Raw genomic sequence first — 49,487 nt, 5'->3', positions numbered from 1 at the left:
TGCTAAATGAAGGAGGTCTTGTTATTAAATGGGAGCGTAAGATTAAAAACAAAGGTAATGCTGTTTATTAAATTTAGCTGCGTAGCAGCTTATGATGTAAAGAAGCAATATATTGCTTTTCTACTGTCTTTCAGGTATCTAAATGTTTGAGAATCAACGAGCAAACATCTGTCGCCTCGATTTGATGTTCGTCAACCAGGTGAGTTTGATGGGTGATAAATAAAGGCCCTTCAGATGGAGATGTGGTGATGTTACCGTGAGAACCACGCACCAGAGAAGCATCCAGAGGAATCACATCCATCAGGTAGCGAAAACCAAGTTGTTTTTTGAGTAACTTGAGAGCAACTTTTCCTTGGGGGAATTTAATCTGTGGATCGAGGAAAAGTTCTACAGGATCGTAACCAGGTTTGCGGTGGATATCTACAGTTCTAGCAAAATCAGGCGCTTTGGCATCATCGAGCCAATAATAATAGGTAAACCAAGCGTCAGATTGAGCGATCGCCACTAACTCTCCCGATCTAGGATGATCGAGATGGTAGGCTTGTTTACCCTCTTCATCCAATACTTGCGCTACGCCTTCAGTCGCTTCTAGGAGCGATCGCACTTTCGGGATATACGCCGGATCGTTCACATATACATGAGCAATTTGGTGATCGGCAACGGCAAAAGCAATGCTAGCACCAAAATCGAGCAGTTCTCGCCCTAATTCTTCTCGCACAGCAATTAAACCATTTTCCCGTAGTACGCGGTTCAAGTCCACAGCTTTAGAAACTGGCGTAATACCATACTCGGAAAGAATAATTACCTGAGTATTTCGTGCTTGAAAATATTCAATTAAATCGCCACAAACAGCATCAATTTCTTGCAAATCTGCTTTAATCTTTGTTTGATTGTTACCAAATTTTTGCAGACAGTAATCTAAATGTGGTAGATAAACTAGTGATAATGTCGGGCTATAACGTTCCTCAATCCATTTTGCAGAATTGGCAATCCATTGACTAGAACTAATAGAAGTTTTTGGCCCCCAGAAATCGAATAGAGGGAAATTTCCTAAATCAGATTGAATTTGCGATCGCACATCAGCAGGATGGGTATAAATATCAGGTAATTTTCGCCCATCTGCGGGATACATTGGGCGCGGCGTAATCGCATAATCTACTGAAGAATACATATTGTACCACCAAAAAAGGTTGGCACAAGTGAAGTTTGAATCGATTGATTTAGCTATTTCCCAAACTTTGGGAGCCTGTACGAGTTTATTAGATTGTCGCCAAAACTTCACTTCGCATTCATCGCGGAAGTACCAGCCATTAGCGACAATTCCATGTTCATCAGGCAATTTTCCTGTTAAATAAGTAGCTTGAACTGAACAAGTTACAGCAGGTAGCACTTTTTTGACGGGAAGCACTTGTCCTTTAGCCGCCCAAGAAGATAAAAACGGTGTATTTTCTCCTAGTAAGCTAGGCGTTAATCCCACGACATTTATAATAACTGTTTTTTTCATAAATTTAGTTTCTTCTTAATTTACGGCAAATTCTTTTAATACCCACTCATATTCACGCTGAATAGAAGTTAGCAAATCTATTTTCATTTCTGATGGCAATACATCCCAAGTGTAAGTCTCAATTTCTAAATGGGAGCAAGCATCGTTTGTCTGAAGTAGATGCAAAACAGTAGCAATATCATCTTGGGTAGATTGCAAAATTTGATAATCATGAATAAAAATTGGGACATGAAAGTGAGTTCGCCATTCTTCAGCTAGAGATTGCTCTAAATTTGGTAATGCAGTTATTAAATCAGGATAGTGATGGAGTGTACCATCGCTGCGACGTTCGATTACTTGATGAAGATAGGTAGATTCTGCAAAAGGACGTAACCGTTCAACTATCAAACTCCGCTTCTCAACTTCAGCAGGTATTTTTACTTTAATTGCAGCACTGATTTGAATTTTACCAATTTTAATTCCTGCCGATTGCAAACGTGTAAATACCGATTGTGGCTGCTCATATTCAACTGAGAAATGGCAGGTGTCATAGCAAATACGAACGTGTTCTAACAATTTAGTTTCTACTAAGGTTTGTTCAATATTTAAACTTTCTGATAAATAATTACCACCAATGGGCAATAACCAATTTTGATAAAAATCAATTACTTCTGACGTATTTTCAACTAAACCATCAGGCTCAGGTTCTAAATCAATATGAAGTATCTTGCCTGTTTCTTCGCTGATGCGAATCATTTCTACAACAACTGATGCTATATTCAAACAACTCTTTTTCAGAACTGTCTCGAAAGTTGCTTGGTCTTTTACCCACCAAGGTTTATAGGATAGTGGTAGTGTAGAAATTCCACCATCAAGTCCTTCGGGTAACAGAGCAGCTAAAATCTGTGCCAAGTTTAATGTATAATTTACACGTTCTTGTATAGACCAATCTGGTGCATAAACGTGGTCTTTTACTACCTGTCGATGGAATCCGCCATAAGGAAATCCGTTTAAGGTAAAAACATATAAATCTTCTTGAGTCAGCCACGCTTTAAATTTAGCTAAATTATTACTTTCTAAAAGTTGTTTGGCGGCAATATCAGCTAATCTCAAACCAATACCAAAAGGTTCTGTAGGCGATAAACGTGATTTGAGTTTGGGAATATAGTTTTCTAAATTGGCGAAAACTTCTAGCCAACTTTCACCAGGATGAATATTGCTGCAATAGGTTATGTGAAAATTATTGTTTTTTGTAATTTTCATTTTTTAGCTTATCCGTTGTATATGTAATCTGTTATCTTTGACTTAAACTATTTCGCAAACTACTTGCGACTTATTCATAGTTAGAGGCGCATAGATGTGCGCCTCTCTAGCCGATTAATGCTATTACTAGGTGTATACATTCAAATTTAAGTAACAGCAAATACTTTTGCTAACTTCATCGAAAATGGTAGCAAGATTAGAACTAGTAAACCGTAGTACAAACCAGCAAAACCAGATGCAATGGTTGCATCTAAGACTATCAAAGATAAAACGCCTATTTTCACAGCATTTCGGATATTTTCAGCTATCGGTTCCCGCGCAGCTTTAATAAAATTAGGCAAGATTCTAATAGCTAATAAAATGGCGAATGGTAAGGCTGCGATCGCTGTATACTCTTCTAAGAATCCTAAAGCTAAAACTGCTGTCAAAACTATTGCAATTAGCAGTAGCGCGAGTACTCCCGTAATCTTCTTTCCTCCGTGAACTTCACCCTGACTGATTGCGGTGATAGCAGCAATATAAAGAACAGGAATCAGCGCTAAATACCAACGTTCTCCGATGATTTCTGGTACAGCACTTACACCTAATAATAAGTTACTACCACGGCACAAACCCATATTTAAAGGGCCGAAAAAAGGATGATGTTTAGCGAGTGAGTTATAGAGGAGGCATGAAAGAGTGATAAAAATAGCGATCGCAGCACTCAACAACGATACTTGAAATGCAGCTATAATTCCAATTGCAAACAGTATACTTCCTAATAAAATAGCATTTTGACGAGATACGCGACCACTAGGAATTGCTCTATTTGGTCGCTCTTTTGCATCTAATTCGCTATCGAAAACATCATTAAAAACTATTCCACCGCCATATAAACCAGTTGTAGCTAATAACAACCAAGCTAGTGGAATTAGTATGGCAAAAGTTACTTCGCCATTGATTAATTGAGTAAAAATTATTCCAGAGCCAGAAGCAGCAAAACCAACAAGAATATCCGCCCAAGCAGTAACAATATTAGCCGGACGCATCAATTCTAGATAACCCCGCCAGCTTTGAAAATTTAAGCTTGCAACATTCACTTATCTGCCTCCATGCCTAGTAATTTCTCAAAATAAACTGCATATTACAGATGAATTAGATATTTATGCAATTCCTTTTTCACACTCCCCATTCTCCACCCCCAATTTTCTACTCAATCAACACATAATCTGAAACTGATTTAATTCCTGGTTCTTGTCCCCGCAGCACAGAATTACCACTGAACAATTGACGCTGATCGACAGATTGGGGATTGAGCCAGTCTGAAGCTTTCATCTGCCCAGTTTGACTGTAAGCAGCTAGGGCATTTTCATAACAAACTGCTCGCACATTTTCTTCAGGAATGCCCCTATCTAACATCAACTGAGCCGTTTTTGGGACTGCTAAAGGATCGCTAATACCCCAATCAGCACTACTATCTACAATGATGCGATCGCGTCCATACTTACGGACAACTTCAACCATCCTAGCGTTACCCATCTTTGTTTGTGGGTAAATTGTGAAAGCCGCCCAAAAGCCGCGTCCTAATACTTCTTCAACAGTTTCTTCGTTGTTGTGATCGATAACTACTTGTGAAGGATCTAAGCCATATTCAATACAGCGATCCATACTCCGACTAGCACCCGCCTTCTTGTTACGGTGAGGAGTATGAATTAGTACCAACATATCGAGTTCTTTGGCTAATTCTAACTGTTGACAAAAGTATTTATCTTCTGCTTCTGTCATATCGTCATAGCCAATTTCACCAATGGCAACAACTCCTTCTTTACAGGCATAAAGTGGTAGCAATTCCATAACTTCAGTTGCTAGCGCTTCATTGTTAGCTTCTTTCGGATTTAGGCCGATTGTGCAATAGTGTTGGATGCCAAACTGACTAGCACGAAATCGTTCCCAGCCCACAAGACTACTGAAGTAGTCTTTAAATGAGCCAGCGTTGGTTCGGGGTTGTCCTAACCAAAAGGCTGGTTCAATAACGGCAACAATTCCATATTCACGCATTACTAAGTAATCGTAAGTAGTACGGGAACACATGTGAATGTGAGGATCGATGAACATGATGGTTTTAATGATTGGGGATTGGGATTGGGATTGGGGACTGGGGATTGGGGATTGGGGACTGGGGATTGGGGATTGGTTATTTTCTTTGTCCCGCTTATCCCTACTCCCTTTTATTTGTAAACAAAAAGGCGATCGCGGCTAAAACTGCTCCAAGTCAAATTACCTTGTTGAATGGATGACTGTAAATCTGGGTAATGAGAAAGTAATGCTTGCGCTTGGGGTAAAGGAGACTCAGCACAAGCTAAGGCTGCTGCTTCTTGTTCTTGTATATCCCCATTAACCAGTACTTTTTCCAAATCTGTGATGATTGCGCTATCGGCAAACCGCCCTACAGACCGCCAAAGTTCTGGCGTAACTGTGCGTTTAGCTGCCCAACGTTCATGAGCATAGTTTGTTAACATCCTCGCCAATTCAGGGTTAGCACGCTTATCTAGACCCGAAATTAAATGCAACGGACTGCCGACAAATACAGCCTTCAGCACCATCTGATTCCAAGCAGCATTATCTAAATAATTCGCTGGATAAGGGTTACGTAGTGCTATGGCTTGGAATACATTGCTCATATTGCTGCGAATTCCTTCAGCAGTACGATGGCGATGTAACTCTGGATGTGGTAAGAGTGGCAAACTTTGATAAAGAGCAACTAACTCCCCCATATCAGCAGTGGAGAAAACTCGATCGAGCGATCGCACATAGCCTTGGGGATCATCGTGGGACAATGTTAAAAGCAAAAGTGTGCGACCTGCTTGATCTACACTCCAATTACCAGGATACCAGCCGGGGATCGCATTCTCTGCTGCTTCCAAGTCCTGGAATGTTAATTGCAAATCCTGTTTACCTAAATAACGCGGCACAGCACTAAAAGCCGTAAAAAACACTCTCTCAGCAGCGCCGCTAGCAATCTGTGCCTGTTTTTGTGACAACCAAGTAAAAGCTTTCTCTGAAACAGACTTTAACAGCCAGTGATGTAGTAATTGGTTTACTTTACTCATGATAAATTCAGGATTAAGTTGCCCAACTTTTTTGTGACAACTAAGTATAAAATATACCACTAAACCTGATATTTAGGGCTTGAAGCAGTTAGATAATATCCTACTAATATCGTAACTTTACTGAATCTATAAAAATATCTTGACTTTAAAGAAGATACTGTAAAGATACGATTTTAATTAGATAAATCATAAAATTATCTTACGGAAAAAAATTAGAATTTTATGTAATAATGATCTTCATTACAAACTTCAGATATGAAATATATACAGCAATAAAAAATATATATTGATGAATTTTAGTTTTAACTTTATCACTAGGCAAATACACTTATAAACTCTGAATTAAGTAAACAAATTTATTTAGTAATTTATTTCAACATTGAATTACTTAATGAATTTGTTATGCCTATTTTGTGATGATTTTAAATTACAGTAGTAGATATATTTACAGTTACTTAAAAACAATAATATTCAGATGATTATTCAACAAAAAAGCTCTCTAAATCTGCAACCAATTAACCAAAGCGTCCGTGTTACCTTCAATTATGATGTTCACTTCACGAAAGGTCTGTTTCAGTTAGATAATCCTTTACTTGCACAAGCGATCGCCGCAGATGGAGAGACAACCCCAAAACAAGTATTAGCTGTGGTAGATGGAGGATTTTTACAGTATCAAGATGGGCTGTTAAAAAAATTATCACTATATGCTCAATGTTATCAAGATGTACTAACACTGAGCGGTGAGCCGATAATAGTTCCAGGTGGAGAAGCAGTCAAGAACGATTCTAGATTTATAGAGCAAATTCATCAGCAAATCAATACAGCTGGATTGTGCCGTCACTCCTACGTTTTAGCAATTGGAGGTGGAGCCGTCCTAGACATGGTAGGATACGCAGCAACAACGGCTCATCGAGGAATTAGGCTACTACGAGTACCGACAACAGTATTAGGACAAAATGATTCGGGTGTAGGAGTAAAAAACGGAATCAATGCCTTTGGTAAGAAAAACTTTTTGGGCACATTCATGCCACCTTATGCTGTCTTGAATGACTTTGATTTTCTCACTAGCCTCGACGATCGAGATTGGCGATCGGGTATTGCAGAAGCAGTGAAAGTTGCGTTGATTAAAGATGCAGATTTCTTCAATTTCATTATGACTAATGCCGAGAAATTGGCTAATCGAGACATGGACATAATGGAAACATTGATTTATCGCTGTTCCCAGTTGCACTTAGAGCATATTGCTGGTAGTGGCGATCCCTTTGAAATGGGTTCATCACGTCCTTTAGATTTTGGACACTGGGCTGCTCACAAACTAGAGCACTTAACTAATTACAGCCTACGTCATGGGGAAGCTGTTGCGATCGGCATTGCTTTAGACACGACCTATTCATATTTAACAGGTAAACTCTTGCAATCTGAGTGGCAAATGGTTCTAACTACACTCAAAAAATTAGGTTTTATCTTGTATGTATCGGCATTAACAGAGCAATTAGATCGACTAGACCATCCGCATTGTCTATTTAGGGGACTTACGGAATTCCGCGAACACCTGGGAGGAAAATTGACAATCACCCTTCTACAAGGAATCGGAGAAGGAATAGAAGTTAACCAGGTGGATTTCTCTTTGTATAGAGATGCTATTTTGATGCTGCAAGATTGGGAACTTTTGCAGTAATTCTCCTTTGGATGCAATCAACAGAAGCGATGTCTAACAACAAGCCACTACGCTTTTTCCATTGCTTACTAAAAAAGTTTTCATTGGCTAAGTCATTGTATTTGATACTCAACACTTTAATTTGATCAAACTGAAAATCTGGAAGCTGCTGACATACTTCCTTTGTTATTACAAAAAGTTCACCATCCCCAAACGCAAAATTTCTCGGGTAAAGTCACAGGAATAACCGATAGTTGCATCGGCAAGAAACTTGCCAGCCAAACACTCTTTTGTCACCCCATAGCCCCCAAGAATTTCAACGGCTGTTTGTGCGTTTTTGATTGCAACATCCACTGCAAAAGTCTTGGCAGCTGGTGCTTTGATTGTGGCGGCAAGTTGGGGAGAAGTTTCTGCTGTAACTGCTGCATCCCATACCAGCAGTCGTGCAGCCTGGGTGTTAATCATCATATCTGCTAATTTTAAAGCCACTGCCTGATGTTCGATAATCGGACGACCCCAACTGACTCTTTGCTTGGCATAACTCAAAGCATACTCATAAGCAGCACGAGCCAAACCAACATAAGAAGCTGCCAGCCCAATAGCTACTTCTGGAAGCAACATTAGTAGTTTTCCGGCTTCTCCTTCTTGTCCAATCATATTTTGTGCAGGGACTGGGACATTATCTAGGCTAATCTCAGCATGATGAGAGGCTTTCCAACCAATCATCTGTGTCTTTTTGCCAAACTTAATCCCAGGTGTATCAGTTGGAACGAAAAAGATAGACAAACTTTCGCGCAATGGTTTATCCATCGCTGTACGGGCAATAATGAAATACGCATCCGCAATTCCAGCATTTGTGACTAACGAGGATTTTGTCCCATTAAGGATGTATGTATTGCCCTCACGCGCTGCAAAGGTCTTCATCCCAATATTCGAGTCTGGGAGCGCGCAGAACATATCAGAGGTGGCGACATTAGGTTCACTCTCTGCGGCGCTAAACAGATGGGGTTTTCCAGAATTAACAAAAGATAGTATTCGTTTTTGTTGTTCTGTGGTTGCTGCCCTAGTGACAAACAGTGACATTGCTGCGGTGAGATTGAAATAACTACAAGCAATGCTGACATCCACAACGCCTATTTCTTCTAGGACTATAGCCAAATCTATACACTTTCGCCCCACACCTCCTAACTTTTCTGGAAGCATCAAGGATGTAAATCCTAATTCAGATCCCTTATAGAACAAATTTTGGCAAAATTCCCAAGGTTCTATCTCTAGATTGTTAGACTCTTCGATTATACGAACAATAGGCTGAATTTCATTTTGGGCAAAGTCACGAGCTTGTATTTGCAATATCTGCTGTTCTTGAGTCAGGTTGAAGTCAATCATGTCTTGTCTTTTTTTCCCATATCGCGAATATCTAGCTTTGTTTCAATTATTAAAAAATAAATTTTATAATTGTATTTTGCCAGATAATTTTTGTATATAATAAATAGAAAAACTATTAAGATAAAATAGTTTTAGAATCCACTCATCTATACTCATATTTATCTTCAATACCTATAAAATATTGTCTGATATCAGATGAATGTCAACATTAGTGCGATAGTTGTCAGTAAACGGATATATGGTTTGTGCTGTTGCTATAACTGTATCTAAGCAAATATTAATTGAAGTAAAAACTAGTTAAACCAGCTATATATTAAATAAACATCGTACAATTTAAAATCTCAATTTTAAAAAATTGTTGAGTTTTATAAAATCTTAAATTCAATTTTATTAAATATCTTAATTAGTCTAAAAACTCCTTAATTTGTGTAACTTACATTATTTCTTTTTATAAAAGAGACAATTAAAATATTGTGTAAATAAAAATTTAACTAAATATCTTCTACCTTTTTAAAAGGTACAGTATTTAAACTGCGATCGCAATGAAGAATCCTTTGATAAACTTGTCAATTCTTTATTAGTACTGAATAATTTACTTATACTGACCAAACATTTGATGCCGTAAGGCGTTAAGCATAATATTTTAATATGTAACCCCGTATTTTTTCTCTATCACACTCAACAGCCTTTCCTCAAACTCAGTCAAATATGGGCGTTTCAACTCTCGCAAACACTTCAAAACTGCCTAGAGTGGTTCTTCTAGCTTGCTACCGTCCCGTAGTCTGTTGATGCGTAGGCGTAGCCCGCCGCAGGCATCGCTAATGTGCTGCATCTGTCGGGACTTATCAGATACTTATTCTTACAGCAGAAATATACAGCATCGGTTGGTATATGAGATCATTGAATCCGAGCAAGTAGTCAAGATAATTCGTCTGTGTAGGCATTACAAGTAAGTTATCTCGTCAGTCCTCCTTGGTGTTCACAATGAAAACCTCGTTGCTCCCAAGCCTGCATATCTACATCAGTAAGTTTTGTGACATTTGAGCATTGCGGTTGAATAATTTGACTTAAAATCGCCCAAAATAAGCTGCGTGTTACATCTAATCCAGTTTTAGCCCAAGATTCATGATTACCAGGAACACCCAACTCTTGAACAATCTCTGGCTCTACCCAAATACCATGAGCGCCTAAAAGAATCTGTGCCATCCATTTAGCTCTGGGTAAATGACTGGTCGAGGTAATCAACATGACTTTATGCACTCCCCAACGGCGCAAAATTGGAATACTATAATAAAAATTTTCAAAGGTAGAATTCGCGCAGTTTTCTAACCAAACGTTTTGCAACTCTGCTAATTCCGCCTGAAAAATTAACCGTATACAAGGATCTGGGGAACCATGAGAAATTAAAATTGGGATTTGTGGGTATTGTTTTGCCTGTTGAGCAACATAAGTTTCTCGACTAATACTGCCACCTAGCACAAAGAAGGCATCTATCGGCTGCGAAGAAGCAAAAACTAAGGTTATAGTAGTAAAAATCAGCCAAACACCCAGGACAACACACAATCCACCACTGAGTTTTTGTAACAATTGCCACAGATTAGCAGATTTTTTTTTAATAGAAATTAATGATTTGATGGGAATTTTGCGTTTCATGACTTAAGTAAGAAAAGCTGATTTTACTGCTGTCTAACAAGACTGCAATTGAATGAGCAAAGTGCTATCTTATAAAAGTAATCTAGAATGCAAACATGACGCTAATTAAAGTGTCACACGCTCAGTATAGCCTTCCGGAGAAGACTAACAAAGTGAGAAATGATTGTTAATAACTAATGCGGCATTTTTGGCATCATTAAAAGGATAAAAATGATGAATAAGCATAGTTTATTCTGGGGTATAAAAACTTAAAAATTTCTGTAAAGCCTGATTGCTAAACTGTCAACAACACAATTATTCCAGCTAAGTATACATGAACCAATCTGCGAAAAGTTACTCACCGCTCCAAGTAGCCTTGATTGGTGGAGCGATCGCCACAACTGCTACCATATCCGTGTTCGGCCCCGCTTGGACTCGTGGTGTCCGTGCTGCTCTAGCCCTACAAGACAGCCCAAAAGTGATAGTTGACCAAGTTTGGCAACTGGTAAATCATGAATATGTTGATGGTAAATTTAATCAACAAAATTGGCAAGCAACTAGGCAAACCCTGTTGAGCAAAGATTACTCTTCTAAGGAAGAAGCATACACTGCCATCCGCGAAGCTTTACAAAAGTTGGGAGATCCTTACACTCGGTTCATGGACCCCCAACAGTTTGAAGCTCTGACTAGCCAAACGTCTGGGGAAGTCTCTGGTATTGGCGTTCGGATGGAAGTGAACGAAAAAACTCAGCGTCTCACCGTTGTCGAAGCCATAGAAAATTCTCCGGCGCTGAAAGCTGGGGTAAAAGCAGGCGATGAAATTTTGGCAATTGACGGCAAACCCACGCTCAAAATGAAAGTGGATGATGCTTCTAAGCTAATCCGTGGCAAAGCGGGTACTCCCATCAAGCTACGGCTCGGACGCGCAGGCCAAAATGCCTTTGATTTGAAGCTGACAAGGGCAAGTATTGAAGTCCCAACAGTTCGCTATACCCTCAGACAAGAAGGGAATCGCCGCGTTGGCTATATCCGTTTGCGAGAATTTAGCGCCCACGCCGCAGACCAAATGCAACGAGCTATCCGCGATTTGAACACTAAGAAAGTTGATTCTTATGTCTTAGATTTGCGAGGAAATCCTGGCGGTTTGTTGCAGGCGAGCATTGAAATTGCTCGGATGTGGTATGATAACGGCGGAATTGTCAAGACAATAGACCGTGTGGGCAGCAGTGAGGAAACTAAAGCCAATCGTACTGCTTTGACAAATCGTCCTTTGGCGGTCTTAGTGGATGGGAATTCAGCTAGTGCTAGTGAAATCCTTACAGGAGCGCTCAAGGATAATAAGCGGGCGGTAGTTGTAGGTGGTCAAACCTTTGGCAAAGCCTTAGTCCAGTCAGTTCATGAACTCGCAGATGGTTCCGGCTTGGCTGTCACCATTGCCCATTATTACACCCCGGCGGGAACGGATATTAACCACAAAGGAATTACACCAGATATCAAGCTAGACTTGACAGAGGCACAAGAGCGTCAATTGGCTTCTAATCCAGATTTAATCGGAACTAAAAGCGATCCCCAATATGCTCGAGCGATCGCAATTCTATCAAATAACAACTTTGCCCAGCCGCCAGCAAATCAACCGACTCGACCCATGAGCCGCGCTGGTGACTTGAAACTTTAAGTGAGTTATTTGTTACCAGGTATTTACATATTCCCAAATCCAGATTTTTGGAGTTATGGAAACTGCTTGATATTACCGTTCCAAGATTTCGATTTGGGAATACTAGCTAGTAATCCCATCTCCAAAATCTCAGATTTATGAATCATCAGCCAGTTGATGCAACCACCGCCACCAGCTTTTTACCAATTGTGTCGGTGGTTGTTCCTATTTATAACGGTGAGGCGGATTTACCAGAGTTAATCAATTGTCTGTTGTCTCAAACTTACCCAAAAGACTGGGTAGAATACTTGTTGGTGGACAATAACAGTAGCGATCGCACCCTCTGCATCCTGAAAACATCTGCCGAAAATTGCCCAATTACAATTCGCCCCTTGAGCGAAACCCAAATTCAAAGCTCTTACGCTGCTCGTAATACCGGGATTCGTGCCGCTACGGGTGAAATTATCGTTTTTACCGATGCAGATTGTCGCCCACAACCGCAATGGTTAGATGCATTAGTTCAGCCTTTCATCAACCCAGAAGTAGTAATTGTTGCTGGTGAAATTTTGGCACTACCAGGCACAACTCTGCTAGAACAACACGCAGACCGTCAAGAAACTTTATCGCAAAAGCATACCCTTAACCATTCCTTTCGTCCTTATGGTCAAACAGCTAATTTAGCGATTCGACGCATTACCTTAGAAAAAGTGGGTTTATTTCGTCCCTATCTGACTACTGGTGGCGATGCCGATATTTGTTGGCGGATTTTGGGGGAAAACATCGGGCGTTTAGAATTTGCCCCAAATGCGATCGTTCAACACCGCCACCGCGCTACACTTCAAGAGCTGCAAAGTCAATGGCGGCGTTATGGATGCTCAAATCGCTATCTACACGAACTGTACGGTGTAGATTTAATGCGAGAGATGATACCTAAAGAATACGGCTATCGTTTAGCACGTTGGCTATTGAAGGAAGTACCAAGAGATATAAAAAAGGTGATTGCTGGTCAAGCCACCCTTGTAGATTTATTAAATACTCCCATTGGTTTGTTCACAGCTAGGGCGCGTACTGCTGGACAAAGAAATACCAAGCTACCAGAGAATGCCAAGATAATTGCTCGACTGTAACTAAGAAAAAGGGCGTTACTGATTCTGATTAAATAATATAAATTTTGGTGTATAGAGGTTGTAGTTCTTAGTACAGTACGGTGTAAATAAGCAGATTATTGAAAAGCTCTAAAGAACTTATTCTATATAACTTTTGAATGAGTGATTTTTGACTTCCGCCTTGCAGTACTAGTCTCTACAAAGGTTTTGAAATCATGCAAAATCATTTTTATCGCTGAATTCAGTAATACCTAAGCAAAAATGCTCTTGTAAGTCCAGAAGCATTGACTCAGATGTTTATTCTTTCCTTAGCTCACAAAAGCGAATGTATCTTAAGAAGTATTTTCAAAATTAGGTAAAGCAAATATGCTGTTATTAATGAAGTTTTAACTTTAGTACTTTGTATTTAATAAAATAAAAATTAAATAAAAATTTCAGTAGGTAGGGCTTGTTGCCATTTAGCACTTTAGTATTATTAGACAAACTTGTGGTACTAAATAAGGCTAAATGTTGATTTCTCCCTCATTAGAGAGAAATTAGTAAATCAAAAAACCAAGTTCCGTCATATTTTCTTATAGAGGGTTCGTTCTTTTAAGTAACCTTCTCTCCTTGCCTGCTCAATAGCGTCTGAAGTCTTGAAGAAAGCATGAAATTTGTTTTACCTGCTCTCTTCATTTACAGTTACACTTCATCGTATTGTAAATTGAGCAACATGAAAGTGAATGTATTTAATCAACAGATAGATAAATTGTGCTCACAGATAGAGGCACTATTAAAATGCTATGGAACTAAACTGAACTCACAACCGGAGATGATAACAGAAGCTTTCGAGGAACTTAACATTGCAATGGAAGAACTATTGATAGCTTCCGAGGAGTTAAATGTAACACGAGCGGCAGTAGAGAAAGAGCGCCAGCGTTACCAAGACTTGTTCGAGTTTGCTCCAGATGGTTACTTGGTGACTGATACCAAGGGGATAATCCAAGAGGCTAACCATGTAGCAGCAACTTTGCTTGGTGTCCAACAAAAATATTTAGTAGGTAAACCATTAATTCTTTTCATTGCTCAACAAGACCGCCAGTTCTTTAGCTCTCAAATAAACAATTTGCAGGAGATACTGAACTGGGAAATTCACCTACAACCACGGAAAGGAACCTCTTTCCCTGCTAATCTGAAAGCGTCTGTAGTATACGACCTTCAGGGGAAGCACCTTGGCTGGCGTTGGCTGCTGTGCAACATCAGCGAACGTAAACAGGCTGAAGAAATGTTGTACCGAGCTTACAGTGAATTAGAAATACGGGTGGCGGAACGGACAGCGGAACTGGTAAAAGCAAATCAGAAATTGCTAAATGAAATTACAGAACGTAAAAGAGTCGAGTCACAACTACTACACCTTGCTTTTCACGATACATTGACAGGTCTGGTAAACCGTGTTGCATTTATGAATCGCCTAAAACATGCGATAAATTATTCAAAACGGCATTCAGATTATCTATATGCTGTGCTATTTATTGACCTAGATCGGTTTAAGTTGATTAATGACAGTCTTGGACACCTAAATGGAGACAAATTGCTGCTTGCTATTGCAAGTAGACTAGAAATATGTGTACGCTCCATAGATACAGCAGCACGGCTTGGAGGAGACGAATTTACAATCCTGCTTGAGGGAATCCAGGATGTGTCAGACGCCATCAAAGTAGCTGAACGGATTCAAAAGGAACTGACATTACCCTTTAAGCTTGACGGACAAGAAGTCTTTATCACGGCAAGTATTGGCATCGCCTTGAGTTCGACAGTAAACTATCAACACCCTGAAGAACTTTTGAGGGATGCAGATACAGCAATGTACCGAGCCAAGGTGCTAGGCAGAGCGCGTTATGAATTATTCAACTCAGATATGTATGCTAATGCTCTAGCAAGATTACAGTTAGAGACTGATTTGCGCCGAGCAATTGAACGCAAAGAATTTCGAGTTTATTACCAACCGATTGTTTCACTCACTAGTGGCTCTATTATAGGTTTTGAGGCTCTATTGCGCTGGCAGCATCCAGAGCGTGGTCTGCTTAATCCAGCAGATTTTATTCCCCTAGCAGAGGAAACTGGACTAATTTTCTCCATTGGCAAATGGGCTTTGCATGAAGCCTGCCGCCAGATGCAAGTTTGGCGGGTATGCCATTGTTCTAAATTACTAGAGAAAATTAGTGTTAATCTCTCCATCAAGCAATTTTATCAACCGGATTTGATAGAGCAGATTGGGCAAATTTTGCATTTAACTGGCCTTGATGCTGATACTCTAGTCCTAGAGATTACTGAAAACGCAATTGTGGAAAATGGCGATCAGGTAACTGCCGCAATCTTACAACTTCAAGAGATGGGTATTGAGTTATCAATTGATGACTTTGGTACAGGCTACTCCTCATTAGGTGGTCTTTATAATTTTCCAATTAGTGTGTTGAAAATTGACCGTTCTTTTATCAGCCTGATGGGCACTAATAGTAAGAATTTAGAAATTATTGAGATAATTGTCACTTTAGCACACAAGCTAGGTGTGGATGTGCTTGCCGAAGGGGTAGAGACGAAAGAGCAACTATCACTTGTAAGAAAGTTAAACTGTCAATATAGCCAGGGACATTTTTTCTCAGTTCCGTTAAATAGCTCGGCAGCAGAGGCATTAATTCTGGAAAATCCTCAATGGTAAGGGTTATTAAAAAATTCGTACGTGTGGTGATACTGCTGGGTATGGATGGTATGGGCAAAACCGCACTTTCAGTAAAGTTAGCAGAACAATTACAGGGAGAATTTCAGTATCTCATTTGGCGATCGCTGCGGCACGCGCCTTTTTTTCATGAGAAGCTGACGGAATTCATCAAAATTATTTCTAAGCAACACTGCGAAATTCACACAGCAAGCTGTCGTCATGGAATACGTCACAGATTGCTTGATTGAGCCTCAGTCTGATCCACGACGAGCAAACTCTCTTCAGCAGTAGCCAGGATGAAACAATCAATTGTTGGGATATGACTACAGGGAAATACTGGACAACTTTGCACCCAGCCCCTCTCTATGAAGGCACGATGATCGCAGAGGTTAAAGGGTTGACAGAGGCACAGATGTCAACTTTAAAAGCTTTGGGGGGGCAATAGAGGTGAATTCAAGTTGCTCAATGCCTACCAACTTTCGCTAAATTGGAAAAAGGAAAACTCAAGGGAATTTTAAATGTCAGCACAATTGTTACTGGTGGATGATGAACCAGGGATACGGGAAGCCGTGAAAGACTATTTGCAAGAGAGCGGTTTCAGCGTTCAAGTCGCCAGTAACGCCCTAGAAGGTTGGGAATGGATGCAGCTAAATACACCTGATTTAGTGATTTCCGATGTGATGATGCCTCAAGTGGATGGCTATCAGTTCCTGAAGCAACTACGAGAAGACCCCCGCTTTCAAGCACTCCCGGTAGTATTTTTAACTGCTAAAGGGATGACAGGCGATCGCATTCAAGGCTATCACGCTGGTGTTGATGCCTATCTACCCAAACCCTTCGATCCAGACGAGTTAGTAGCTATAGTTGAAAATTTGCTATCCCGTCGCGCCGCTAAGGCTGCGAGTACGGGAGATGATGCTGAAACTCCCGATCTTGCGGAACTAGCCAATCAGATTGCCCAAATTAAAGCATTGTTAACTCAAAAAAATGCTATTTCCCAATCGCCAGCCCCTTTTAAAATTGATTTGACTCCCAGAGAACAAAGTGTTTTAAATTTGGTCGCGGAAGGGCTGATGAACAAAGAAATCGCCCGTCGTTTAGAAACCAGCGTCCGCAATGTTGAAAAATACGTCAGCCGTTTGTTTAGTAAAACCGGTACAAATAGCCGTACAGAGTTAGTTCGTTTTGCTCTAGAACATGGTCTTGCTAAATAGGCATTATTGGGTATTGGTCAAACAGGGTATGGAGAAGAGACTTGGGGACTCTTGAGAATTGGGGACAAGGGGAAGGGAAAGACTTGTCGCAAGTTCTGACTTTAGTCACCTTGTCCCCCTTCTCCTCCCTGCTTTTTTGTCCCTTGCTCCCCTACTCCTGAGTAATCGGTAATAAGTAACTGGCTGCTAAACCATGATCTATTACTAGTAATAGATCAAACATAAGTATTTCAGCAAATCAGGCACTTAGCTTCAGCAAAAAGCTCAAAGAAAGGTTATTTATTTTTACTTTGATCTTTTAGGTTTTCATTTGATTTGCGCCTGTTGTCCAATTTTCCATCTGTAAAGATACAAGGTTTTATTATTCTGGAATGTTTTGATAAAAACTCGGTAAAATGCACCCGGCTGAATTACTTTCAGATTCTACCAGTACCCTTTGCTACAAAGTTTTTAATAGCGGAAACTGTTTCTGGGACTTTGTGCTGCTAAATAAGACTTTCACAAAGTAGAAATCAAAATATTTTATGAAATCTACTGATTGCTTAGTTTTTATGGCAACGGGGTATGGGATCAACATTTAATTGGATACCAAATTCACGTTTTTTGCTAGTTAAATTACACCTTTATGTTGGAGGATTTTCAGCGACATTACGCAAGCGCATTAGCTGACGCCGCATTTGATGTGAGGCTTGAAACTCAGACACTTCTTGCGCTTTAACGGACGCTTGTAACGTTTCTAGAAAGTCATCAGAACCTTCAGTTAAAGCATCAAGTAGCACCTGTAATAGTTGCTCGCGATCGCTCAATAGACTCTTTTCCTCAATTAACCGGAATTTGAGATGTATTTCACACTCATAAACACCTACTTCGAGATTATTTATCTGGCGTGGTAATGCTTTGGAGTTCATAGCTATTGAGATTCCTTTACTTGGATTGTCATGAGGGCAAGGAGGTAGATGTCCAGCAAAAATTCTTTATATCTCTTTTGAATCCAAAGTGCTTGAATTAAGAATTTTTCTTCATCAATCACCTTTGTATTCTATTTCACTCTGCTTTGGTGTATTTTCAAGCTAAATTTTCAGTGTGTAGATTTTGAGGTTTTTGTGCCAGATGTAGCTTATGGTAAGCCATAACTATTATTCAATTTTTAAGATTCTACACAATAAAGTTTCTGTAAGAAGTTGTTCAACCTTTTTAAAGCTTTTTACATCAACTTTATGTGAACGTCAATAACAGTTTAACTTGTTACTTTAATTTTAGTGTTTATACGTAAGTAAAACCTCTGACTTTTTTGGAGTTTATTAAAGCTAGCGGTCGATGTAGCGCTATTGCGTGAAATTACTTGATGTACGTTTTTTGCAATAGAAAATTCCGGATAAATTGATTGGCATAATTATTAATGTCAAAACTTTTGTTCTCTAGAAAAAAAGTACACAGATCAAATTATTTCTGCTGAGTGGCTAGCTATACCGTCTTTTGGGCTTGATTGAGTCTAAAAATCTTAGCAGTAAGTCAGATTCAAAGACGAAATAAAAATACTGTAACAATTAATTTTTACAAAAAAATAATTCGACTACTGTCAGTACTAGCAGTTAAATATATCTTCAACTCCTAACAGAAGTAGCAAACTCATCAGTAAAGGTGATATTTTTACTTATGCCTAGTCAATATACGCTTTTGAAACTGTATTCAAAGCTTTGAAATTAAGAGCATTCAAGCTCGGATATAACGTCTACAATAATTTCAGTGTAATCCACGCAAATCTTACACCTTTTTATGAATAACCCGATGCTGCTCAAGTCGACAACCCGACATATCCGCATTTTTGCAGGTGAAATTGACCAAGATGGCGATCTAGTTCCGAGTCAACAAGTCTTAACCTTAGATGTTGACCCAGATAACGAATTTAACTGGAATGAAGATGCACTGCAAAAAATTTATCGAAAATTTGATGAACTAGTAGAAGCATCTAGTGGCGAAGACCTCACAGACTATAACTTGCGCCGTGTAGGGTCAGATTTAGAGCATTATCTGCGATCGCTTCTACAAGTTGGCGAAGTCAGCTATAATCTTTCTGCCCGTGTTACTAATTACAGCATGGGAGTCCCTCAAGTTGCCATTGACGACAAACAATAAGCCAATGAGTTGCAAGTGGGCTGCCTGAACCCTTCTATAAAAAGAGTGCTGAGTTTAAAAGTATCTTGAGTGAGAGTGAAAAACTCATAAGTCTACTTCTTAACTCAGCACTGCCTGACCCCCTGCCACTAACAGCAGTCCGAAAGAAATTTTTAGAGTCACTGCATCAATCGGGTACTTTTGCCAAAATGAATCTTTGCTATTCTTAATTATTAAATTAAAGTTAATTCTTGCTGTCCTACTTATAAACTAAATAAATACCAATATTCTCCACCTGTTAATGATGGGGTAATTTAGTAAAAACAAATCGCGCAGTTATGCTTGGGTTATGCTGTGGTGACAGGGTTGGAGTTAGTTGCTTTGGTGATGGAGAGTCACAGGGCAATAGAAGCTATGATTAGGCTGTATGGTTGAGTTAGGAGCGTATTTTTGGGTTCGGATAAGTATTAGCACCTGCCGATATCCGCCAGCTAAAATCATCATCTAAAGTCTGGGTATGTCAAGTTTAAGAAAGATGAGCGGTCTAGATTGTCCCTACTAATGCTATTAAAGAAATTGCCAATCGCTGATCGGTGCGAAAACTATGGAAAATGACGCGGCAACGCTCTACTGTCCAAACGAAAATTGTCAGGCTGCCAACCCCCTGACTCACAAGTTTTGTCAGCGATGTTCCACGCCCCTAACCAAAAATTATCTCTGGGCTGTGGTAGATAGCCCAAATGTGGGTAGCCCTGGAGAAATATTAGCCGATCGCTATTTAATCCTTGATAAATTTGTTCTTTTAGATACGAAACCCGGTTTATTAGCGCTAACGCCAGAGTTAGATAATTTGCAGCCTCTAAAAGCCTACCTGAGACTGATTCCCTACCGTTTACACGTACCGCAGGTATATGGAGTGCTTTTTGTTGCTGACGGGTCTTCCCACCGCGAAATATTACTTTTAGAAAAACCACCGCTATTAATAGATGATACTAGCCAACAAGTGCGTTTGGGCAACGAGTTAACCACTGCTTGGCGTAATGCAACATCAATGCGTCAACTAAATTGGTTATGGCAAATAGCTCATCTGTGGCAACCTCTGGTGAGTGAAGGTGTCGCTTCTAGCTTACTTGACTCTTATGTATTGCGGGTAGAAGGATCGTTAGTACGTTTGTTGGAATTGCGTTTTGATGGCGCTACATCACCAGAATTACCCCAATTAGGTGAATTTTGGCAGCAGTTGATCGGCACTGCCAAACCAGCGATCAGGGAATTTGTCGATTGCCTTAGCCTCTCTTTAATTCAAGGAGAAATTAATTCAACCGATCAATTAATCGGAGTTTTAGATCGGGGACTGGCTGGGTTAGGGCGATCGCAAACACCCACCATCCAAATTATCACTAAAACTGACACTGGGCCAAGTCGTCAACGTAATGAAGATGCTTGTAGCCCTCCCTGTGGAACTCTGGTAAGCAAACCACCCCAGCCAACAGCCTTAGCTATTGTCTGTGATGGCATCGGCGGACACGAGGGCGGCAATGTGGCCTCAAATTTAGCCATTGAAACCATCCAGCAGCAGGTACAACAACTAACAAAGGTTCCCTACGACCACATAGACCCTTCAATGTTGCTGAATGACTTAGATAAGGCAGTGGCAATGGCCAATGACAAAATCAGTCAGCGCAATGACGGTGAAAATCGCCAAGGGCGTCAACGCATGGGCACGACTTTAGTTATGGCATTGCCTGTTGCTCATGAAATGTATATTACTCACGTCGGCGATAGTCGTGCTTACTGGATTACACGCCACGGCTGTTATCAAGTTACCCTTGATGATGATGTCGCCTCCCGCGAAGTGCGACTAGGTTATGCCATTTACCGCGAGGCAGTACAACAGAGTGCGGCTGGCTCTCTTGTCCAAGCTTTGGGGATGGGATCTAGTACTTCATTGCATCCCACATCGGGACGATTTATGCTCGATGAAGATGCTGTTTTCCTGCTTACATCCGATGGTTTGAGTGACTTTGATCGGGTGGAAGAGTACTGGGAAACAGAAATTTTGCCGATTTTAGTTGGGGAAGCAAATATAGCAACTGTTGCCGATAGATTAGTCGAAATTGCTAATACTAAAAATGGACACGATAATGTCACCGTGGCTTTAGTTCATTATCAAGTCCAATATTGGGAACCAGAAATCACCATCCAAGCAGTGATTCCACAGAGTTCTTCTGCCAAAACTGTTGATTTAGCATCTAGGGCGACAGATGCGACAGTTTTAGGCAGCCCAAACCACAAGACTCAGGTGATTCCAGACACTGAGCATACCAAAACTCGTCAATTCCCCCTACAGTGGATAGTTCCATTAATATTTGTGGTAGCAGCAGGTTTTTTAGGATTGTTCGTCAAGCAACTGCGATCGCCATCAGGGGCTTTTCCAATTTTTTCCAATCCCTTACAAACTCAAAATCCTGCCATTGAAGCAACACCCGTACCGCGATCGCTGGCGAATCTTTCTCCTGGCTGGGTAATTAAAACCAATAATGACATCTCCTTGGGAAACAACCAATCACTCCCCCGTGGGACTTTTTTAGAAGTTATTGAGAAAAAATCAAATCCAAATCCTGCTTCTGGCAGTTTTCTGGTGTCTATGCGAGTCTGTGTCAATAAAAGTACCCAAACCCCAGCTAATCTGAATAACCCAGCTGTAACTACCTCAGTTCCACCAAATTCAAAACCTTTGCCAGCAAAAGTATTCCTAAACTCCTCCCAACTCAACCGTTTTGGCATTGTTTTACAATCAGACGCAGCAAATCCATGTATAACTGTCACGCAACCGCCAGTTACCGAACCATCTGACACCAGTCCAACTTAATCAAATACTCGATAAACTTGTAAAAACCTGGAATAATAACAGGTAACAATCATAAAAAACTTACAAAGTCAAAAAAGTAGAAAATTTTCACCTTGGACAATTGTTATTTGAAATTATTTTTTTAGCTTTTAGTTTAATGAATCCATGCAATCCCTGAATTTGGCGATCACTCGTCTCGTAAATACTGGCACTGACAACTTCGCAATTTGGGTGGTCAAGGCTCCCTATCCCAGTGGCTACGTTTTACATGACTGTGTATGGCCTGTTGAACTGACTCAAGTCTGGCAAGAATGGCAGCAGATGTTTGCTGGTCATGGTAGCCTAGATATTTCCCCAAACTCAACATCTCAAAAGACCAACCCATTGCCTATAGATTGGATTTCATCTTCTTCAGGTCAAACTACTGGCCCCTACAGCAGTCGTCTGATGCAACATTTGGGAATGAATTTATGGCACTGGGTATTCGACGGGCAAATTCTTGGTAGTCTAGAACGCAGTCACGGTATGGCTATGGGTGAGCATACACGTTTGCGCTTTCAACTAGAAATTCGCGACCCGGATCTGATCGCTTTCCCTTGGGAAATTATGCAGCGTAAGCCTGGTCAATCGGCAATGTCTCTGTCGCCAGATTTACTATTTAGTCGCACTACTACTGAAGTAGACGCGTTACCGTATTTGCGAACTGACCAAGCTTTAAGTATCCTGCTGGTTTTAGGTCACGATCACAAGCTGCAATTAGAACAAGAAGCCGCTATCTTACAGCAAGCTCTTGCAGATACGCCTGATAATGCCCAAAGATATGCACCTTGTGTCGTAAATCAACTCATTCAACCAACTCCACAACAGTTGATTGATGAATTAGAAACCAAAGAATACAATATTTTCTTTTACGCTGGACATGGTTTGCCAGACCCAGATGGAGGGTTACTGTTTTTGCGACCAGATATGCCTCTCAATGGCATAGAATTGGCGCAAGTATTAACTCGTACAGGTGTGAAATTAGCAGTTTTCAACGCTTGTTGGGGCGCACAACCAGCCGCGATCAATCATCAAGCTATCCCTGCCAGTAGTTTAGCAGAAGTACTGATTCGTCATGGTGTACCCGCAGTTTTGGGGATGCGCGATGAAATCGCTGACCACGAAAGCCATAGTTTTATTCAAGCTTTTACCGAAGCTTTGCGATCGCACAAGCCAATTGACGAAGCCGTAGCACAGGCTAGGCAAGAGTTATTAACACTGTATAAATTTAATCAACCTGCTTGGACTTTGCCTGTTCTCTATCTGCATCCAGATTTTAATGGCGAACTGATTAAGAATCTGGATGAAGGTATTACCGAACTACCAGATACAGCCATTCCTGATCTAGGTTCCTCGCTTCCAACTGCAAGTTTACGATCGCTCACTCCAAAAGGTAAAACCTGGTTACTGCGTTATGGAGTTACCCGCATCGGCCGCACGAGAGATAATGATATCATCATCCCCGAACCATCTGTATCCAAGCGCCACGCAGAAATCTTCTGCCGCAACACTCTCACTGATGCTACACTGATGCGAACTTATTACTTGCAAGATTTTTCCACCTATGGGACAACCTGGTTTTTAGGCCCTAATGGCTGGCAACAAATCCTCCGAGAGGAAGTCCCTTTGAAATCAGGAATGCAGTTAAAGTTTGGAAGTGCTAGAGGTGAAACCTGGGAGTTTATGATTGAAGACTCATAGCAGAGATATTGCGTAAATGAATTTGAGTCTTTAGCATCAGCTTTTGAAATCTGTTTTTTTGGAGAAAAAATCAACTTTTTTTGCGGAAATCTCCTCTGAGAACTTGTAGCTGTCAATACCACCAAATAATCATCAGGTAAGAAAATATGGCTGACAAAATTAATGACTCAGACACTTTCTCTTTTTTGCCATCTCAAATAGATTTAGAGTTATTAGAAGCGTTACTAGAACCAGAGGATGCTAATTATCCCTGGAATCCAGGTGATGAGGAATCAGAAGCTTATTTTCAGGAATTAGAACAACAGTTCGGAATAGAAGATTTACAGGGCGTTGAACTAATGAGACGATCAGAAGATTTTTACGGACATCTAGATACACTTTGGTCTAGTATTACTTCTACACCTGACCATAATCATAACCGACAACAGGCAGTAGTGTTTAACCTTCAACAAACACTACGTAATAATTTTTCCGCCTGTGTCCCCCAAATATTGCTCAACACCATCGCCACCAAAGCTGCTGAGATATTTGCGGCTCGCCAATTAATCAGTGAGCAACTAGTTGAGTGCGTTCAGACAATACTACCAACTTGGGGAACAGAGGATCTTATCGTTTTGGCTCGTCCTTTCGCTTACGCTATGCGAAGTAGCGAATCACAAAACGCGGCATCTGCACTCAGTAATCTTCAAAATAGCGAATGGAAAGCTTTATCAGAAGTAGAGAAAGCAAAGGTTAGTTTAGCGATCGCTTCTTATGCTTTTACTGAACTTAACAAATCTCAACCTGAACTATGAATGGTGAATCAGGATTAAAAAGTAGGGAATAAAAAATTTTTCATTACGTCTTGTATTCGTGTAACCCGCGCTTTACATTCACTTTGTTCACGAGTATCTATTGCAAATATGTTGATTTCACTTACCTAAAGATATAAAATCGGAAATCAAGACTTTTGCAGAAAAAGCTTAATAATTTTTGATTTTTTTAAAATTTTTTACCCCATAAGAAAATAACAATACGCTGATATTCAAATTAGGCCATCTATCCCAAGAGGTAAATACTCAAGCATTACTTGTTCTCTCCTGCTCTTCTATTTTGGCCCTAGAAATCGGGTAGCAAAATTTTGCGATCGCGTTGGTGAGAGCGCCCGTGCCTTGAGAATTGCCGCCATCAAAAAGGCGTAAGATAACACTCCAACAATTACCAACAGTAAGGCATTGATTGACCCTGTAGCATTCCAAAGAGCGTGGAGCGCAGAGGCACTCAGATAACCAATAGACAGAATTTGCCAACTTCTACTGGGTTTGAGGACAGCCAAACCGATAAAATAACCCAGGTAGCCACTATAAGCCATGTGTCCGGCTACGGAGCCTAAAATTCGCGGAATTAGCAGTTGTAAACCTGCCAGTTGACCAGCAGCTCCTATACCCACCTGTTGCGTGACATTTTGAGTTATATCAGGCACATATTGACCGAGGGTTTCCAAGAGAGTGAAGCCCACAGCAGAAGCTGTTCCCAGGAGAATACCATCTAGAGGTTCCCAGATACCGATGCGTTCCCGCCAAGGTGAAGACAACATTCTACCGATGGCAAAAGCTCCTAGTACAGGTAATGCCTTGAGTAATTCCTCCATTAACCCAGCGCCAAAAAACATCCGCACCAGTAACTCTGTGAAGGTAATAGATTCTTGGGGTGTGGGCAAGCTTCCAGGTAAGATGCCGCGAAATACGAAAATAAATAGATTCAATAGCGGACTGAGCAAAATCAAGATTGTACCCAATGACGTAGCCATTAGCACCCACCAAGGCTTTTGTTTTCCGCAAAGTTGGTAAACAAAATAGTAGGCAGCAAAGGCAATATAACTTGCTACAATCACTTGATTAGCTTGTGGCCGTCCGACTGTAGCGAACATCAGTACCACAAAAATTACCGTCAGTATTCCCGGTACGAGGTAAGCTTTACTAGTTAAATCTTTACCAGTGGAAATAATCGGAAAAAGCTGGGTGAAGCTAACAGAATCTGGCTGCTTTAATTGCGTGTGGTTGTGGTAGTTCGTCGCTGAAGGCAGTGGTGTAACTTGGTTGACTGTCGTCGCCGGAGTCAGTGAGGTATACTCGTACTCAAAAATGTATTGCGGCCCATCAGCACCTAGAGAAATGCGATCGCCTGGGTGCAATTCCTGACATTCATACAAGCGTTGTCCATTCAAGTAAGTGCCATTAGCACTATTCAAGTCACAAAGCACCCAACTAAATTTGCTATCTGGGGATAGAGAGAGGGGACGAACCACTGCATGACGACGAGATACCATTCGGTACATCATGGCATCCAAGACAACTTGGCAGCTGGGGTCGCGTCCAATTACCATTTCTTTACTGGGGGGCAGCGAGTAGCGAGATTCTGCTCCCAAAGCTACCCCATTACCAGACACTAGCCGCAGAAATGCATTATGTCTTGCGTTTTTGCCTGTCATCGATAAGAAGTGCGTTTCTAAATTAATTCTTCACATAATTTGGCAGCAGGACTAACCTTAGCCACATTAGCAGCAGCATTGCTAAATCCACTATAGCTTCACTTACTGCTAAGAAATTTAAAATTATTGATGCAAAATTTCAAATTGTTTCGCCTCATGTAAAGAAGTATTCCATCTGCTGAGAGTTTGTCCTAAAACTGGCTTGTTAAGCGGATAAATCAGATTGTCTTAATGCTGTACTTTTGACATCGTAGCGGCAAATTAAACTTACTGCAAATTATTAAAAAATAGTATTTTTTACTGCATTTAGTTTCATTTCAAAAATATATAATTTTCAGTCGTATGTTGTGAGGCAGTACGGTTTTACTCTCAAGGGAGAGGCGATCGCCTTTGCTTCTGTACGAGATGCTACACGAACGGAACGCTACGCGATCGCATCCCGTCTCATAGAAAAGCAGTAGCGACATGGGAGTGTCACCTAAAAGATCAGTTGTTTGTTTTTGCCACTGATAATTAACTAAGCTCTTTTGGAGTGGAGAGTAGGTAAAGAAACTCTTCTGAAGTCTTGAATCAAAAGGTATCCGCTATCTTGCCTCAAACAACTGTAGCTAGTTCTGGGTGTTCAATCTTGGTTCCAAGTACTACAAGGAACTCTGCTAGCCAATGCGGGTGAGCAGGCCAAGCTGGTGCTGTCACCAAGTTACCATCAACTATTGCTCGATCGACAGAGATATCAACATAGATCCCTCCAGCACTATTGATATCTGGGCTACAAGCAGGGTAGCCAGTACATCTCTTCCCTTGCAGTACATCAGCAGCTGCCAATATCTGCAAGCCGTGGCAAATGGCAGCAATCGGTTTATTCGTTTGGGCAAAGTGACGGGTGATTTCTAGCACCTGCTGATTCAAGCGGATATATTCTGGTGCTCGTCCTCCGGGAATGACTAAGGCATCGTAGGTTGCGGCTTCTATTTCTGTAAAGGTAGCATTTAAAGTGAAATTGTGTCCAGGTTTTTCACTGTAAGTCTGATCTCCTTCAAAGTCGTGAACTGCTGTCCGCACACGATCGCCAGCTTTTTTGTCGGGACAAACTGCATGGACAGTGTGTCCTACCATTTGCAACGCTTGAAAAGGAACCATCACTTCATAGTCTTCTACATAGTCGCCAACAAGCATCAAAAGTTTCTTTGCAGCCATATTTTGTCACCTTCATCTTTTGTCAATAATTGTTTATAGCGGTTCTTAGGTACATGACGTGAAGTAAATATTGAAACCCCTCTGGCAATTCATGGAGAGGAAAGATAAAACTGTGTTTTATGCAGGTGAGGTACAGCTTAACCCCACTTTTATTGGAAAACACTATATAAAGTAAATGTTAGTTTAGAGTCAGCTATTTTAGACGTTAGCATCCCGATGAATTTTTGATATATTACAACACATTTAGTTTTGTAATGTCATTAGATTCTCTTATAACGAAGACGAAACATATTCAAACCAGTAATCAACAAGATAGTGGGAGATAATCCGACAAATACATACAAAATTTTGGTAGATAACCCACCAAAAACACCATAATGCAGGGGTGTTGAGTAGTTGGACAAACGACCTAATAAAGACTTTATTTTAGTTCCATCAACGACTTGTAAAATCTCACCCGTATATTGATCGATATGCACCTCACTATCCCAGGATTGCGTTCGTGGAGAAACCATCCGAAAGTCGTATGTTCCTGCTTTCGATTCATCGGGCACGTCTATGCTAAATATAGAGAAGTTCGGTAAGGCAGCTTGAGCTTTTTGAACGATCGCATCTAAGGGAAAAGGCTTTTGACCTGGAGTCGGAGTAGAAGCAGTAACGGGATCTACTGTCTGAGGTGTTTGAGGCGTAAAAATCGAAGCAATAGCATCAACAACCAAAAAATCTTTGCCTATCAAGTTTTGTATCAACACCAAACAGCGCTTGATGAGCGATCGCATATATATGGAAACGGGATTTTTTTAAGCGGAATCGGGATGTCCTTTTTGCTATAAGCCTTTGTGATAACGATATTCTCTGGGAGTCATGCGAAATTTTCGCTTAAACAGATAGCCGAAATGACCTATGCTCTCGTACCCTACTTGAGAAGCAAGCAATTTCTGCAACTGTGAGATTAGTGCGTGGAAGTAGCCGTTGTGCTTGCTCTAGTCGTAAAGATTGCACATATTCCAACACCGTAGTCCCAAACACTTCTCGAAATCCCCGCTTGAGTTTAAAGTCATTGAGTCCGATTTCTTTGGCTAAATTGATTAAAGAAGGTGGATGCGGCAGCCTTTGATTTAAAATAGCTTTAGCATGATGCAAACGTTCAATTTCATCAGGGCGGAAATGGAGCGATCGCTGTAATACCTGATGATTTCCCCCCACTGTGCAATTTTAAGTACCAGTAGTTCCAAAACTTTTGCTTCTAAATACATTTGTCTTAGCGTTTCAACAAACGGACAGTGCAATATTTGTTTGAGTACTAACTGCATTGCAGGTGTAGTCACCCCTAGGGGCTGATGGAAAGGTTGCTTAATTGGATTTTCTTTTAACTGCTCAAGCAAAGCAGGCAAATTTTCAAAGCTTCCCTGAAAACTGTCAAGTAAATTAGGATGCCAATAAATTTTAATATTTTGAGCGCGCTGGTTCGCCCTATGATACTCAAACTCTCGAACATCAGGTAAAGAGAATAAGTAGTTGTAGCCTGCAACTTCTTCATAATCGTCACTGACTCCAGCTACATTTGGTGTCACAGTTCTTGTACCACCAGACACAAAAAATTTAGATGTCAGCTCAGGCGAATCATCGTGTTTTTCTTCAGAAATCACTGGTTGAGAATACTCATTGTCACAGATTGATAGCACAAGGTTACGGTGAAGTATAGTCCAGCGATGGCTGCTTTGACCAAACCAAGTAGATAATTGTGATTTTCCCTCATACTCATTAAACTGCACATCCTGGCAAAATTCCCCAAAGTCTTCTGTTCCAGTTAAGTGAATAGTCATGGTGATACTCTCAACTAATTATTGAGAAATAGTATCTATTAATAAAGAAAGCGAGTACAACTGATATCGTGTCCGGTAAAAGACTTACGCTCTGTAGATTTTTTCTTTTAAAGACTATTGTCTAATTAAAACAGATGAAATTCTGCGATCGCTCTCGGAAAATTTTTGTTTTCATGTCCTGGGTGGCTAAGTTTAATCAAGGCAAAACGCTGTAAAGGCGTTAAACCTGCCCAATTTTGCTGTGTTAGAGTTACACCTATTTCTTGAGCTTTTTCTTGAAGGCTAGCTGGTACTATGGCAGAGTCTAGCCATGCCGGATGAGGCTCGATGGGTAATTTTTTAGCTGGTGTACCTGTGTGTTGTATGATTAATTGCTCGATATACTCGCGATAAGACTGAATTTCCGTTTTTGTTGTGCAAGGTAATTCCACTAAAGCTTGACGCTCATTTGTGGTCATTTGATTCCAATCAGACAATTTTAGCTTGATGCCACAGGTATCTAATTTACAACGCACCTGCATGGGTATGCAACGCAGAGAATCAACAAAGTCTGCTTCAAATTCAAAGAAATCTGTCACGTCGCTTCGCTCCGAATTCAAAATTTAAAATTTAAAATTCAAAATTAATAATTTATACTGTTGCTCGATAAACCCAAAATTGCTGTGTCTCTAAGAGTGGTCTGTATTCCATGCAATTGAGAACCGCTATAGTTAGTTAAGCATTTTATTTAAACCGCGCTTACCTTAAAAACTGTAGTTCTTTCGGTATGAAAACAAAGGGGAGCATCCCCCAGCCCCTTCTCCCAATAATAGGCAGAAGGGGAGCCGGAAAGGAGTCCCTCTCCCAATACTAAGGAGAGGGATTTAGGGTGAGGGCAAAAACTACGGCTTTCAACATAGATGAGGTTTAATTTGCATCTTTGTAATTACTGAGACGAATTATTAAATAACTAATTGATAAAGCAAGAATAGCTATACCTAGACCAATTATATCAATACCTGGAACTTTTTCTAAGTCAAGAATAATAATTTTTCTAGCAACAGCTATTAAAGAAGTGACAATAACTAATTCAACCTGAAAAACGTGTCGTCGGAGATAGGCGGTAATATTTTCTAAGATTTCTAAAGCAATTAAAATGTTTAAAAATAAACCAAAAATTTTATACAATATTGAGTTAAATTTTCCATAAGGGGCTGTAAATAACTCTTTCAAAATAAAAATTCCTAAATCTCCGATCGCTACCAAAATTACAACCACCATAAAAATAGATAGAGCTTTAGAAACTAGCACTTCTATATTTTCAATGAAGTGCATGAAGTTCTCATCTTTGGTCGCTGTTAAAAATCGCCTCATTAGCTTTTTCATCTGCTGCACCCAATTATCAAATAAAACAAAATCCTATAGATAAATCTAAAGGATTAAAAAAGATAACTTGCCAATACTTGGTAAGTTTTATATCTGTTTTTTATTCTTTATCCATCGCTAAAATAGACGCTAGTAAAACCTCTGTTTAATAGAGATTTAGCCTCTTTAGATATGGTAATTGGTAACAGTCAAAATTAGAGAGTCAGAAAAAATGATAATAACTATTGACTATTGATTATTGACGAAATTACCTGTTGCTGGTTATAAATTACTACTTTGCAGCTTGCGATTGTAAGGACTGGAGTTGATGATTTTTGGTTGTAACTTCCAGAGAAATTGGGATCAACTGCACTGCACAAGCTTTTAATTCTGGTTGCAGCGAATCAGGGCAAGATTCTGGATGGGTGAGGGCGTTGGCTTCTGCATTATCTGCCCAGAGTGAACCCCAGTGCATAGGGACAAAAACTGTACCAGGTGCGATCGCTTTTGTGACTTTAGCAGGAAACTTCGCTTTACCCCGACGCGATCGCACTTCTACATACATAGTATCTACAATACCTAACCGAGCAGCATCACGGGGATGAATTTCGATAAACGGTTCGGGATGCATTTTGCAAATTTTTTCAATTCGACCGGTGCGTGTCTGCGTATGCCAGTGTCCGTAAAGTCGCCCATTAGTTAACACAAACGGATAATCTGAGTCTGGTGGTTCTGCTAGTCCCTTTGAGTAATATGCCCCAAATCGAGCGCGTCCATCAGGGGTGTGAAAACGTAAATCAGTGTATAAACGCTTTCGATAAGTTTCTCCCCCTGCTTCCCCTGCTCCTCTGCTCCCCCTGCTCTCTTCAGGATGAGGCCATTGAGTCGGGCCTTGTGTCTGTAATTGCGCGTGACTAATACCTGTCATATCGCAGGGGCGAGTTTTAGTTAGCTTGACAAACTCAGCGTAAACTTCGGCGGAGTTAGCAAAGGTAAATTCTTTTTCAAAACCTAATCTACGTCCAACTTCGGCAAAAATTTCCCAATCTGCTTTCGCTTCTCTTGGTGGTTGGCGAAATGCTTGACATAAAGTTACCAATCGTTCGGAGTTCGTCATTACACCAGTTTTTTCACCCCACTGGGCTGCTGGTAGCAGAACATGAGCGTAAGCAGAGGTTTCTGTAGGATAATATGCGTCTTGGTAAATAGTGAAAGGCGATCGCAACAACGCCTTTTTAGTTCGCTCCAAATCTGGCATACTCACAGCAGGATTAGTAGCTGCAATCCACAGTAACTCTACAACACCATCTTCCAACCCAGTAATCATATCCCAAGTAGTCAAACCGGGATTGGGCGAAATTTGTCCCGGCTGAAGTCCCCAAAACTCCTCAACTTCTGCACGATGCTGGGGATTTTTCACCGTCCGATAACCGGGTAATAAATGCGCCAAACCTCCAACTTCCCGTCCTCCCATCGCGTTCGGCTGACCGGTGAGGGAAAATGGGCCAGCCCCAGGTTTGCCAATCTGTCCAGTCATCAGGTGCAGGTTAATGATAGTTCTGACCTTAGCCGTCCCTTCTGACGATTGATTTACACCCATTGACCACAAAGACAATACCCGCTCAGATTCACCCCAGTAATGTGCTGCTGTTTCTAAATCTTCAATACTGATTTCACATTGACGAGCGACTATTTCTGGGGGATAGTGGCGAATCACCTCAGCATAAGCCGGAAAGTTGCTGGTGCAGTCGTCCATGAACATCGTATCAATGTAATTCCAGCGCATCAACAAGTGAGCGATGCCGTTTAACAAGTCGATATCTGTACCGGGACGAATTGCTAAATGCAAGTCGGCTGCTTCTGCGGTTGGTGTGCGACGGGGATCGACCACAATCATTTTGACTTTGCGGTTCTTTTTATGATATTTCTCTAAGCGGTTAAAAACGATGGGGTGACATTCAGCCGTATTAGTACCAATTAAAAATGCACAGTCAGTTAACTCTAAGTCTTCATAACAGCAAGGCGGGCCATCTGAGCCAAAGCTTTGAATGTAACCAGCCACAGCACTAGACATACATAAACGAGAATTGGCATCAAAATTATTAGTACCCAGACAGCCTTTCATGAGTTTCTGAGCTATGTAATAATCCTCGGTTTGAAACTGACCGGAACCATACATACATAAGGCTTCTGACCCTTGGGTAAAGCGGATAGTTTGAATACGTTTGGCGATTAGATCAAAAGCTTCATTCCAAGTCACGCGCCGAAACTCTTGATCTAAGGAGTCTCGCACCATTGGGTAATGTAATCTATTTTTATCTAAAGATTCTGCGATCGTTGCACCCTTGACGCAAACCATTCCCTGACTGGATGGATGGGCTTTATCACCGCGCACTCGCCAAGTTGGAGTTCCTTGGCTATCTCGATTAGTTGCTTTGCCAAGTTGCGCTGGGGGTGAAACTTCTAATCCACAGCCAACACCACAGTAAGGACAAAGGGTTTTGGTAAATTCACTCATGGCTATTGTACCATTTTGTTATTTTGATTTTGTAACCTCAGATTTAGTGGCAGTTTAAGAAATTTGTGCGTAATACAAAAACTCTTTGAAATACAGTAGAATTCAGAATTAAGGAGTCACAATTCAGAAGCAAAGCAAGCTTCATGTCTGGCATTGAGACGAATCGTTGTGTACTTCACCTTCCTTGAAATCTGCTGTAAGAAATTTTTATGAATTTAGACTGCTATGGAAGGATAAGGATGAAGTCTAAAGTTCCCTAATTCAGATTTGATAGTGAATTTTCTACTTCATCCTTCAGTTGATTATTCTTCCGTTAATAAAATAGAGTTTTTAGTTGCGGTTTCTGGTAATTCACCTTCATAAGTGGCCGCAAAGGAACCTTTTGGTTCTTTGAGGAAGAAGGCACACATGAAAGCGCAGACTAAAGCAGCTATAGCCATTGTAGAAAACAGTGTAGAAGCGTCGGTTAAGCTAAAAATTGTCAGGTAAACTACGCCGCCAAAATTACCGTAAGCTCCGACATTACCGGCAATTTGTCCAGTGGCTTCTTTTTTAATTAGAGGGACGATGCTGAAAGTTGCACCGCAGCCAGCTTGGGCAAAGTAAGCGGCAAACATTGTAACTGCGATCGCTAGCGGAATCGGCCAGCTACTATTAATAAAATGTGCAATCAAATAACTAACGCCAATGCCAGCGCTGATTATTGTCATTGTCCACTTACGGGAGTTAAATTTATCAGAAATTAAGCCACCACTGGGACGAGAAACCAAATTTAAGAATGGATAGGTAGCAGCAATCATCCCAGCTATAACGTGTTCTAAAGCAAAGGTTTTTTCAAAAAATGCCGGGAGCATGGAAACAACTGCCAATTCGCTGCCAAAGCTAGTTATGTAAGTGAATTCGAGTAACGCTACTTGACCAAATTGAAAGCGTTCAGATGCAGCGTAAGTTTTCTTACCAATTAAAAGTTCTCGATTTACTTCCCAAGCTTTATAACTTTGGTAAGCAAATAATCCTGCTAATAGCAACCAAGTCAAATACATTTGACTCAGAGTTAAAAAGTGAATGTTCTTTTGTTCTAAACGCCAAGCTAATAAACCCAAGGCGAAAATCAAACCAAAATTCGAGATAATCATTGCCCAGAAGCTTTTGACACTAGTCACTTCCAGAGAACCGTTCTTTTTAGGTTTCTTGTAGACTTTCCCTGTGGGCGTATCTTGGACACTGTTGTAATAAATTACGCCGTAAATAGCAGCAATGATCCCTGTAAGTGCGATCGCAAACCGCCAGTTAGAAGCACCACCAGCGAAAAAGCTCGTAGAAACTGCAAGTATCGGTAAGGCAAATTCTGCACCAAAAGCCCCAAAGTTACCCCAACCGCCATAAATACCTTGGGCAATTCCTATTTCCTTCGGCTGGAACCATTCTGCCACCATGCGGATACCGACGACAAACCCAGATCCGACAATTCCCATCAGCAAACGACTGATAACTAGTTGATTAAAATCTTGCGCTAGCGCTGTTGCTAAACAAGGAACAGCCGCAAACATCAGCAGGATTGAGTAGGTGATTCTGGGGCCAAAACGATCTAGAAGCATCCCAATGATTAATCGGGCGGGAATTGTGAGGGCGAGGTTACAGATGCCTAAAGTTTTAATTTGCTCTGGTGCTAGATGTAGTTCTCTGCCAATGGTTGTAGCGAAGGGAGCAAAGTTAAACCAACAAACAAAGGTAAGAAAAAAAGCAAACCAAGTCTGATGTAAGATCCGGTAGCGATCGCTGAACGAAAATAAGTTTTTAAGCATTCTAATCTTTCTAATTGAATGAAATACGTAGAAGAGGTATGGCAAGATGAGGCTTTAAACTCGGAAGTTGAGCCTTTAAACTCGGAAGTTGAGCCTTTTAGCTCGGAGGTTGCACCTTTTAAGCTTGAAGTATGAGTTTTGCCCTACGCCCTATGCCCTTCAGGAGTGCTGTTAGCGGTAGCGGGGCGTTTAGCCCGTACTCAGTGCTAAGTGGGGAATCTCACTTAATTTACTCAGAACTCAGAACTATTTTGCCCAATCAGTTACTAACTACTAAGGCTTCTTGCTTGAGTTTTGCCCCAAAGTTTTTGATGAGTAAATCTTGTAATATTGGTTGCAAGTCTTCGCATGGTATGCCTTTCATCACACAAGTTCCCAAATGAGCATCTTTGCCAACTTTGCCACCCATATATATGTCAACGCCTTCGAGGGTTTTGCCATTTTTGCGAGTTTTAGTTCCCATCAAGCCGATGTCTGCAACTTGGGGCTGTCCACAAGAGTTGGGGCAACCTGTCCAGTGAATTCGTACTGTTTTAGTGAAGGTTAAATCTTCTTCTAAGGCTTTAATCATTGCCAAGGCGCGGTTTTTGGTTTCGATGAGAGCAAAGTTGCAAAATTGTGCGCCTGTGCAGGATACTAGCGATCGCGTCAGCAATCCTGGATCAATAGAAAATCTTTCCAGCAATGGATCTGTTAAAAATGTTGCTAAACGCGAGTCAGAAATGTTGGGGATAACGATGTTTTGCTCAACTGTAAACCGGATTTCGCCACTGCCGTAAACTTCAGATATACGGGCAATTTCAAACATATCTCCGGCATATAGCCGACCGACAGGAATCTGCAAGCCTACGTAATTTAATCCTGGCTGTTTTTGTTTATATACCCCAATATGGTCACGTTTTTCCCAGTCGATTTCGTCTTTTGCTGCTGCGGGTAATAATGATTTACCCAAACGGCTTTCTACTTCTGCTCGAAACTTTTCTAAACCCCATTCATCAATTAGCCACATTAAGCGGGATTTTTGCCGATTAGCACGCGGCCCATAATCACGAAAAATTTCCAAAACCGCTCTACATACAGCTACCACATCTTCAGGAAGTACCCAAGCATTCAGAGGAATCGCCGCTTCACAACGTTTAGCTGAGAAAAAGCCACCGACGACGATATTAAAGCCAAATATTGGAAACTGGGGATTAGGGATTGGGGATTGGGAAAATTCTTGCCCAGTCCCCAGTCCCCAGTCCCCAGTCTTTTCCTTAAATGCTGGCACAAAAGCCAAATCATTAATTTCAGCATGAACTGAATTGTCTCGTCCACCTGCGATCGCAATATTAAACTTCCGTGGTAAGTTGCTAAACTCTGGGTTTCCTTTGCCTTTGTTGGTGAGCATATCTTGAATTTGCTGTACCAACTCTCGTGTGTCGTACAACTCATCTGCATCTAACCCCGCCACAGGATCGCCTGTAATATTGCGAACGTTATCCATGCCTGATTGAACGCTGGTTAAACCAACTGTGTCAAATCTATTAAAGATATCTGGTAAATCTTCAATTCTGATCCCCCGTAATTGAATATTCTGTCTAGTAGTGATATCAGCGCAACCATCATCACCGTAACGCTGCACTACTTGGGCTAAAACACGCATCTGGCTGCTGTTGAGAATCCCGTTAGGCATCCGCAACCGCATCATAAACTTGCCTGGAGTAACTGGACGAAAAAATACGCCTACCCATTTGAGTCGATGATCGCGATCTGTTTCGTTCATTGCCTCCCAGCCAAGGGCAGCAAATTTCTCTATCTCATCCTTGATGGCGAGTCCATCTTTTTCTGCTTTTAATTTCTCGAACTTATTGAGACTAGTAGTAGGTGCTGTGTCTGTCATGAGGCTGAATCTCGTTGCAAATTACTGATACGATCAAAAAGTGTGGTCGTAATTAGCCAATATCAATCAATCCGTAGTTACATTAGGTGCTGTATCTACGAGGGCTAGGAAATAAAAACTCAATATTTAATTACGGCTGATTATTTTTACTCAAGAGCATTCCAACGCGAAATTTAAAATCCGTGGTTAGTTAAGGAGAATTTGTCGCCATTTACATTTTGGGAATTTGTCAAGCAGGTTTAGATAATGTTCATGTAACAATTTCGATACTCATAACTTAAGATGAGATTTTTGTTAAAATCGTATAAATTGTTACGTTTTTTGGTAGTGAGTAGCAAAAAACGCATGAATACTATGTATTATTTGCATTAAAGTCACCAATGAACGATGTAGAAGCTTTAATCAACGGTATTTGAGATGACTGAAGCAATTTTGGAGCGCCATAGATTAATCTAAAATCCAAAATTGAGTGGCAGATGTTAGTTAAAACTTAGATATTATTTCAACAACTATGAAACGTCGTGATTTTATTAATTGGGTAGGTTTGGGTTGGATTGCCAGTTCTCTACCTGTAGCGATCGCAGCTTGTTCTTCTCAAACAACTTCAGCATCTAAAGATTGGCAAACAGTAGGTACATCAGCAGAATTAGATAAAACTGGTCAATTGCTGGCGAAAAACTCACCTGCTGGGCCTGTATTGGTAGTCGGCACATCTAAAGTCGGAAATCTAACTGCTGTTAACCCTACGTGTACTCATGCAGGTTGCACTGTAGCATGGAAAGCTAATACAAAAAAATTCGCCTGTCCCTGTCATGGTTCGGAATTTGGAATTGACGGTAAAGTGCAAAAAGGCCCGGCGACAGAAGCGCTTAAAACTTTCGTTGCTAAGATTGAGGGTAATTCAGTTGTAGTCAAGGCAGGTTAGTGGAGGCAGGGGGCAGAAAATCGATAATTTAAGCAAGAGATTGTGAATAACATCAAACAGCTTTTGGTGCAAGCTGAGTCAGCATATTATGCAGCTGATTGGTCATCACTAATTCAATATTTGCAACAGTTAATTTTAGGGGCAGATTCTGAGCATCCAGAAATAGTTAAAAACCGAGAATATCTCCTGAAATTAACACTTTCCATCTTAGAAATGGGGGATTTTCAACAACGCTGGGAAATTACCAAAGTGTTGACTCACTTGGGAAATATTGCCATCCCACCTCTGACTGAGATATTAGAAGATGAAGACGCAGAAGAGGAATTGCGCTGGTATGCAGCCAGGACTTTGGGGGAATTTCAACACCCAGATGCGATCGCCTCAATAGTTGAATTGTTGAAAAATGATCAAGATGAAGAACTCAAAGCGATCGCAGTTACAGCACTGGGACAAATGGGTACTGTTGCGATTAGTTCACTAACTGAACTTTTAGCAGATGAAAATACACGGCTTTTAGCAGTGCGATCGCTTTCCTATATTCGGCATCCAGAAACCATCATACCGCTATTGACTGTAGTGCAAGATCCACAAGCAGCAACCCGCACAGCTGCAATTGAAGCCCTCAGTAGCTTTCATGACGAACGTGTGCCACCGATCTTATTAAACGCTTTGGATGATATAGCCGCTACAGTTAGGCGTGCATCAGTCCTTGGTTTAGGTTTTCGCCCCGACTTATGCGAAGCCTTAGATTTGGTGACAAGACTGCAACCCATGCTTTACGACTTTAATCTTGATGTTTGTTGTGCAGCCGCAGTTTCCCTTTCTCGGATGGGTTGCGATCAAGCAGCCCAGCAATTATTTAAGCTGCTAATATCACCCCATACACCGCTACCACTGCAATTAGAAACCATCCGCGCTTTGGTTTGGGTGGGGACACGATTCAGTTTGGAATATTTGCAAACAGCATTTTATCAAAGCACTTCAGAGACACTTTGGCAAGAAATTGTTACTGTTTTGGGGCGAGTGCAAAAGCCGGAAACTACACCAGCCACAGAAATATTATTGCAAGTACTGCGATCGCAGCATCCAGCCACAGCGATTACCAGTATCAAAAGTGCGATCGCCTTGTCTTTAGGACAGTTAGGCGAAATGCAAGCCATTGAACCATTGATTTTGCTCTTAGGTGATTCTAATGTATCGGTGAGACTACATGCGATCGCCGCACTGAAAAATCTGGATAGGGAAGCCACACATCAACAATTGCAGCAATTAGCAAATAATGATGCAATCACACCAGATTTAAAACAAGGAATAGCGATCGCTTTAGCCGAATGGTAAATTTTAGTCTCAACTTTTAATTGCGTAGCCTCTGGTAGAGAAGAGAGGACTAAAGTCCTTATTATAAACCTTTAATAATTTTACCATCCTATTTAACTGACAATAAAAGTATTCCTTTAGTCTAAAGTAAGACACTCCTGAAGTATGAAGTTATAAGTTTTCAGGTGAAATAGTATTGTGAAGTATTCTATATAGAGTCTCAATCGTTAGTAGCATCTGGCTGTTTAAAGTTTTTAGTTCATTTATATCCAAATAACTAAAGACTAAGTTAATAAATGAATTATATTTACGAAATGAAAATCCTGTTTAACTTAGCGATCGCTTCTACTTCTGAAATAAGTCAGTTTATTTAACATACAAACTCTAAAACGCTCTACGCTTATAGACTAACTTAATATCAATACCAAATTCATTCTGGCGATATAAGTAGTTTTACTCTTATGGTAGAAGTTTGGTGATAAACTAACACTTATATTATCTCATAGCAGCAAAACAATTCACAGTAAAGATAGGATATAGAAGTTATAATATTTAATTTCTATTTTTAACATGTAATGTCCGTAGGTTATTACACTATGAATTGATTACTGACTTATGATTTATTTTGCTTGCTTAATCTGAAGAATAGTAAATTGTAGTATTTTCAAATCATTTCAGATTTTCCAGAAGAAGCTAAGTAAAACACTCCTCAATTTTTTCTATGTCAGAATTTACCTAATTTTTCAGTAGATTGTCGAGACAATATCACTTTTGAAAATCAATCAAACACAAAAATCTAGAACATAAAAGGAACTATGAGCATGAAGCCTTTCAAATTATCTAAAGCTGTTTTAGCTACTGTCTTTGCCATCAGTTTTGCTTCTGTATCTTTACCTCTTTTAGTTTCTGCCCAAAGTGGAGGTTCCGGCGGCGGAGGCTCCGGCAGCGGAGGCTCTGGCAGCGGAAGCTCTAGTGGTAGCACAGGTTCAGGTGCAGGCGCTAGTGGAAGCACAGGCACTGGAGGCACGGGTGCTGGTGGAAGCACAGGCACTGGAAGCACGGGTGCTGGTGGAACCACAGGAACTGGTGGCACAACAGGTACTGGCGGAAGCACAGGCATTGGTGGAACCACAGGAACTGGTGGCACAACAGGTACTGGAAGTACAGGTACTGATTCCACAACAGGTACTGGTGGAACCACAGGAACTGGTGGCACAACAGGTACTGGAAGTACAGGCACTGATTCCACAACAGGTACTGGTGGAACCACAGGAACTGGCGGCACAACAGGTACTGGAGGTACAGGCACTGATTCCACAACAGGTACTGGAGTTACAGGCGGTGGTGGTACAACAGGTAGTGGAGCTACAGGTACTGATTCCACAACAGGTACTGGTGGAACTACAGGTACTGGTGGCACAACAGGTACTGATTCCACAACAGGTACTGGAACTACAGGCAGTGATTCCACAGGCACAGGCACTGATGCCACAGGTACTAACAGAAATACAGGTGTCGCAGCTTCCGAAAGAACTAACGATGGCGGTTTTGATTGGGGTTGGCTAGGTTTGCTTGGTCTAGCTGGTTTAGCAGGACTACGTAATCGCGAAAAAGTCCGGGCTTATAGCGATCCTGATGAAGTCACAGGTTCTCGCTCCATAAAATAGCATTCACAACACTCTAGTAGTTCGCTTTCGTGACTTGGCGGGGTAAAGGGTAAGGGGGAAGGTGGGGCCCCCTCTGGGGATAAGGGGCAGGGGGAAAGGTTTTAAATCCCTTACCCTTTTCCCTTTCCCCTTTCCCCAGCCCGAAAAAGCGCATCTTTATCTTTGGGTTGGCAGACTACTAGGAGGGTACAGCCGTAGTTTGTGCCCTCTGTATCTCTTGCAAATCTGATGCGATCGCAGCCGTATCTGTAAGTTGTACAAAATTCTGTCTTGCTTAGACCTGATAGCGTTTTTTCATCAGAGTTAGGTTAAATTGTACTTCACCCTCAAACCCTTTTTAAACTCACAAAGAGGGTTTGGGGGTAAAGGTTTTGATATGATTACTTCATCAACTTGCAAACTATAGCAAAGTGCTGAGTGCTGTTAGCGGTAGCGGGGCGTTTATCCTGTGCTGAGTGCTGAGTATAAATCCAGTGAAATCAAGGCTTTTAGCAATCAACATTGTCCTAACCTATGTGGTTACAGCTATACTATATAATCTGTCTTTTAATACGATCGAGTGAACTACCATAGTTAGCTACGGCTGAACTATCAGCTTCTGCGATCGCAGAAGAGCGCTTCAGAACGATACCGTTAAAAATATTATTTAAAAATTTATATTTTTCAGCAGAAAATAGTCAATTATTTTTTTGGCGAAATTTACCGGGAAAATCAGTGCAAAGCGCATAATTGACGACAAAGGCAGTAAAATCTAATTTACTTAAATGTAAATAAAAGAAAAAACCTGTAACAAATTTTACTAAATTGTAGATAAAAATCCGTTAACTTTATAAAACTGATAAATGTAATTCGGGCTACATAAAAATGCGCTTAGAGCAGTTGCAAGCCTTTCTAGCGATCGCCCAAACCGGCAGCTTTCAACAAGCAGCGCGAACATCTGGAGTTACCCAATCGACGATTAGTCGCCAAATCCAAGCATTAGAAGCAGATATAGGGATAGAACTGTTTCACAGAAGCACTCATGCCAAACTGACGCTAGCAGGTGAACGTTTGTTACCCCGCGTTCGCAAAATTTGTCAAGAGTGGCAGACTGCTACAGAAGAATTAGCCGATTTAACTGCCGGAAAGCAACCAGAACTTTGCATTGCCGTGATTCACTCCCTATGTGGATCTTACTTACCACCAGTGTTGCAAAAATTTTGTCATGATTATCCAAATGTGCAATTGCGGGTGACATCATTGGGAAGCGATCGCGCCTTGAAAGTCCTCAAAGATGGATTGGTGGATTTAGCAATTGTGATGAATAATCGCTTTTTAACCACCAGTAGAGAAATGGTGGTAGAGGTACTTTATGATGAGCCTATAGAAGTTTTAACCGCAGCCAATCATCCCCTAACCCAATATGAATTTGTCCCTTGGTCGGAACTAATTCGTTATCCCCAAGTAGTTTTTAAAGATGGCTATGGGATGCAGCGCTTAATACAAGATAGATTTGAGCGAATGGAGGCTACACTCCAGTCGGCTTTAGAGGTAAATACCCTGGATGCCTTCCGGGGAGTCGTGCGCCAAGGAGAACTGATAGCTTTACTACCTCAATCAGCATTACTGGAAGCTCGTCTTGACCCTACCCTGGCGATTCGTTCCTTAGCTGGCAATAATACTAGTAGTTTAGCAGATGGTTCCAGTTTGACTCGTCGAGTAGTTATGGTAACAACTCAAGACCGTCTGCAAATTCCCCCCATCAAGCACTTATGGCAACTAGTGCGGGAAAATATTCCATTGCAAATTGACCAGCAGCGATCGGCTTCTTAAGCGTTATTAGTCATTATTCAAGAGTCTTTTATTTCTGATAAGACTTTTGCAAGATAATTAATAGTTTATAAAAACTAACTATGGTGTGGTTCTTAGCCAGCCCTGAGTCTTGTTGGGATAAACTCATGCTCTATTATATTGTTATTCTCGCACGTTAATTGCTGTACACCAGTTAGCCACTGTTGCGACCCCCGTAACCCGATTTTGAACTTAACAGTGCGGGATTTATACTCTTGTGTGATTGTGATCTGCGGCGGATCAAGAAATCTAGCCGTGAGCGACTTACCTGGATCTATAATCATGCCCTGAGTTCCGAGTGCGTAGCTACGGAAAGTATTAGAATTTGGTCTGTTTGCGTACTGATCGAGCGATTCTGTTTCCGTAATTCTATTGCCGCCGTTGTCTGTGGTAATCTTTGTTATTTCCTCAAAATATTCCAGTGGTGGCGGTGTCAAAAGGCGCAATCTTTTCTGCGATTTGTTATACCATCTGATATTTATATATAAATTATGCCCAAATTGCCTGTCCGTTATGATATCGCTAGGCTGCATTGTCAAGATATCTAACTCCATGTATTTTTTCCAGTCCTCCCCTTTCACCTCTATTTCTTCTATTTGCTCGCCACCGTTATCTATATCGCCACCATCTTTGGAAAAGAATTTTTTAACCTTATCAAGAGGGTTACGTTGGATTACTGGTTGATACCCAGAAGGGGAGTTAAGAAGGGATTTAGCTTGGATGTTGTTTTTAATCTCCTGTTCAGGAAGCAATTTACGTCCAAGCGCACTACCATTTTGTTGGACAACGTGAGTTAACTCATGGGCAAGTAATTCTTTTCCTCCATGACTCTCAGGAGCATATTCTCCTTGACGGAAGAATATATCCTGTCCTGTAGTGAAGGCACGAGCTTGGATAGATTGGTTGAGTTGGTCAGAGCGGCTATCTGTGTGGATTTTGACACTGCTAAAGTCAGTCCCAAAAGCTTGCTCCATTGGTTGGCGGATATCGTCTGAGAGTGGCTGTCCACTTCCCCGTTCTTGTTGGATTGAAGTTTCCAAGTCAGATGTGGCTGCAACCCCATCACCCTGACGTTGTAGTGAAATATTGGTATCAGCCAGAGATTTCATTTGTAATTCTTCTTCTGACTCTGGCAATGCTTCCCGTTGCAGCGAAATATTGGCATCCGCCAGAGATTTCATTTGTAATTCTTCTTCTGACTCTGGCAATGCTTCTCGTTGCACAGACTGTTTACTTACAGGGTCGCTCATCGTCTGCATTACTTGCTGTGCTACTCTATCAGCTTCCTGCTCGTAAATATCTCCTGGCTGGTTAACCGTGAGTTTTGTTTGTGAACGCAGTGATATTCGACTGATGTCGTGCATTAAAGGTTTATTTTGCGATCGCACCTCATTTGCTGCTTGGGATGAAGCACCAGAGGACTCTGAACCAAAACCACGTGTTGGTTGTTGGAGTGCAGGTATTGAGAAGGAAGCAGTGGTAGCTTTTTTGGGCTGGCCTATGCGTTCTCTCATTTTTTCTCCTGATGCCTAAGCAGTAGGTGGATAAATATTTTGCTATTACTAATATCTAGAGTACAGCGATCGCACTTACAACACAATTTATCGAAAGTCTAAATTTTCAAAAACCCTATAGTATCGGGTGATCGCACTTCAAGAGGTGTAGGATGGGCAAATTCCGATACTTTCATGTCCATTTACCCAACTTAAAACAGATGCGATCGCACTACTGCCTTGCCTAAAGTAACTTCTGCCTTCACGTTTCAGTGTTTCGCGCAGTCTGTAGCAACTTCTGTCTTCCCAAAATTAACTTCTGCCTTCACGTTTCGGTGTTTCGCGCAGTCTGTAGCAACTTCTGTCTTCCCAAAATTAACTTTTGCCTTCACGTTTCGGTGTTTCGCGCAGTCTGTAGCAACTTCTGTCTTCTCTGAAGTAACTTCTGTTTTCAAGTAAAGAAACTCCAAAAAATAAATTATCGAATTTTACCGAATCAAAAGCACTTTCTCTTCCCCTGCTAAGAAATCCCTGCTCCCCTACGATAAAAACGGTAAAGTATTTTTTTAATTGGAAGTCACTAACCGAAAACTCTAAAGCAAATGACGATCGCTTGACTTTCAAGACAGTCTCTACAAGGTGAGCAATCGCACGCATGTTTTCGCACTATACAATAGTGGCGATCGCTAACGCATTCTACAAAACCAGCATAGGCGTAGCCCGCCACCTGATTGAAAACTTTTTTGCCAAGCTCAAGCAGTACTGGGCAATCACTACCCGCTATGACAAACGTGCTACCAACTTTTTGGGTGCGATTTATTTAGCTGCTTCTGTTATCTGGTTGAATTGATGACACACTTTAACTTTTCACGAATGATTTAAAATTCCTATAGTACAGTAACTATTTTCTGTTTCGATAACTCTGACTTTAACTCCTTGATTCCGTTATCAAAGTCTTCGCGCGTCAATAAATTGTTATTTTTAGTAATGTTATTACGTCCTCGAGAAAACGAGTTATTCTGATTACTAGCAGTAGATAGCAAGAATTCTAGCCTATCCTCTAATTTTTTGGCTAAACCTTCTTCATTCCAATAGCTATCTAATGAACTTAAAATCCCTGTTCCTCCGCCAGGTAAGGAGCTTTTCACCTTGATTATGTCATATACGTCTGTAGCTACTGAGTCATATTTATTCTTGGGTCTCGATGCCGCCGCTTTAGCCTTATCTAATAATATGGCGAACTGTCCAATTGATTCCAATCCTGGTTTTGCTTCTCCCCTGGTCAATGTTTTTTCAGTGGAAGGTTCACTCGTTATGCTAACTTCCACGTTATTTACCTCTCCTCTGATCGTCGTTGTTGTCCTTTCCACTTTAGTAAAAGCTTTTGTAATATTCAATTCTTTCTTTAGCAATGCGTCACTGATTCTTCTAATTAAATTATCCCCATTATCTCCATCAAACGCGTTTCTTTGTTGCTTGTCTAACCTAAAATCTAAATCGTTAATCTTACGGGTCTTAGTAAAAAGTGTTGCTGCTGCTGCCCCTCCTAGAAATACATTAATTCCCACCCCGTTGAGCGCTTCTGATATATTCCTCGCAACATCTTCTTTTGGCGTATCTTCTTTCGAGTCGGGTGGCGCAACCACCCGCTGCACTGCTTCCCCATTCTGCTGCACAACGTGTGTCAACTCATGCGCCAACAACTCCTGACCGCCCCAACTCCCAGGATTATATTCCCCTTGGCGAAAAAACACATCTTGTCCCGTCGTGAAAGCCCGCGCCTGAATTGACCGATTCAACTGGTCAGATTGACCATCCGTGTGAACCTTCACCCCACTGAAATCTGCGCCAAACGCTTGTTCCATCGGATGGCGAATATTGTCCGCCATCGCCATTCCTCCACCCCTTGCTTGGTTAATGGACGTTTCCAGGTCTTCTGGCGCAGCAGCCATAAAAGACTCACCTTGACGCTGCACCATCGACTTCATTTGTAATTCTTCTTCATCCTCTGGCAATGCTTCTCGTTGCAATGTGCTAATGTCCAGAGGTTTCATTTGCAATTCTTCTTCCTCTGGCAATGCTTCTCGTTGGATAGACTGGCGATTTATAGGTTGCGCTATTGTTTGCATTACCTGCTGTGCGACGCTATCAGCTTCCTGCTCATACTGATCCCCAGGTTGGCTAATTGAGAGTTTTGCTTGGGGGCTACGCAGGGGTATGCGACTGATATCGTGAGTAAGTGGTTTATGTAGTGGTTGTATTTCAGGAACCGCTTGGCGTAAAATTGCCGATGACTCCAAACCAAAGCCGCGTGTCGGGTGTTTCAAGGATGGAATTGAGAAGCTTGTAGTAGTTTTTTTACCTTGGCTGATGTGTTCTCTCATTTTCTTCTCCTGTTGCCCAAGCAGTAGCTAGGTGAATATTTTACTGTTACTAACATCTAGAGTACAGCGATCGCACTTGTAACACAATTCACCCAAAGTTTAAATCCAAGCAAAAACTAAGTTCGACTTTTGGCTACTTTTGATTCTGATGCAGTACCTTTAACCTGTATTTAGGGAGAGTTTTTTATTTATGGACTCAAATCAGCAAAAAACTTTTTTCACCTTCGATGGAGATGTTGGCGGTACTGCTGGCTACGCTGGGGTTTTGGCAACATCTGATGTTAGCAAGATGGCTAAAACGGCAAGTAAATACCTCAATGATTCACTGCTGCTGAACCAACTTACAGAACATGTGTATAAACTCTTGCTAGAAGACTTGCGATCGCAGCGCGAAAGGCTAGGCAATTATAATTCCCAAAGGTGGTTGTGATGGCTACAGGTGCTAATAATGGCAACATTACTCACGAATTAAATTATGTTACTACTAATCGTTTCTACGTTGAGATAGACAGTTCTATTGCTGCATCTTTCGCTGAATGTTCAGGATTAAGTATTCAAATTAAGAAAAATGTGTTTCAGGAAGGTGGTGTTAACGACCAGCAAAGAGTTTATTTAGGTCATACAGAATTTGCAGACATAACTCTCAAACGTGGAGTTACCGATCATCCAGGTTTTTGGAACTGGATAAATGCAGTTTTTGATGAAAAAAAGAAAACATCTCGACGCAATGTCAATATTCTGATTTTCAATCAAGCCGGTGAGACAATGATGAGTTGGACTTTGATTGGTGCTATTCCTATAACCTGGAAAACACCCGCACTCCAAGCAGATGGAAAGGCAGTTGGGATTGAAGAATTAACTTTAGCTTATGAAGGTTTACAGGTTGCAAGAGCTACAGGTGGAGGTACTTCTGTACAACGAAATCAAAAAACTGGATATTTCGTTTCTAGTTAATTGGCTATTTTGAAACTATAATTATGCAAATTAATCAATCTCCACTAGGAAATAATGTTCATCCTCTTGGGATAATATCATCTTTATCTGATCCTCAGAGAATGTTATTGAGAAAAGAGTCTCATTCTCTGCATTCACGAAGTAATTTTATTAGTCTCATACAAACTAAACCACCATTAGTTACATCATCTAAGTTTTTATTGTCTAATGAACATGAACCATCGATGCAATCATTAATAGGTTGGGATACTCAGGATATAAATAGTAAATTTTCATTGCTTGATTTTGATTCTTCTGATTCAACCACTCCATTAGAAAATAGTAATAGTAGAGAATCAAGAATAGACAGTATTTCAGAAATAATGCCAACTCGCATTGATAAAAAGACGAGTAATCATACTTTAGAAAAACCAAACATTCAAGGTAAAGCTAACTCAAAAAAAACAAATAAATCTCAACAGCCATCAAAAACAAAATCAAAATCCAGAACTAAAAAGCCTATCCAATCGTCTGCGGCTAAAAATGTTGAGCAATCTTTTGATGAAAACAACATTACTGTTAATCGTAAGAAAGATAAATTATTAGCATCAAATGAGCTTTTGTCTGTTGAGAATAATTCAGAAATCCCCATTTTAAAACAGGATATTGCTTCAGGTAATACTACAAACGATAGTGATTATATTAGTAGTACAATGCCTAGTACAACAGCACCAACTTCCCCTATTGTTGAAGACTTGAGCTTATTAAATAATATTAATAATAATGAGTTGCAAGGAAAATTTGAGGTAATATCTAGTGTGCCTAGTGCAAATTCCTCTTTAACAGAAAGCATTTTACCTTTACAAAAAAATATTGAATTAGAGAATAATACAAGTGAATTGGTCGAAAACTCGCCTAGAGAATTTCCTTTAGATAATAATGTGGAGGAAATATTTACCTCAGATAGCAACTTGACCAATAAAGTAATTACTGAAGCATCACAAGTAGTCAATATCCCAGATGTCCCAGTCAGCCCAACACCATCAGAACAGGATATAGAAACATCTCAAACTACTTCTATAGTTGATAATCAAACCACTGCTTCCCAAACCAATTTAATCCAAGCAAAAGAGGTACCATCAAGCGTAACCTCTCCATTACAGCAAGAATCACCACATACAAATAGTAATTTTGAGGCAATTACAGCCGTTGAACCCAATTTAATATCAGAAAGTATCGGAAATAATTTTGTTAGAGATAATGCTATTGTTGATAATTCTCTAACTTTATCATCAGCACTGAATTCACCTGATGTTGATGATGCACCTAGTTTATTTACTCCTTTGATAAATGATAAAAATACTGTATTGACGGATGTTGCTATATCTAATTCTGAGTCTTCAGTTGCAAAAAGCCCTATTACAATACAACAAGAAATTGATTCCAGTGTTCTGAGTGAGTTTCCAGCCAGTACGCCTGTTCAATTAACACCTACATCAGCCGAGATTGAAGACACACCTAGTTTGTCAAAAAACTCTGAAAATAATGAACAGTTAGTAACTTTAGAGTCACAATCTGCTATGGCGGTTAATGTTTCAGATGTCTCAGCAAATGTGACTTCACTGCAACGTGACAGCTATCTTGATAGTACTAACGAGTTTACAGAAAGTCAGCCCATCTTAGCACTACCTTCCATTGGTGAAACAGCGCTCGCACCACTTCCCACAACATCACCTGAAATTGGTGAAACACCAACAATTAGCGCCACATCACCGGAAATTGGTGAAACAGCGATCGCACCACTTCCCACAACATCACCTGAAATTGGTGAAACACCGACAATTACTGCAACATCGCCTGAAATTGGTGAAACACCAACAATTAGCGCCACATCACCGGGAATTGATGAAACTGCGATCGCACCACTTCCCACAACATCACCTGAAATTGGTGAAACACCGACAATTACTGCAACATCGCCTGAAATTGGTGAAACACCAACAATTAG

40 protein-coding genes and 1 pseudogene are annotated in these 49,487 nt (G+C 40.8%); 20 read left to right on the top strand and 21 right to left on the bottom strand.

Features of this window, described 5'->3' with window-relative positions; translation table 11 throughout:
- Nucleotides 1–130: 130 nt before the first annotated feature.
- The 4 genes from V7K79_RS24875 to V7K79_RS24860 all read right to left on the bottom strand — a co-directional run bounded on the left by V7K79_RS24875 (nt 131) and on the right by V7K79_RS24860 (nt 4,840).
- A complete protein-coding gene (locus tag V7K79_RS24875) occupies nt 131–1,504 on the bottom strand; it encodes an alkaline phosphatase family protein (RefSeq protein WP_335051414.1) in 1,374 nt (457 codons plus the stop codon).
- 15 nt (nt 1,505–1,519) lie between these two features.
- Nucleotides 1,520–2,746, bottom strand: coding sequence for a metabolite traffic protein EboE (gene eboE / locus V7K79_RS24870; RefSeq protein ID WP_335051412.1), 1,227 nt, complete (start codon nt 2,744–2,746; stop codon nt 1,520–1,522).
- Between the two features lie 146 nt (nt 2,747–2,892).
- A complete protein-coding gene (eboC, locus tag V7K79_RS24865; protein WP_335051410.1) occupies nt 2,893–3,825 on the bottom strand; it encodes a UbiA-like protein EboC in 933 nt (310 codons plus the stop codon).
- A 109-nt stretch (nt 3,826–3,934) separates the two neighbouring features.
- Nucleotides 3,935–4,840, bottom strand: a complete 906-nt coding sequence (locus V7K79_RS24860; RefSeq protein WP_335051408.1) for a TatD family hydrolase — start codon at nt 4,838–4,840, stop codon at nt 3,935–3,937.
- Here V7K79_RS24860 and V7K79_RS24855 point away from each other — a divergent pair.
- Nucleotides 4,839–4,985, top strand: coding sequence for a hypothetical protein (locus V7K79_RS24855; RefSeq protein ID WP_335051406.1), 147 nt, complete (start codon nt 4,839–4,841; stop codon nt 4,983–4,985). The two genes, V7K79_RS24860 and V7K79_RS24855, sit on opposite strands and share 2 nt — an antisense overlap.
- Here V7K79_RS24855 and V7K79_RS24850 read toward each other — a convergent pair.
- On the bottom strand, nt 4,954–5,835 hold the full coding sequence (locus V7K79_RS24850; RefSeq protein ID WP_335051404.1) for an EboA family metabolite traffic protein: 882 nt from the start codon (nt 5,833–5,835) through the stop codon (nt 4,954–4,956). The genes V7K79_RS24855 and V7K79_RS24850 overlap by 32 nt on opposite strands.
- Before the next feature lie 475 nt (nt 5,836–6,310).
- Here V7K79_RS24850 and V7K79_RS24845 point away from each other — a divergent pair, with 475 nt between their 5' ends.
- Nucleotides 6,311–7,513, top strand: coding sequence for a 3-dehydroquinate synthase (locus V7K79_RS24845; RefSeq protein WP_335051402.1), 1,203 nt, complete (start codon nt 6,311–6,313; stop codon nt 7,511–7,513).
- 168 nt (nt 7,514–7,681) lie between these two features.
- Here V7K79_RS24845 and V7K79_RS24840 read toward each other — a convergent pair whose 3' ends face one another.
- Together V7K79_RS24840 and V7K79_RS24835 are read right to left on the bottom strand one after the other, a co-directional pair.
- The gene (locus V7K79_RS24840) at nt 7,682–8,878 is read right to left on the bottom strand and encodes an acyl-CoA dehydrogenase family protein (RefSeq protein ID WP_335051400.1); all 1,197 of its coding nucleotides are present in this window, start codon (nt 8,876–8,878) and stop codon (nt 7,682–7,684) included.
- A 954-nt stretch (nt 8,879–9,832) separates the two neighbouring features.
- Nucleotides 9,833–10,531, bottom strand: a complete 699-nt coding sequence (locus tag V7K79_RS24835; protein ID WP_335051399.1) for a YdcF family protein — start codon at nt 10,529–10,531, stop codon at nt 9,833–9,835.
- Between the two features lie 313 nt (nt 10,532–10,844).
- Here V7K79_RS24835 and ctpB point away from each other — a divergent pair, with 313 nt between their 5' ends.
- The 6 genes from ctpB (at nt 10,845) to V7K79_RS24805 (ending at nt 17,182) form a co-directional block, all read left to right on the top strand.
- Nucleotides 10,845–12,185: a carboxyl-terminal processing protease CtpB gene (gene ctpB / locus V7K79_RS24830; RefSeq protein ID WP_335051397.1), complete on the top strand. Its 1,341-nt coding sequence runs from the start codon at nt 10,845–10,847 to the stop codon at nt 12,183–12,185.
- 137 nt (nt 12,186–12,322) lie between these two features.
- The gene (locus V7K79_RS24825) at nt 12,323–13,291 is read left to right on the top strand and encodes a glycosyltransferase (RefSeq protein WP_335051395.1); all 969 of its coding nucleotides are present in this window, start codon (nt 12,323–12,325) and stop codon (nt 13,289–13,291) included.
- A gap of 790 nt (nt 13,292–14,081) precedes the next feature.
- Entirely contained in the window at nt 14,082–15,968 is a 1,887-nt protein-coding gene (locus V7K79_RS24820) for a putative bifunctional diguanylate cyclase/phosphodiesterase (RefSeq protein ID WP_335051393.1), read from the top strand.
- A 23-nt stretch (nt 15,969–15,991) separates the two neighbouring features.
- Nucleotides 15,992–16,216, top strand: a complete 225-nt coding sequence (locus V7K79_RS24815) for a hypothetical protein (protein ID WP_335051391.1) — start codon at nt 15,992–15,994, stop codon at nt 16,214–16,216.
- Nucleotides 16,213–16,413 carry a hypothetical protein gene (locus V7K79_RS24810; protein ID WP_335051389.1) on the top strand — a complete coding sequence of 67 codons (201 nt, stop codon included), beginning with the start codon at nt 16,213–16,215 and terminating at the stop codon, nt 16,411–16,413. The genes V7K79_RS24815 and V7K79_RS24810 overlap by 4 nt, the downstream gene beginning before the upstream one ends.
- A gap of 73 nt (nt 16,414–16,486) precedes the next feature.
- Nucleotides 16,487–17,182: a response regulator transcription factor gene (locus V7K79_RS24805; RefSeq protein WP_334848109.1), complete on the top strand. Its 696-nt coding sequence runs from the start codon at nt 16,487–16,489 to the stop codon at nt 17,180–17,182.
- A 623-nt stretch (nt 17,183–17,805) separates the two neighbouring features.
- On the opposite strand, the gene V7K79_RS24800 is transcribed toward V7K79_RS24805, so the two are convergent.
- The gene (locus tag V7K79_RS24800; RefSeq protein WP_335051387.1) at nt 17,806–18,090 is read right to left on the bottom strand and encodes an Npun_R1517 family heterocyst differentiation transcriptional regulator; all 285 of its coding nucleotides are present in this window, start codon (nt 18,088–18,090) and stop codon (nt 17,806–17,808) included.
- A gap of 868 nt (nt 18,091–18,958) precedes the next feature.
- On the opposite strand from V7K79_RS24800, the gene V7K79_RS24795 reads away from it, so the two are divergent.
- The 4 genes from V7K79_RS24795 (at nt 18,959) to V7K79_RS24780 (ending at nt 24,682) form a co-directional block, all read left to right on the top strand.
- On the top strand, nt 18,959–19,318 hold the full coding sequence (locus V7K79_RS24795; protein WP_335051385.1) for an NAD(P)H-quinone oxidoreductase subunit M: 360 nt from the start codon (nt 18,959–18,961) through the stop codon (nt 19,316–19,318).
- Nucleotides 19,319–19,901: 583 nt separating this feature from the next.
- Complete coding sequence (locus V7K79_RS24790; RefSeq protein WP_335051383.1) at nt 19,902–22,169, top strand: protein phosphatase 2C domain-containing protein; 2,268 nt, start codon at nt 19,902–19,904, stop codon at nt 22,167–22,169.
- Between the two features lie 144 nt (nt 22,170–22,313).
- Nucleotides 22,314–23,888: a CHAT domain-containing protein gene (locus V7K79_RS24785; RefSeq protein ID WP_335051381.1), complete on the top strand. Its 1,575-nt coding sequence runs from the start codon at nt 22,314–22,316 to the stop codon at nt 23,886–23,888.
- Between the two features lie 146 nt (nt 23,889–24,034).
- Nucleotides 24,035–24,682, top strand: coding sequence for a hypothetical protein (locus V7K79_RS24780; RefSeq protein WP_335051379.1), 648 nt, complete (start codon nt 24,035–24,037; stop codon nt 24,680–24,682).
- Nucleotides 24,683–24,975: 293 nt separating this feature from the next.
- Here V7K79_RS24780 and V7K79_RS24775 read toward each other — a convergent pair whose 3' ends face one another.
- The 10 genes from V7K79_RS24775 to V7K79_RS24730 all read right to left on the bottom strand — a co-directional run bounded on the left by V7K79_RS24775 (nt 24,976) and on the right by V7K79_RS24730 (nt 36,930).
- Nucleotides 24,976–26,358, bottom strand: coding sequence for a PrsW family glutamic-type intramembrane protease (locus V7K79_RS24775; protein ID WP_335051377.1), 1,383 nt, complete (start codon nt 26,356–26,358; stop codon nt 24,976–24,978).
- Between the two features lie 594 nt (nt 26,359–26,952).
- Nucleotides 26,953–27,555: a DJ-1/PfpI family protein gene (locus V7K79_RS24770; protein WP_335051376.1), complete on the bottom strand. Its 603-nt coding sequence runs from the start codon at nt 27,553–27,555 to the stop codon at nt 26,953–26,955.
- Nucleotides 27,556–27,815: 260 nt separating this feature from the next.
- Complete coding sequence (locus tag V7K79_RS24765) at nt 27,816–28,334, bottom strand: PepSY-associated TM helix domain-containing protein (RefSeq protein WP_335051374.1); 519 nt, start codon at nt 28,332–28,334, stop codon at nt 27,816–27,818.
- A gap of 100 nt (nt 28,335–28,434) precedes the next feature.
- Nucleotides 28,435–28,698 (bottom strand): AraC family transcriptional regulator, encoded by a 264-nt coding sequence (locus V7K79_RS24760; RefSeq protein ID WP_335051372.1) that lies wholly within the window; start codon nt 28,696–28,698, stop codon nt 28,435–28,437.
- Complete coding sequence (locus V7K79_RS24755) at nt 28,674–29,381, bottom strand: hypothetical protein (RefSeq protein ID WP_335051370.1); 708 nt, start codon at nt 29,379–29,381, stop codon at nt 28,674–28,676. Before V7K79_RS24755 ends, V7K79_RS24760 begins: the two co-directional genes overlap by 25 nt.
- 125 nt (nt 29,382–29,506) lie before the next feature.
- A complete protein-coding gene (locus V7K79_RS24750) occupies nt 29,507–29,959 on the bottom strand; it encodes a nitrate reductase associated protein (RefSeq protein WP_335051369.1) in 453 nt (150 codons plus the stop codon).
- A 328-nt stretch (nt 29,960–30,287) separates the two neighbouring features.
- Nucleotides 30,288–30,746, bottom strand: a complete 459-nt coding sequence (locus tag V7K79_RS24745; RefSeq protein ID WP_335051367.1) for a phosphate-starvation-inducible PsiE family protein — start codon at nt 30,744–30,746, stop codon at nt 30,288–30,290.
- A 271-nt stretch (nt 30,747–31,017) separates the two neighbouring features.
- A complete protein-coding gene (locus V7K79_RS24740) occupies nt 31,018–33,243 on the bottom strand; it encodes a molybdopterin oxidoreductase family protein (protein ID WP_335051365.1) in 2,226 nt (741 codons plus the stop codon).
- A 302-nt stretch (nt 33,244–33,545) separates the two neighbouring features.
- Nucleotides 33,546–35,048, bottom strand: a complete 1,503-nt coding sequence (locus V7K79_RS24735) for a NarK family nitrate/nitrite MFS transporter (RefSeq protein WP_335051363.1) — start codon at nt 35,046–35,048, stop codon at nt 33,546–33,548.
- A gap of 259 nt (nt 35,049–35,307) precedes the next feature.
- A complete protein-coding gene (locus V7K79_RS24730) occupies nt 35,308–36,930 on the bottom strand; it encodes a ferredoxin--nitrite reductase (RefSeq protein WP_335051361.1) in 1,623 nt (540 codons plus the stop codon).
- A 511-nt stretch (nt 36,931–37,441) separates the two neighbouring features.
- Here V7K79_RS24730 and V7K79_RS24725 point away from each other — a divergent pair.
- The 4 genes from V7K79_RS24725 to V7K79_RS24710 all read left to right on the top strand — a co-directional run bounded on the left by V7K79_RS24725 (nt 37,442) and on the right by V7K79_RS24710 (nt 42,651).
- Entirely contained in the window at nt 37,442–37,855 is a 414-nt protein-coding gene (locus tag V7K79_RS24725) for a QcrA and Rieske domain-containing protein (RefSeq protein WP_335051359.1), read from the top strand.
- A 39-nt stretch (nt 37,856–37,894) separates the two neighbouring features.
- Nucleotides 37,895–39,193, top strand: coding sequence for a HEAT repeat domain-containing protein (locus tag V7K79_RS24720; protein ID WP_335051416.1), 1,299 nt, complete (start codon nt 37,895–37,897; stop codon nt 39,191–39,193).
- 800 nt (nt 39,194–39,993) lie between these two features.
- A complete protein-coding gene (locus V7K79_RS24715) occupies nt 39,994–40,839 on the top strand; it encodes a WGxxGxxG-CTERM domain-containing protein (RefSeq protein ID WP_335051357.1) in 846 nt (281 codons plus the stop codon).
- 864 nt (nt 40,840–41,703) lie between these two features.
- Complete coding sequence (locus tag V7K79_RS24710) at nt 41,704–42,651, top strand: LysR family transcriptional regulator (protein ID WP_335051356.1); 948 nt, start codon at nt 41,704–41,706, stop codon at nt 42,649–42,651.
- Nucleotides 42,652–42,743: 92 nt separating this feature from the next.
- Here the strand turns inward: V7K79_RS24710 and V7K79_RS24705 are convergent, their stop codons facing one another.
- Nucleotides 42,744–44,183 (bottom strand): eCIS core domain-containing protein, encoded by a 1,440-nt coding sequence (locus V7K79_RS24705; RefSeq protein ID WP_335051354.1) that lies wholly within the window; start codon nt 44,181–44,183, stop codon nt 42,744–42,746.
- 354 nt (nt 44,184–44,537) lie between these two features.
- On the bottom strand, nt 44,538–44,819 hold the full coding sequence (locus V7K79_RS24700; protein WP_335051352.1) for a hypothetical protein: 282 nt from the start codon (nt 44,817–44,819) through the stop codon (nt 44,538–44,540).
- Here V7K79_RS24700 and V7K79_RS24695 point away from each other — a divergent pair.
- Nucleotides 44,818–45,012 carry a transposase gene (locus tag V7K79_RS24695; RefSeq protein ID WP_442938969.1) on the top strand — a complete coding sequence of 65 codons (195 nt, stop codon included), beginning with the start codon at nt 44,818–44,820 and terminating at the stop codon, nt 45,010–45,012. The two genes, V7K79_RS24700 and V7K79_RS24695, sit on opposite strands and share 2 nt — an antisense overlap.
- A gap of 37 nt (nt 45,013–45,049) precedes the next feature.
- Here the strand turns inward: V7K79_RS24695 and V7K79_RS24690 are convergent, their stop codons facing one another.
- Nucleotides 45,050–46,546 carry an eCIS core domain-containing protein gene (locus V7K79_RS24690; protein WP_335051350.1) on the bottom strand — a complete coding sequence of 499 codons (1,497 nt, stop codon included), beginning with the start codon at nt 46,544–46,546 and terminating at the stop codon, nt 45,050–45,052.
- A 190-nt stretch (nt 46,547–46,736) separates the two neighbouring features.
- Here V7K79_RS24690 and V7K79_RS24685 point away from each other — a divergent pair, with 190 nt between their 5' ends.
- From V7K79_RS24685 to V7K79_RS24675, 3 genes and pseudogenes are all read left to right on the top strand, one after another.
- On the top strand, nt 46,737–46,976 hold the full coding sequence (locus V7K79_RS24685; RefSeq protein WP_335051348.1) for a hypothetical protein: 240 nt from the start codon (nt 46,737–46,739) through the stop codon (nt 46,974–46,976).
- Nucleotides 46,976–47,500, top strand: coding sequence for a phage tail protein (locus tag V7K79_RS24680; RefSeq protein WP_335051346.1), 525 nt, complete (start codon nt 46,976–46,978; stop codon nt 47,498–47,500). Before V7K79_RS24685 ends, V7K79_RS24680 begins: the two co-directional genes overlap by 1 nt.
- A gap of 23 nt (nt 47,501–47,523) precedes the next feature.
- Nucleotides 47,524–49,487: pseudogene (locus V7K79_RS24675) on the top strand (hypothetical protein); the annotation flags it as partial.

This window comes from Nostoc sp. (genome assembly GCF_036917575.1).
Taxonomy (GTDB): domain Bacteria; phylum Cyanobacteriota; class Cyanobacteriia; order Cyanobacteriales; family Nostocaceae; genus Nostoc.
The sequence above is the reverse complement of the archived record's forward strand: the minus strand, read 5'-3'. Positions and strand labels throughout refer to the sequence as shown.

Bases quoted from the DNA above. Each gene is read 5' to 3' on its own strand.
- V7K79_RS24850 (WP_335051404.1), bottom strand. From the start codon at position 5,835: ATGAGTAAAGTAAACCAATTACTACATCACTGGCTGTTAAAGTCTGTT.
- V7K79_RS24680 (WP_335051346.1), top strand. From the start codon at position 46,976: ATGGCTACAGGTGCTAATAATGGCAACATTACTCACGAATTAAATTAT.
- V7K79_RS24710 (WP_335051356.1), top strand. From the start codon at position 41,704: ATGCGCTTAGAGCAGTTGCAAGCCTTTCTAGCGATCGCCCAAACCGGC.
- V7K79_RS24780 (WP_335051379.1), top strand. From the start codon at position 24,035: ATGGCTGACAAAATTAATGACTCAGACACTTTCTCTTTTTTGCCATCT.
- eboE (WP_335051412.1), bottom strand. From the start codon at position 2,746: ATGAAAATTACAAAAAACAATAATTTTCACATAACCTATTGCAGCAAT.
- V7K79_RS24740 (WP_335051365.1), bottom strand. From the start codon at position 33,243: ATGAGTGAATTTACCAAAACCCTTTGTCCTTACTGTGGTGTTGGCTGT.
- V7K79_RS24785 (WP_335051381.1), top strand. From the start codon at position 22,314: ATGCAATCCCTGAATTTGGCGATCACTCGTCTCGTAAATACTGGCACT.
- V7K79_RS24860 (WP_335051408.1), bottom strand. From the start codon at position 4,840: ATGTTCATCGATCCTCACATTCACATGTGTTCCCGTACTACTTACGAT.
- V7K79_RS24840 (WP_335051400.1), bottom strand. From the start codon at position 8,878: ATGATTGACTTCAACCTGACTCAAGAACAGCAGATATTGCAAATACAA.
- V7K79_RS24725 (WP_335051359.1), top strand. From the start codon at position 37,442: ATGAAACGTCGTGATTTTATTAATTGGGTAGGTTTGGGTTGGATTGCC.
- V7K79_RS24755 (WP_335051370.1), bottom strand. From the start codon at position 29,381: ATGACTATTCACTTAACTGGAACAGAAGACTTTGGGGAATTTTGCCAG.
- V7K79_RS24700 (WP_335051352.1), bottom strand. From the start codon at position 44,819: ATGCGTGCGATTGCTCACCTTGTAGAGACTGTCTTGAAAGTCAAGCGA.
- V7K79_RS24685 (WP_335051348.1), top strand. From the start codon at position 46,737: ATGGACTCAAATCAGCAAAAAACTTTTTTCACCTTCGATGGAGATGTT.
- V7K79_RS24695 (WP_442938969.1), top strand. From the start codon at position 44,818: ATGTTTTCGCACTATACAATAGTGGCGATCGCTAACGCATTCTACAAA.
- V7K79_RS24715 (WP_335051357.1), top strand. From the start codon at position 39,994: ATGAAGCCTTTCAAATTATCTAAAGCTGTTTTAGCTACTGTCTTTGCC.
- V7K79_RS24805 (WP_334848109.1), top strand. From the start codon at position 16,487: ATGTCAGCACAATTGTTACTGGTGGATGATGAACCAGGGATACGGGAA.
- V7K79_RS24745 (WP_335051367.1), bottom strand. From the start codon at position 30,746: ATGAAAAAGCTAATGAGGCGATTTTTAACAGCGACCAAAGATGAGAAC.
- V7K79_RS24800 (WP_335051387.1), bottom strand. From the start codon at position 18,090: ATGAACTCCAAAGCATTACCACGCCAGATAAATAATCTCGAAGTAGGT.
- V7K79_RS24790 (WP_335051383.1), top strand. From the start codon at position 19,902: ATGGAAAATGACGCGGCAACGCTCTACTGTCCAAACGAAAATTGTCAG.
- V7K79_RS24765 (WP_335051374.1), bottom strand. From the start codon at position 28,334: ATGCGATCGCTCATCAAGCGCTGTTTGGTGTTGATACAAAACTTGATA.
- V7K79_RS24835 (WP_335051399.1), bottom strand. From the start codon at position 10,531: ATGAAACGCAAAATTCCCATCAAATCATTAATTTCTATTAAAAAAAAA.
- V7K79_RS24855 (WP_335051406.1), top strand. From the start codon at position 4,839: ATGATGGTTTTAATGATTGGGGATTGGGATTGGGATTGGGGACTGGGG.
- V7K79_RS24820 (WP_335051393.1), top strand. From the start codon at position 14,082: ATGATAACAGAAGCTTTCGAGGAACTTAACATTGCAATGGAAGAACTA.
- V7K79_RS24770 (WP_335051376.1), bottom strand. From the start codon at position 27,555: ATGGCTGCAAAGAAACTTTTGATGCTTGTTGGCGACTATGTAGAAGAC.
- V7K79_RS24875 (WP_335051414.1), bottom strand. From the start codon at position 1,504: ATGAAAAAAACAGTTATTATAAATGTCGTGGGATTAACGCCTAGCTTA.
- V7K79_RS24705 (WP_335051354.1), bottom strand. From the start codon at position 44,183: ATGAGAGAACGCATAGGCCAGCCCAAAAAAGCTACCACTGCTTCCTTC.
- V7K79_RS24845 (WP_335051402.1), top strand. From the start codon at position 6,311: ATGATTATTCAACAAAAAAGCTCTCTAAATCTGCAACCAATTAACCAA.
- V7K79_RS24690 (WP_335051350.1), bottom strand. From the start codon at position 46,546: ATGAGAGAACACATCAGCCAAGGTAAAAAAACTACTACAAGCTTCTCA.
- V7K79_RS24825 (WP_335051395.1), top strand. From the start codon at position 12,323: ATGAATCATCAGCCAGTTGATGCAACCACCGCCACCAGCTTTTTACCA.
- V7K79_RS24730 (WP_335051361.1), bottom strand. From the start codon at position 36,930: ATGACAGACACAGCACCTACTACTAGTCTCAATAAGTTCGAGAAATTA.
- V7K79_RS24735 (WP_335051363.1), bottom strand. From the start codon at position 35,048: ATGCTTAAAAACTTATTTTCGTTCAGCGATCGCTACCGGATCTTACAT.
- ctpB (WP_335051397.1), top strand. From the start codon at position 10,845: ATGAACCAATCTGCGAAAAGTTACTCACCGCTCCAAGTAGCCTTGATT.
- V7K79_RS24795 (WP_335051385.1), top strand. From the start codon at position 18,959: ATGAATAACCCGATGCTGCTCAAGTCGACAACCCGACATATCCGCATT.
- V7K79_RS24775 (WP_335051377.1), bottom strand. From the start codon at position 26,358: ATGACAGGCAAAAACGCAAGACATAATGCATTTCTGCGGCTAGTGTCT.